Here is a 56299-nt window from a genome sequence, read left to right on the forward strand (position 1 = left end):
CGGTCGTCAACGCCGGCATATCCGGGAACCGCGTACTCGCCGACGGCGATCGGGCGGAGGCCGGGCCGAGTGCGCTCAACCGGTTCGACCGGGACGTCCTGGCCGTGCCCAACGTCAAGTCCGTTCTCCTCTACGAAGGCATCAACGACATCGGTCTCGCCGGCTCGACCGCCCCGGAGGTCATATCCGGGATCCGGCAGCTCGCCGCGCGCGCCCATTCGGCGGGGCTCACCTTCACCGTGGCCACGATCCCCCCGTTCAAGGGGTTCGAAAGGTACACCCCGGCGAAGGACAAGGTGCGGCAGGAGGTCAACGATTACATCCGCTCCACCCCGGACATCGACGCCCATGTGGATTTCGACCTGGCCACGCGCGACCCGCTGAATCCCGCCCGGCTTTTCGCCGGCTATTACGGCCGCGGCGACGACCGTCTGCACTTCAGCGACAACGGAAGCCAGGCGCTCTCGGACTCCGTGATCCCCGGCCGCTCCCCCGCCTCCTCCGCCTCCCCCGCCCCCCTCGGCTCGCGTTCCCCGGCGCCCACGCAGACCGTCGTCGCCGATTTCACCGGGGACGGCATTCCCGATCTCCTCGGCCGAGAGGCCGATGGAGAGCTGCGGCTCCGGCCCGGCAACAAGGACGTCGACGACAGCGGCCGCGGCGACGGGACCTTCGGCGGCCCCAGGACGGTCATGCGCGACTGGGACTGCACCCAGACCGTGGCCGGCGACTTCAACGGCGACGGCCACGACGACCTCATGGCCCGGGACCGCGCCGGAAACCTCCAGCTCTTCACCGGAAACAACAACGGAACCTTCGGCAAGCCCAAAAAGGTCCTCGACGGCTGGGCCGTCACCCAGACCGTCGCCGCCGACTTCGACGGCGACGGAATTCCCGATCTCATCGGCCGCGGCGCCAATGGCGGCCTTTACTTCTGGCCCGGCGACCGGAAAACCACCCTCGGGCCGGCTCGGCTCGTCCTCAAGAAATGGGATTTCACGCGGACCGCGGCGGGTGACTTCACGGGCGACGGAAAGGCCGATCTCATCGCCAAGGACAGCGCCGGAAACCTCCAGCTCCTCGCCGGAAACGGCAACGGCACCTTCGCCGGTCCCAAAAAGGTGCTCGGCGACTGGACGTACACCGAGCTCTCGGCGTTCGCCCTGCGCAAGGGCGGTATCGCCCACCTCCTCGGCAGGAGCGCGGAAACGGGCTCGCTCCACGTCCGGTTCAACCTGGGGAACGCCGAGTTCAGCCGCCCCCTGCGACACCCCGACAGCTGATGACGGGCAGGGCCGGTCACCTCGCCCACCGGCCCCAAAAGCGGAATCTGTGATTTCACATCGGGGAATCCAACTCCACTTCAGGCTGCGCCGATCAAGGTGATATCAATAGGGCGCCGGTCCGGCACGTATGCGGAACCAACCATCCCGCTTTCCTTGCCGGACAGGCGTGCAGCAGGCATGTGGCAGGCATGTGTGCGGTACCCGCGCATGCGCTTTTTGCCATACCCCAGACGTTTTCTTAGCGCATTCATTACGAAGGCAAGGAACAATGAAGGTTATTTCCCGCGTGCTGGCGACCGCCGTCCTCGCGAGCAGTGTCGCGGTCACCGGTGCCAACGCCGCGATGGCCGCCGACACCCCGCCGCCCATCGTCGAGGACTTCGAGTACCCGCAGGCGGACAAGATCTTCCAGGAGCGCGGGATCAAGCTGAAGAGCGGCGACGGGCACATCATGCTCGTCAACTGCGACAGCTCCCCGGGCCTGATCGAGGTCTACTCGCGCGGCATGCAGGAGCGCGACAAGGTCGGCCAGGGCAAGTTCTGCTTCAAGGTCAACGGCCCCGCCGGCTACCTGAGCCTGGAGCTGCCGACCGTCTACGGCGCCAAGGGCAACGACTACGCGGTCAAGGTCAACATGGTGACCACCAACGAGTCGAAGTCCTTCGACCTCGACAAGAACAAGTGGACGGCCGTCGGCGAGACCGCCGACCCGCAGGGCCGCGAGTTCACGCTGCTCGAGATCGTCGCGAAGAAGTAACGCGCCGCGTTCTCCCCCTTGGTGGCGCGCGGGCGGCATCCGCGCGCCACCGGTCGTTCCTCCAGGTCGTCCAGGTCGTCCCTCAAGGTTCGTAAGGAAAGCAACATGTCTGGCAAGGGTCCGCGCGCCGCGTGGATAGCAGGACTTATCGCCGGTTCCGTCGCGACAGGTGCGTTCACGGCCGTTCCCGCCCACGCCGTCGTCGGTGACGCGGCCAGGGACGGGCAGTACACGTCCACCGCGAAACTCGACATCGGCGGCGGGAAGCGCACCTGTACCGGCACCCTGGTGGAGAGCCAGTGGGTGCTCACGGCCGCGAGTTGCTTCGCGGACGACCCCTCGCAGGGCTTCCGCATCACCGCCGGCGCTCCCAAGCAGCGGACCGCCGTGACCGTCGGCCGTACCGACCTCACGGGGACGGCCGGCACCACGGTCGACGCCGTCGAGCTCGTGCCCCGTGGCGACCGCGACCTGGTCATGGTCAAGCTCGCCAAGCCGGTCACCGGTGTCGCCCCGGCCCCCGTGAGCTCCACCGCGCCCCGGCAGGGCGAGGACCTGCGGGTCACCGGGTTCGGCCGGACGAAGGACGAGTGGGCCCCCACCCGCCTCAACACCGCCACCTTCGGCGCCGGTGCCGTCGCCGCCACCACCGTCGACCTGGCCGCCAAGGCCCCCGTCGCCGCCGCCCTCTGCAAGGGCGACATGGGCGGCCCGGTCCTCCGCGAGACCAACGGCACCGCCGAGGTCGTCGCCGTCGCCACCGCCTCCTGGCAGAACGGCTGCTGGGGAACCGACGGCACCCAGACCCGCACCGGCGCCGTCGCCACCCGCGCCGACGACGTGGCCGACTGGGTCCAGCAGACGTACGCCCAGACGCTGCTGGCACGACGCGGCTGGGGCAACGCCGCGCACGTGGCGTCGGGCTACTTCACCAGCGAGCCCACCGGCAAGCGCCGCATGGACCTGTTCGTCGCGTGGAAGGACGGCTCCGCCAGCCTCTTCCAGGGCGCCGACTACGACAACCCGAAGTACCCCTTCACCCGCGAGATCCAGCTCGAGGGCGCCGGAAGCTACTGGAAGTACGCCGACGCGGTGACGGCCGGTCGTTACAGCGACAGCGGTACCGACGGTCTGACCGTCCGCTGGGCCGGCGGCAAGCTCTCCACCTACACCCACGTCGACGAGAAGGGCTTCCACGAGGAGAAGACCCTCGCCGAGCCCGGCTCCTGGTGGTCCCACGCCCGCCTGATCACCTCCGGCCGCTTCACCGCCAACGCGCTGCGCGACGACCTCCTCGTCCTCTGGGAGGACGGCTCCACGTCCATGTACACCGACACCGGTGTCAACGGCGTGAAGAAGGAGACCCAGCTCACGCTGAAGGACGACGGCTTCAAGAACGCCGTCCAGATCAACGCCGGTGAGTTCACGGGCGGCAAGACCGCCGACCTGATGATCCGCTGGAGCGACGGCCAGACCCAGATCTTCCCCGGCGGTGACACCAAGAACGACCACAGCCGTATCCAGGTCACCCCGGTCGGCTACCACTGGACGCACGCCGCCCAGATCACCGTCGGCAACTTCACCAAGCCCGGTGGCCCCCTCAACGACATCCTCGTCCGCTGGGACACCACCGACCTCAGCTACTACCCCGGCGTCAACCCGAGCACCATCCCCTCCACCAGGGGCCCGTACGGCGAGGTCCAGCTCGTCGGCTGAGCCGGGGCCGCACTGTTGACGCCGTTTCACCACGCCTCGTACTCATGCCGGTACAGGGCACTTTCAGGAGCACAGTTGTCTCAGATATCCCGGAAGCGTTCACACACCGCGTGGACGACCGCCGCCCTCGCCACCGCCGTCGCCGCCGGCGCCCTGACCACCGCCACCCCGGCGAGCGCCGTCGTCGGTGACGCCGCCAAGGACGGGCAGTACGCGTTCACCGCGAAGCTCGACATCGGCGGCGGGAAGCGCGCCTGCACGGGTGCGCTGGTCGACCCCATCTGGGTGCTCACCGCCGCGTCCTGCTTCGCCGACGCGAGCGGCAACGTCACCCCCGGCGTGCCCGCGCTGAAGGCGACGGTCACTGTCGGCCGTACCGACCTCGGGAGCACGGCCGGCACCGTGACCGAGGCCGCCGAGGTCGTCCCCCGCACCGACCGTGACCTGGTCGCGGTCCGGCTCGCCAAGCCGGTCGCCGGCGTCACGCCCGTCCAGGTGTCGACCGCCCAGCCGCGGCAGGGCGAGGACCTGCGCGTCACCGGCTACGGCCGCACCAAGGACGAGTGGGCCCCCACCCGCCTCAACACCGCCGCCTTCGGCGCCGACACCGTCGACGCCAAGACCGTCGGCCTCGCCCCCAAGGCCCCGGCCGACGCCTCGCTCTGCCAGGGCGACATGGGCGGCCCGGTCTTCCGCGAGACGAACGGCACTGCCGAGCTCGCCGGCGTCGCCACCGGCTCCTGGAAGAAGGGCTGCTGGGGCGGCAACGACGCCGAGACCCGTACCGGCGCCGTCGCCACCCGCGTCGACGACATCAACAGCTGGGTCCAGCAGCTTCGCCTGTTCAACAAGCTCGACCAGCTCACCGGCGTCATGACCTCCGGCGACTTCAACGGCGACGGCCGCGCCGACGTCGCCGCCGTGCTCAAGGACGGCTCGCTGGTGGCCTACTACGCGGGCGCCGACGGCACCCTCGAGTACGGCCGCGACCTCTGGTACGACAAGACCTGGGACGGCAAGCAGCAGATCATCGCCGGTGACTTCAACGGCGACGGCATCACCGACATCGCCGCCGTCGCCCCCGACGGCAATCTCCACCTCTACGCCGGGAAGCCGGACGGCAAGCTCGCCTCCGCCAAGAAGATGTGGACCGACACCTCCTGGGGCAAGATGACCGCCATCGCCCGCTACCGGGGCGACGGCTGGCAGCGCGACGGCCTGATCGCCCAGTGGGACGACGGCTCCCTGTTCTCGTACCCGACCGGGGCCGACGGCGTGCTGACCGGCAAGAAGACCGAGATGTGGCGCGACAAGTCCTGGACCAAGAACTTCATCGTCACCGGTGACTTCAACGGCGACGGCCACGACGACATCGTCGCGGGCGCCAAGGACGGCAGCCTCCACCTCTACGCCGGCAACGGCAAGGGCTCCTTCGACAACGCCCGTTCCATGTGGCGCGACAAGTCCTGGGGCACCATGCAGAACGTCCTCGCCGGCGACTTCGACGGCGACGGCAAGCCCGACCTGATCGCCCGCTGGGCCCGCACCATCATCGGCCCGGGCAAGGTCTACCTCTACGCGGGCGACGGCAAGGGCGCGCTGGCGGACGCGCGCTCGGCATGGCCGCGCTCGTAAAATGTCCTGAATAAGCATTGAGGTGGAGGGCATCGGCACCGAGTGCCGATGCCCTCCACGTGTTGGCGGTAAGGAGTCGGGACGGATGAGATACCCCCTGTCCTCGTCAAGTGGCAGGTACGTTCGAGCGACTGCGGCAGCACTGCTCATCTGCGGAACTCTCACGGCGTACCCCGCGGCAGCCGCACCACCCACTCCCTGGACCCGGACATGGGGCACCGCGCTGGCCACCGCTGCGCCTGCCGAAGAGTCCGGCGTGACCGGCCGGCAGACCCTGCGCATGGTGGTGCACACGACCGTCGCGGGCGGTACGGCGCGGATCCAGCTGAGCAACACCTTCGGCCAGGAGCCGGTGACGATCGGGCACGCCACCCTCGCCCGCCAGTCGAGCGGCTCGTCCGCCACCGACAGGCCGGTGACGCTCACCTTCGGCGGCAGCCGGGAGGTGGTCCTGGCACCCGGACAGAGCGTGTACAGCGACGCGGCGACCTTCCCCGTGAAGGCCGACGAGAACCTCCTGGTCAGCGTCCACCTGCCGAACCCCGTGAAGGCGGCGCCGTACCACCCGGACGCCTGGACCACGTCGTACATATCGACGCCAGAGGACACGACAGACCACACCGACGAGCCATCCGGCGCGAACCTCCGCACCGAGTACACGCACTGGGCGTTCCTCAGCGGCCTCGACGTGACGGCCGACAGCGGCGTGGGAACGGTCGTCGCGATCGGCGACTCCCAGACGGACGTGGCGGCGACGACACCGGACCGCGACCGCCGCTGGACCGACGCCTACGCCCGCGCCCTGCGCGCCCAGGGGCACCCGATGGGTGTGGCCAACGCCGGCATTTCGGCGAACCGCGTCCTCTCGCGGGGCGCCCGAGCCGCGTACGGCGAAAGCGCCGTCGAGCGCTTCGACCGCGACGTCCTCTCCGTCCCGAACGTGAAGTCCGTCGTCTTCTACGAGGGCATCAACGACATAGTCAACGGCGCGAAGGCCACCGACCTCATCGCCGGCATCCGCCGACTCGCGGACCGCTCCCACGCGGCGGGCCTCCCTTTCACAGCGGCCACGATCCCGCCCTTCAAGGGAAACTGGAACTTCACTGCGGAAAAGGAAGCGGAGCGCCAGCAGGTCAACGCGTACCTCCGCACCACCCACGAAATCGACTCATACGTCGACTTCGACGCAGCCACCCGTGACCCGCTCGACCCTGCCCGCCTTTTCACGGCCTACCGCGCCGACGCGGACAAGCTCCACTTCACCGACAACGGCACCCAGGCCCTCGCCGACACCCTCTCGGGCCCGGTCCCGCCGACCCCGTTCACCCCGAACTTCTCGCAGATGGCAGCGGCGGACTTCACGGGCGACGGCACAGCCGACTTCATCGCCCGCGACAGGAACGCCAACCTCTACATGTGGCGAGGCCTGGGGGACGGCACCTTCACCCGCCCCGACCTGGACCACCCCATGACCGACGGCTGGAACTTCACGGAGACGAAGGCGGCCGACTTCACGGGCGACGGAAAAGCCGACCTGATCGCCAAGGGCACCGACGGCAACCTGTACTTGTGGGCAGGCCGAGGAAACGGCACCTTCGAGGCGCGACGAGTGATCCGCGCCGACTGGAACTACACCCAGACCGCTGCCGCCGACTTCAACGGCGACGGCGTGGCCGACCTCATCGCCCGCGACGCCAAGGGCAACCTCTACCGCTGGACGGGCCGAAGAGGCGGCACCCTCAGCGAGCCGACGTTGATGTCGGGCGACTGGAACTACACCCAGACCACGGCAGGCGACTTCACCGGCGACGGCAAACCGGACCTGGTGGCGCGCGACACCGCCGGCGACCTCCACCTCTGGAAGGGCGACGGCGACGGCACCTTCACCCGCCCGGACCTGACCAAACCCTTGACGGGTGGCTGGCACTACTCGGAAACAACCGCCGGTGCCTTCTACGGCGGCGGCACGGCCCATCTACTGGCCCGGGACGACGAGTCGGGCGTCCTGCGGGAGTGGGTGAACAAGGGGAACGCGGACTTCAGCCGCCCGCTGCGGCTGACGGACGGGTGGTGACGCGTAAAGGGGCGGGCCTCACCTCCTTACCCAGGAGGTGAGGCCCGCCCCTTTACGCGCTCACTTCACCCGCGCGCTGTGCAGCTTCCCGTCCGGCCCGAGCCAGCCCAGCAGCGGCTTGTCGCCGGAGCCGGAGCCCATCGCCAGGCCCGCCGTGCCCACCACCGCGCCCGGCACCGTGGACCAGCGGGGGGCTCGATTACCGCCACCGGTCCCGATCGTGGCGAGGCTGGTCGAGCCGTCGTTGTTGCGGGCGGCGATCATGGTGCCGTCACCGCCCACGGGGAGCACGGTCAGGGCGCCGAAGCCCCGTCCCGCCAGGTCGACGTTCTCGCGCTGCCAGGTGTCGCCGCCCGCCGGGAGGCGGTAGGCGACGATGTTGGTGGACTTGGCCTCGCGGAAGACCAGTTGGACCGAGCCGTCGCGCTTGGCGAGTGCGGCCGGCGGGTCGACGGAGGCGGGCAGGGTGGAGCGGTCGAGGGAGAAGGGGCCGCCGGGGGTCTGCTGCTCCCAGTGGTAGAGCGTGTCGTGGCCCGCGCCGAAGAGGTGGACGCGGCCCTTGGCGTCGGTGATCGCGGACAGGCCCTCCTGGACCTCCGCCTCGGGCAGGTCGGTCCACGGGGACCAGGAGCCGTCGGGCTGCTGCTGCCGGGTGGCGACGCCCTTGGCCCAGTTGCGGGCGAAGAGCTGGAGGGAGCCGTCGGCGTTGCGGGCGACGACGGGGCCTCCGACGCGGCGGCCGCGGGCGGGGTCCTGCTCGGGGTTGCCGAGCGAGGTCCAGTCGCCGAACGAGCCGCCCTTGGCGTCCTGTTCGGTCGTGACGATCTCCCGGCGGTTCTCCTCGGGCTTCACGCCGAGGCCGGCGATGCGCTCGGCGAAGAGCTGCCAGCGGCCGTCCTTGGTGAGGCTCGCCGTGAGCGTGGGCAGCAGCTGGCCGCCGCCGAGGAGCTTCGGGCCGTCCCAGGTGCCGCTGCCCGGGGCGGTCTCCTGCCACATGGCGGCCTGCTGGTCGAGGACGCCGAAGGCGGCCAGGCGCCCGTCGGGGCCCGGCAGCATCCAGGTGGCGTTGCCGGGGTAGCGCGGGGTGGTGCGCTGCATCCAGCCCGTGCCGTACGAGCGGTCCTGGCCGACGTCGTAGTCGCCGCAGCCCGCGGAGAAGCCGCACGAACCGGGCTCGCCGCCGTAGATGTTGAGGACGTCGGCCTTGCGGCGCACCACGGAGACGGGCAGATTCCGCGACCAGCGCTCGTTGTAGTAGCCGCGGTAGGCGGCGACTACGTAGTGCTGTCCCTTGCCGGGGCCCTTGTAGCGCTGGAGCGCGGCGTAGGTGAACTGGGCGACGGCCGTGTGGTCGGGGTGGTCGGAGTAGCCGCGCTGGTCGTGGTGGAGCCGGTGGGTGTCGTCGTGGACCTGCATGTCGGGGTCGAGGTCCATGGTGCGCACCAGCGTGGGCCTGAAGCGGTCGAGGACACCGGTGAGGGCGTCGGTGACCTGGGCCTTGGTGATCGGGCGGGTCTCGGTCACGGTGGAGCCGGTGGCGACCCGGTTCATGCTCTTGGCCTTGGGGTTCGACCAGAGGGTGGTGACGCGGACGTCGGGCTGGCCCGGCCGGTCCTGGGTGTGCTGGGCGATGCCGAGGAAGACCAGGGTCACGGCGGGGTTGTCGGCGAGGCTGTCGGTCTCGGCCTTCAGGCCGCCCGGCAGGTCCAGGGTGCCGCGCTTCCACTCGGCGTGGGCGTTGCCCGTCGCCATGAACGCGTAGGCCTGGCGCAGGCCCTGCTGGCGGGAGCCCGCGTAGCCGGCGAAGTCCTTGCGCGGCTGGTCCTTCGAACCGGGCACCTTGTTGATGCCGTTGGCCTCACCGCTGGTGAAGTAGACGCTGACGACGCGGTGTTTGCCACCGATCGACTGGTTGACGTCCGGGTTCATGAAGTACAGGTCGTCGTCCGGGTGGGCGACGATCTGGAGCGTGGTGACCGCGCCGTTCGACCGGTCGGCCGCGACGTCCCCCTGGGCGGTGGGGGACGAGTGCGGCGTACCGGTCGAGCAGCCGGCCACGGCCAGGGCGAGGGCCCCGGTCAGGCCGGTCAGGAACGTCCTCCGGCGGAAGTCCATGGCCATGGCCGTCACTCTCCACCGTGGACAAGGCGGCGGTTGCGCTCGGAGCCCTTCTCGAACTGCGAGGCGACGGGGAAGTAGCTCCCGAGGAACACCGCGAGCGCGTCGAACTGCTCGTCCTCGGGGACGTCGCCGTCGTGGTAGTCGTTGATGCAGAACACGTCGTGGGAGCGGGTCGCCAGGATCCGGTGGAGCCGGATGTGGTGTTCGCGCAGACCGACGTTCACGAACGCGGAGCTGATGGCCCCGGGCATGCTGCGGCCGGTGAAGAGCCCGTACCAGTGGTGCAGCGACGAGGCGATCGCGAGGTCGGTGCGGGCGCGGAACTGCGCCGACGCGGTGAGCTCCATCTCCTCGGGGAAGCGCTCCTCCATCTCCTCCAGGGTGCTGCGGCGCAGCGGGTGGGGGGTGTGGAGGAAGGTGTTGGCGACGGTCTTGCCGAATTCCTTCTCGATCAGGGCCCGGTTGTTCTTGGCCGCGGCGAAGACGAGGTCGCTGTCGAGCGAGGGGTCGCCGGCCGGGATCGCGGTGGGCGACATGAAGCACTTGGCCGCGCCCGACCCGTGGAAGAAGGACTCGGGCTTCATCGGGCGGCCGAGGAAGACGTCGTCGTTGAAGTAGAGGATGTGCTCGGCGATGCCCTCGATGCGGTGGATGCGGCTCTCGATGGCGTGCGAGTTGAAGGAGGGCAGCTTGCCGGTGTCGCCGAAGGCCTCCTTGTGGCTGACGACGCGCACCCGGGGGTGGTCGGTGTCGAGCCAGTCGGGGGTCTGGTCGTCGGTGAGCAGGTAGATGGTGCGCACCCAGGGGGCGTGGAGGTCGAGGGAGCGCAGGGAGTAGCGGAGCTCGTCGCGGCTGCGGAAGCGGGCGGAGCTGCCGGCGGACTCGGCGGCGAGGATGCCGTGCTCGGCCTGGGTGCGCTCCTTGCGGGCCAGCCACTCGGGGTCGGTGCCGTCGACCCAGGTGTAGACGACGTCGATGGGGAAGTCGACCTCGTCGACGAAGGTCTTGGCGAAGGCGTCGAGGGTGCGGTAGTCGCGCTCCCCGATGCGGGTGACGGCGGCCTTGGTCAGTTCGGCGCGGGGCAGGGTGGCGCCGTAGCGGGTGTTCCCGGGGACGGTGACGGTGGTCTCGTCGTCCTCGGTGTCCTGCCAGAAGACGACGTCGCAGCCGTAGACGCCGCTGACGCGCAGCTGGCCGCCGCCGGTGAGGACGGGGCGGAAGACGCGGATGCGGGTGCAGTTGGCCGGGATGACGTCGGGGGTGAGGAAGGAGGCGAGGACGGTGCGCAGCACCGAGCCGCGGTCGTTGAGCAGGCCCGCGTAGACGGGTTCGTCGCGGTAGCGCTCGGCGAAGTCGGCGACGAAGGCGTCGCGGTCGGCGCCGTCGACGGTGATGGTGTGCCGCAGCATGGCGGTGGGGGTGAGCGCGTAGGACAGGCCGAGCGCGTCGAAGACGTCGACGGCGAGGTCGAGGTTGTCCCGCATCACCTCGAAGGGAGTGGTGTTCTCCTTGATGAGGCAGATCTGGCCGCCGGCCCGCTTGACGTCGGGGCGCGCGGCTTCGATGCGCACTTCCTGGGCCTTGTGGGCCACGTCGGAGAACGGCCGGTCGACGCCCTTGGGGACGGCCGCGCCGGCGATGCCGCCCTCGGCGTCGGCGGCGGCCTGGAGGGCGCGGCGGCGGGCCTTGGCGGCGTCGCGGTCGCCGCTGTCGCGGTCCTTGGCGAGCTCCTCCAGGAGGCGGCTCCACTCCTGGGCGACCTGGCCGCCGGTGTAGCGGCCGGAGTTCTTGTGGGCCTCGGCGCCCATCTCGCGGCGGAGGTCGTCGTCGTCCATCAGCCGGGCGAGGGCGTCGGCGAGCTCGCCCTCCTCGCCGAGCGGGACGAGCAGGCCGTCGCGGCCGTCGGTGAGGATCTCGCCGGGGCCGTTGGGGCAGTCGTAGGCGACGACGGGCACGCCGGCGGCCTGGGCCTCGACGAGGACGAGGCCGAACGCCTCGACGCGGGAGGTGAGCATGGCGATGGACGCCTTGGCCCACTCCTCGGCCATGTTGGCGGTGGAGCCCACGAGCTGGACCTGGTCGGCGACGCCGAGGTGGGCCGCGAGGTTCTTCAGCGCGCGCATGCGCGGGCCGCCGCCGAGGACGCGCAGGGTCCAGCGGGGGCGGTCGGCGGCGACGGTCGCGAAGGAGCGGATGGCGTGCTCGACCTGCTTCTCGCCGGCCAGGCGGGCGCCGAGGACGACGGTGCGGGTCTCCAGGGTGGAGCGGGGGCGGAAGCCGTCGGGCAGGGCGTTGCCGATGGTGGCCAGGCGGGGGGCGCAGCCGCCGAGGGTCTCGGCGAACCAGTCGCGGGTGCGGCTGGTGAGGGAGACCAGGGCGTCGATGTGCGAGGTGTACATGCGCAGCGGCTCGCCGGTGACGCCGCGGAGCTCGGAGACGCGGTGGTCGAGGTGGACCGTGAGCACCCGGCGGGGGGCGAGCTGGGCCATGTACGCCATCAGGGCCGGGGTGGTGGAGACCAGCACGTCCGTGTCGATGGTGTGGAGGGCCTCGGCGAGCTCGAGGTCGGCGAGGCGGTTGAAGACGCCTTCCCACTCGGGGCGGACGAGTTCGCTGGGGGTGGCGGCCAGGCGCCGGTAGGTGGCGGCCATGTCGGAGCCGGAGGCCGCGTCGCTCCGCACGGGGCGCTGCGCCTCGCCGCGGGCGTCGACGAGGTGGCGGACGCGCACGGCACCGCTGTCGAAGAACGCCTCGTCCTCCGTGCGGAAGACGCTGAGGATCTCCACGTCGTGCTGCCGGGCCAGCAGCTCGGCGAGGGTCATGGTGGCGCGTTCGGTCCCGCCCATCGTGTCGGCGGAGGTCAGCAGAAAGGTGATTTTCACGTGCGGCCTTCGTGGTGTGCGGCGGTCCGGTGGCGGTGTCCCGGTGTCCCTAGCGGGGACCGGTTGCGCCGGCGGCTGGTGTGCGCGGGGTGCAGACGAGCTGGAGCGCGCCGCGGCGGGTGTACTGGGGCTTGACCTGGACGAAGGTGCCGTCCGCGGCCCGTACGGTGAATTTGGGCGGGGTGACGACCTGGCGCGGGGAGCGCAGGTCGTGCTCGCGGCGGCCGATCTCCAGCGGCTTGGTGCCGCGGGCGCCGCGGGGCAGGCGCAGGGTCAGGGTCTGCCGGCGGGTGGTGTCGATCAGTTCGGCGAGGGGCACGGTCAGCCGCCAGGCACTGGAGTCGCCGGGCAGCGGCTCGGCGGGCCGGCGGTCGAGGGCGTGCTTGCGGTCCAGCTCGGCGACCTCGACGACGGGGCGTTCCCCCTCGGCGATGGCCGTGCCGGAGCCGTAGATCGCGAAGAGGACGCCCACGCCGCTGAAGGAGCGCTCGACGCGCAGCACCTCGGCGCGGGCCCGGGCCGGGGCGACGGTCAGGCGCAGCTGGCCGGCGGGGGTGATGCCGAGCCGGTGGCGGCGGCCCGTGACGGCGCAGGTGGCCAGGGCGCGGGTGGGTCCGGTGTAGGTGGGGGCGCCGTCGCCGAGGAGGCGCAGGCGCAGGGCGGCGCGGCCCTCGTGCCGGGCGGGCTCCAGCTCCAGGGAGAGGTGCCAGCGGCCGGGGGTGACGGGGACGCCGCCTAGGCACTCGCCGAGGAGGGTGGTGGCGGTCACGGAGATCTCGCCGTTCTCCTCGCGGCCCAGTGCGGCCTCGGCGCGCAGGCGGGTGGTGCCGTTGACGAGGACGATGTGGGCCGTGGTGCCGGTGTCGCCCTCGGGGAGGGTGCCGGCGGGCAGCGTCGCGTGCAGGTTCAGGGTGTGGCCGTCGAGCACGGCGGCGTACTGGACGCGGGCCGCGGAGCCCTGGGAGGCGGGCATCAGGACGGAGTCGACGTAGGTGTCGCGTCCGGTCGCGATCCCCGTGTTGACCCGGCGGCGGACGGTCTGGCCGACCTTCCAGGCGGGGCTGCGGGTCAGCGCGATACGGGCCGACTTCTTGATCACGCGCAGGGCGTGGCGGGGCGCGGTCACGGGCGCACCCCGCGGCCGCTGGGGGTCATGATCTGAGCGTGCACCCATTCAGGGTAAACGTCGGCGGGGGCCGCGCCGGAGGGCGGAATCGGATAATTCCCCTACCACCCCGGTTCTACGGGCACGTTACCGGGTGGTGAAATACCCCACAGGGCGACGAGGCAACCAAGCGTGCCCGGCGGGCGTGGATCCCTTGAGGGGCACGGCCGGGAGCGGTGCGCGCGGGCCGTCTCCGGGCGCCCCCCGGCGGCGCCGGAGGGGCATCGGGGCGGTGGCCTGCGATTGCCTCGCCGTTGAACGCTCTGGTAATTACTTGAGTCTCTGTCTTTTTCCGGGCCGGTCGTCACGGGACGTACTGGTTGTTTTACGCGTTGTGCCGCATCGGCAGATGCGGCCGAGGGGTTGAACGATCTTGACTATCGACCATTCGACCTCGGCCCCGGCCGCCGCGGGCACGGGCGGCTCCGTCCCGGCCCAGCGCACGGACGACGCCACGCCGCCCGCGCCCGCATCCGCCTCGGCTCCCGCTCCCGTGAAGCGCGGCGCCAATCCCGAGAAGTCCGGCCTGGTCAAGGCCTACCGCCGGCTGCTGCCGGAGAGCGCCCGCCGCGCGATCGCCCAGCGGGTCTCCGTCGAGACCCGCGGCGCCCTGATGCAGCACATGGCCGACTCCCTCGACCTGGAGCAGCGCCGCCAGAAGCTGCGCGGCAAGCGCCTCCAGCGCCGCTTCGCCGCCGACACCTCCGATGCGGCCCAGCCTCGTGTGGTCCTCGTCGACGGCAAGGCCCACATCGCGCTCGTCGACCCCGAGCCGACCCCGCACGGCTCCCGCGCCGCCGCCCTGGACCTGGTCTGCACCGCGCTGGAGCAGGCCGGGATCGACTACTTCTGCGTCCGGGCCGCGACCACCGAGTCCGCCCCGGTCGTCGCGGTCGCCGCCGCCGACCGCCGCCGGGTCCAGCAGCAGCTGGCCCGGCTGTGCGCCCGAATACCGGGCTATGTCGCCCCGGTGAACCGGGAGAACGCGCCCGGTCAGGCGCTCCCCGGCTTCGTCCCGGGCACCTGGCGCCAGGTGGAGAAGAGCCCGGCCACCCGGGTGACCTGGTTCCGCACCACCGCCGACGGCTCGTTCGTCCTGGGGCAGGAGCACGGCTGCGACATCCAGTTCTGGACGCGCGAGGAGGGCCCGCACGGGCCGCTGCTCGTCGCGCCGCGCCGCAACGGCGTGGTCGAGGAGGTCCCGGCGGACGGGAGCGACGCGTCCGTCGACGCCCCCGTCGAGCTGTTCACCGGCCCGCTGGGGCACGCGCCGCGCCCCGGGCGGACCACGGTCCGTACCCGCCCGCAGTTCACGATCCGGCTGCCGCAGGACATCACCTTCCCCATCGACGTCGTCTACACCTGGGTGGACGGCAGCGACCCCGTCTGGGCCGCGCGCCGCGCCAAGGCCCAGGGCGCCGACACTGGCGTCGAGGAGCTCCACGAGGAGGCGGCGAACGACGCGCGCTACATCAGCCGCGACGAGCTGAAGTACTCGCTGCGCTCGCTCCACCAGTACGCGCCCTGGGTGCGCAACATCTACCTGGTCACCGACGACCAGACGCCGTCCTGGCTGGACACCTCGCACCCCGGCATCCACGTGGTGAGCCACAAGGAGATCTTCTCCGACCCCGACGTCCTGCCGACGTTCAACTCGCACGCCATCGAGAGCCAGCTGCACCACATCGAGGGCCTGTCGGAGCACTTCCTCTACTTCAACGACGACGTCTTCCTCGGCAACCCGCTGACCCCGCAGACGTTCTTCCTCTCCAACGGCCTCACGAAGTTCTTCCCCTCCCCCGCGCTGGTCCCCCTCGGCGAGCACCGCCCCGAGGACCCGCCGGTGGCGGCGGCCGCGAAGAACAACCGGGCGCTGGTGGAGGAGGAGTTCGACACCACCTTCACCCAGAAGATGCGGCACGTGCCGCACGCGCTGAGCCGCGCCGTCCTCACCGAGCTGGAGGAGCGCTACGCCGAGGCCCACGCGGCCACCGCCGCCGCGCGCTTCCGCAGCCCCGAGGACCTCTCGCTGGCCTCCTCGCTCCACCACTACTACGCGTACCACCAGGCCCGGGCGATACCGTCCGACCTCCGCTACGTCTATGTGGACCTGGCGCACCAGAACACCTCGCGCCGCCTCAACCGCCTGCTGGCGCAGCGCGATCTGGATGTCTTCTGCATCAACGACACGGTGTCCACGGCGGAGGACCTGGCGCGTACGGACGCGCTGATAGCGCCGTTCCTGGAGGGCTACTTCCCGGTGCCGAGCCCGTACGAGCTCTAAAATCAGGCGGCAGCCGGAGACCGGGCGCCCTAACGTGCAGGCATGGCACCTTCACTCGAGCGTCCCCCTTTGCAGGCCGACGAACGCACCGCGCTCGTCGGCTGGCTGGATCTGCAGCGGCAGATCCTGCGATGGAAATGCGAGGGCCTCAGCGAGGCCGACGCGCACCGCTCCGTCATCCCGACCTCGCCGGCGATGACGATGGCCGGGCTCATCAGCCATATGCGGTGGGTCGAGCACACCTGGCTGGAAGTGCTGTTCCTGGGCGGCGACAAGACGCGGAACCCGTCCTTCGACGAGACGGACGAGGACGCCAATTGGCGTACCGACGGCATCCCGCTGAAGCAGCTGCTCGCGGAGTACGAGGCCCAGTGCGCCCGGAGCGACGAGATCGTGGCCGCGGCCTCCCTGGACGACGTCGGCCGCCACCCCGGCTACCACTCCGGCAGCGCCAGCCTCCGCTGGATGCTCATCCATCTCGTCGAGGAGACCGGACGGCACGCGGGGCACGCGGACATCGTGAGGGAGCTGCTCGACGGGACGAAGGGCTACTACTAGGGAGTTCTACAGGGAGCTCTAGTCGAACGGCACGTTGACGCAGGCGAGCCGTGCCCCGGCCGTTCCGGCCTTGCCGGGCGCGGTCTCGGTGGCGTGCTCGTGGATGACGACGGAACGGGCCTCGCCGGCGCGGAAGCGCCACTTCACGGTGGTGGCGGAGCGGCCGTTCCCGCGCTTGTCGGTGGTGAGGTCCAGCCATGCCTCGTTCTGCGGGTTGGCGTATTTCGGGTCCACGGACGGGGACTTGGGGTCCTTGACGTTCTGGTAGTGCGCCCCGGAGTCGTCGGGCGCGTTGCCGCACGGCTTCTGGTGGACGTGGGCCCCGTACGTCCGGCTCCCCTGGAGCCCCCGCACCCTCAGCACGACCCGCGTCCCGTCCTTCCCCTTCCGCTCCACCACGGCGACCCGGCTCTTCTCCGGCACCCCTTTCTTGTCGAACGTCACCGCCCGGTGGTTACCGCTGCCGGCCGCCTCGAACTGCCCGTGGACGTTCGGGCCGTGCCCCGGGGTCGTCGCACCCAGGGGCGCGGTGACGGCAAGGGCAGCGGCGACGGCTGTGACAAGGAAGGACATGTTCCGCCCCTTTCAGGCGCGGTGCTCGGCAGGGTGGATCCTCGTTCACGCTAGCCGCGTACCGCGAAGAGCGCGCGGCCCCGATGGACCAATGGGGTTAACCCGGCCGCATCGCGCCGACCCCACCCGCCACGATGGACGATATTCGCCGCTATGGCCGGTACCCGACACCATCAGCGCCGCTTCGAGAAGGGCACGTGGGAGCTCCGCGAAGGAGCCCGTTCGCGCATCGGCGAACTCCGCGCGCGCGTCCGGATCGCGAAGGACAGAGCGCTCGCGGACACCGACCCCGAGGTGCGGGCCGCGGCCCCGGCGCTGGCCGACGAGGCGTTCGCGGAGCTCCAGGCGGCGGAGGACGCCCTCAGCCACGGCGACCACCCCGGCCGCCGGCCGAACAAGCACCTCGCGGTGGCGAACGTCCGTATCGACGCGGCGTACGGCCTGATGCTGCGCATGGCCCCGCTGTCCGACGTCCAGGCGCTGATGCCCGGCCTGGTGGCCCTCGTGCGGGAGCAACTGCCGGTCACCGACGAACGGCGGAAACGGGCCGAGGAGATCGCGCGGGAGACCTGCGACGCCCCGCTGACCCCCGCCCAGCGCGCGGCCCTCGTCGGCGCGGTCGTCACCGCCCAGCAGGCCCTGCAGCGCGAGAAGCTCCGCGCGCTCGGCTTCGTCCGCATCGTGGTGATCGTCAGCCTGGGGCTGGCGGCGATGGCGCTCGCGGTCGCCCTGCTCGGCGTCTGGGCGCCGGACGTGGTGCCGCTGTGCTTCCGGCCGGAGGGCATCGGCATCGTCTGCCCGACGGGCATGGAACCGCCGTCCGATGTGAAGGACATCGACGAGGCGTTCGGCAGGGCCGCGTCGAAGTGGGACTACCCCGTGGTCGAGATGACCGGGACCGTGGCCGCGTCGGTGGCCGCCGCGCTGTCCCTGCGCCACATCAGGGGCACGCCCGCCTCCTACAACGTGCCGGTGGCGCTGGCGCTGCTGAAGCTGCCGATGGGGGCGCTGACCGCCGTCCTGGGCCTGCTGCTGATGCGCGGCGACTTCGTCCCCGGCCTCAGCGCCCTGGACTCCTCCGCGCAGATCATCGCCTGGTCCCTGATCTTCGGCTACGCCCAGCAGGTGTTCACCAAGTTCGTCGACGACCAGGGCCTGGCCGTGATGAACGCCATCGGCGGCCCGCACGCCCGGCCCTACGCGGGGTCGGGGTGCGAGCCGCAGGAGGCGGTCTAGCCGCAGCCGAAGGTGGCTACATCAGCCGCAGTTGCCCGCCGGGCGGGTGCGGGTGACCAGGTCGGCGTAGCCGGCGGAGGAGTCGATCCACACCACCTGCGTGCCGGACACCGCCGCTGGCAGGCCCTGCTCACCGCGGTTGCAGGACATCCGGGCGCGGCGCGAACCGTCCACGGAGAACTGCCACAGCTTGGGCAGGGTCTCGTTGCGGTACCCCGGCCCCGTGTCGGGCGTGCGCGACCGGACGGTCACCGCGTCCTCGGAGGCCGTCAGCGCCTCCGGGTACAGGGCATCCGCTCCCTGCTCCTTGCTGATGTCCATCACGCCCGTACCGTCGAGGTTCGCGCGCCGGACGGCCCGCTGGCCCTGGTCGGCGACCTCGTCGACCGTCCAGAAGACGTACTTGCTCGTGATGGCGGTCTGGCCGACGTTCAGGGGCGTGCCGAGCTGCGGCATCACGGTCGTCTTCCCGGACGCGATGTCCAGGACCTTCGTGAAGTACTCGTACTTCCCGCGCCCCTTGTAGATGCGCGTACCGTAGGCGATCTTTCCGTTCTTCAGTGAGTGCTGGCCGATCCCGTTGAAGCGGCCGATGGCGTCGTCGACCATGGTCGGCTCCTTGTCGCCCTTGCGCAGGTAGCCCAGTTGCGAGGCGCCGCGCCGGAAGGCCTGGACGAAGACGACGACGTCGCCGTCCACCTTCGCCTGCTGGTGGAACCCGTACCGGCTGTGCACCAGCGTCTTGACGGGGCCGCCCGCCAGCGGCCGGGACAGCAGGTCGTGGCCGCGGGGCCCCTGTGCCTGCCAGACCACGGTCTTGCCGTCGGTGACCGGGTTGATGTGGAAGCGGCCGTCGTTGGGGCTGATCAGCTTCTTCTCACCGGTGCCGTCCGCGCGGCCCGCCCAGATGGAGTAGGGCTCGCTGCCGCTCTCGTTCGACTTGGACGCGACCCACCAGCCGCCGCCCGCGCCGACGCGCGAGTCCCTGGTCTCGAGCCTGCCGAGCAGCTGGTCGGTGTCGGCGCCGATGGCCAGCTCCCAGTCGGGGACGATGCCGTGACCGTTGAAGGCGCGCGTGACGGCGTTCAGGTCCTTGCCGGTGACGCCGAGGTCCTTGGCGGCGGCGATGACGGCGTTGCGGCCCTCGGTGAAGCCGTCCAGCGGGGTCATGTACTCGGTGAGCGCCCGGTAGACGATCTTGTCGGCGAGGGTGCGGTTCAGGTCCTTGCGGATGTCCCACAGGGCGCCGGAGAAGATGGTGGAGTTGAGGTGGACGCCGCCGTTGTCGGTGGCGAAGTCGACGCCGAGGAAGCCCTTGGAGGTCGTCCTGCCGTCGTTCATGTCCCGGGTGGCGCACGCGCGCGGGGACTTGGTGCGGCACAGCCCCTCGCCCAGCAGCCCCGCGTCGGGGCTGTCCATGGGCGTTCCGTGCGCGTCGGTGTCGATGGCGTTGCCGAAGTAGTCCGCGATCGCCTCGTTGAGGGCGCCGGACTGACCCGCGTAGACGAGGTTGGCGCTGTTCTCGACGACGCCGTGCGTCATCTCGTGCCCGACGACGTCCAGGGCCGCGGAGAACGGGCGGTACTCCGCGTCGCCCCCGCCGTACACCATCTTGGCGCCGTCCCAGAAGGCGTTGGCGTACGGCGTCCCGTAGTAGGTGACGCCGACCATGGAGTTGATGGCCATGCCCCGGCCGTCGAGGCTGTCCCGGCCGTGGACGGACTTGTAGTAGTCGTAGACCTTCCCGGCCGCCCAGTGGGCGTCGACGGCGCCGGCCTCGGTGGCCTCCTTGTCGAAGGCGGGGTTCGGCGACCTGAACTCCAGGACGTCGGAGGGCCATTGGCCCGAGACCTCGTCGACGGTCTTCTTGCGGACGTCCCAGGTCGAGATCTCGGCCTTGCTGCTGTCGCGCATACGGGCGGTGTCGCGCATGACGTACTGGTTGTTCGAGGGCTCGTGGGTCAGGTCGAGCTCGACGGTCGTCCCGTCGAACTTGACGCCGGAGCCCTTGACGGCGGAGCCGTCGGCGGCGACCCGCTGCCCGGCCGGGGACGCGGCCATGGATCCGGACGCGGACCCGCCGCCTCCGGCAGTGCCGAATGTCTTGATACCGCTGTACTGAAGGACGGGATATCCGGCCTTGGCGTCGATGTACACCTCGCGCAGCACGGGCTGCCGGGTGGCGGGGTCGGTGCCGCGTACGGTCACGTGGTGGGTGAGCACCCCGGGCCCCTTGGGCAGCACGACGAGGCCGCGCGCGGTGCCGCTGAGCGGCGGCGCGTCCCCCGCCTCCCCGGTGTCGACGCCGAAGCCCTCGCGGTCGAGCTGGGCGAGTGTCGTATCGACGGCCCGCTCGACAGCGAGTTCCTCACTCACCTCGGGCGTGGTGCCGGTGGTCAGCGCTGTGAAGTATTTGCCGGAGGCGCCGGTCACGACACGTTTACCGTTTTGACGCTGCATGCGAACGACGTACTGCCCGCCGAGGACGTCGACGCCCCGGTGCTTCTGCTGGAAGCGCACTGTCTCCGAGGTGCCGTTCGTGACGGTCTGGACGGCGGCGAGGTCACGGTCGGGGCGGTCGATGCGGTAACGATCCTTCTTCCCCGCGAGGTGCCGCTTCGCCGCATCGGCGGCGCTGCCGGATGCCCCGGCGTCCTCCCGGATGCCGCCGACCAGGGAAGGGGTGGAGGTCCCCTTCCCCGGCACCACCTCGGCGGGCCCCGGGGTGGGCGGTGGCGCGGCGACCGCCTGCGCGGGCACCACCGACACGACGAGGGCGGCCGCGCCGATCAGCGCTGCCGCCCCTGCTATGCCGCTCTTCGCGGCCTGTCTTCCACCTGATCCTCTGCCTGAACGCGCTCTGGATGTGCGCACGATTCCCCCTCGTACGTACCGGAACGTTCACCGGAACCGGGACCGGAGCCGGAACGGCTTCGATCGGGGCATATGCAACCGGTGGGGGGTGGGTCGCACAATGGGGCACGGGTGGGGTTGGGTGGCTTTTCGGTCGGGATGGGGCAAGGGATGTACAGCGACCGCATCGTCGCCCTCGCCTCGCCTGGCTACTGTGTACCCACCCGCTTCCGCAAGCGATGACTGCACCGCCTGAGAAGGAGCTCCACTTGAGCGCCCACTCCGCCACACAGCGCCCCGCCGGTGTCCCGCCCATGCCCGAACGCAACCCGAAGGCTCTCCGGGAAGCGATCGCCGCCCATGCCCCGCAACTCCTCGCCGACTTCGACCGGCACTGGAAGCGGGACATCGCCGACACCTACGACCTCACGCCCGTCCCGGCGTTCATGGCCCGCTGGTGGACCGAGTACGCCCTCGCCCGCGACCCTCGACTGGACGCCCGGGTGTCCGACCTCGAGGACCGCGCCGCCGAAGCCGGTGACACCGCGGAGGCCCGCGCCCTCCTCGAACAGGCCGCGCACCTGCGGCGGGAAGCCGGACACGCGGAGCCCGGCCAGTGACCGACGACGGGTTCATGGGCCCGCCGTGGCAGATCGACTACGTCGAAGGCGCCCGCACCTACCGCGACTCGCTGCCCGAAGACGTGCGGAAGGCTTTCCGGGACGCTCTGATCGACGTCCTCACCGCCAAGGACCCCTACCGGCCCGGGGAGCACGTCCCGGTCGAACCCGCCAGGTCCACCCGCTTCCGAGGCCCCCACATCCTGGCCTTCGACGGCGGGCGCGGATGGGCCCGCTTCGTCTTCATCCGTCGCACCGCGGACCCGCAAATCGTGATCGAAGAACTCTTCTGGCAGTGACCACGACGCGCCCCAGCGCCTGCCTGCTTTCGCAGGTCAGATGGGGGATGGGGCGGACGAGCCGGCCTGTACGCCGGGTTCTGTGCGCGCGGTCCCTTGCGGGAGCCGCGGCGGCGGCCATCCATCTAGGCCTGCCGTTGCCGACAGGCTCGTGCGGTCTACCCGCGGACTCGGGCGGGCAGCCCTCGATCGTCCGCGCAGGGCCGCCGCCGTGAAGCGACCGCCCCTCTTGACCTTGCTCCGGGTGGGGTTTACCTAGCCGCCTGGGTCACCCCAGGCGCTGGTGGTCTCTTACACCACCGTTTCACCCTTACCGGGAATCCGAAGATCCCCGGCGGTCTGTTTTCTGTGGCACTGTCCCGCGGGTCACCCCGGGTGGGCGTTACCCACCACCCTGCCGTATGGAGCCCGGACGTTCCTCGGGAGACCCCCTGAAGGGTCCCACGCGGCCGCCCGGCCGGCTCGTCCGCCGTGCCCCCATGCTACCGGCCCACCGCCAGGCCCGTTCACGCCGGGGCGATCACCACCGCGTTAGGGTGCGACACGGATACCCCGAACGGATACCCAAGAGGCTCACCCAAGGAGATCGACCGTGCTCGTGCTGTTGCCGCCGTCCGAGGGGAAGGCCACGGGCGGCACCGGGCCCGCGCTGGACGCGGACGCACTCTCGCTGCCCGGCCTCGCGGCGGCCCGGGAGGCCGTGCTCACCGAGCTCGTGGACCTCTGCTCCGGCGACGAGGACAAGGCCGCCGACGTCCTCGGCCTCAGCCCCGGCCTCCGCGGCGAGATCGCCAAGAACGCCGCCCTGCGGACGTCCGCCACCCGCCCCGCCGGGGAGATCTACACCGGCGTCCTCTACGACGCCCTCGGCCTCGCCACCCTCGGCGGCCCCGCCCGCCGCGCCGCCGAGCGCTCCCTCCTCGTCTTCTCCGGCCTCTGGGGCGCGGTCCGGATCACCGACCCCATCCCCTCCTATCGCTGCTCGATGGGCGTCAAGCTTCCCGGCCTCGGCGCCCTCGGCGCGTACTGGCGCGGTCCCATGGCCGACGTCATGCCGGAGGTCGCGGGCGACGGCCTCGTCCTGGACCTGCGGTCCGCCGCCTACGCCACCGCCTGGAAGCCCAAGGGCGAGCTCGCCGAGCGGACGGCGACCGTGCGGGTCCTCCACTCCAAGATCGTGGGCGGAGTGGAGAAGCGGACGGTCGTCAGCCACTTCAACAAGGCCACGAAGGGCCGTCTCGTCCGCGAGCTCCTCACCGCCGGGCTCGACCCCGCCACCCCGGCCGAACTCGCGGGCGCGCTGCGCGAGCTCGGGTACGTTGTGGAGGGCGACGACGCCCCCGTGAAGCGCGGCAAGCCGCAGGCGCTCGATGTGATCGTGACCGACCTCTGACGGTTCCGTTGCACGTGCTGCAACGTCCGTTGTGGTGAACGATCCGTCTCGGCAGGATGACGGGCGTGACCGATCTCCTTGATCTCGCACCCGTCATCCCCGTCGTCGTCCTCCACGACATCGCCGACGCGATACCGCTCGCGCGGGCGCTGGTGGCGGGAGGACTGCCCGTGATCGAGGTCACCCTGCGGACCCACACCGCGCTGGACGCGATCCGTGCGATCTCCGCTGACGTACCGGAGGCCATCGTCGGCGCCGGAACGGTCCTGCGCCCCGCGCAGGCCGAGGCCGCCGTCGAGGCCGGGGCCCGTTTTCTGGTCAGCCCGGGCTGGACGGACCGGCTCCTGGACGCGCTGCGCGCGACCGGCATGCCGTTCCTGCCGGGCGTCGCCACGGCGTCGGAGGTGCTGGCGCTGCTGGAACGCGGGGTGCGCGAGATGAAGTTCTTCCCGGCGGAGGCGGCGGGCGGGGTGAGCCATTTGCAGTCGCTCTCCGCGCCCCTGCCTACGGCCCGCTTCTGCCCTACGGGCGGGATCGGGCCGGACTCGGCCCGCGAGTACCTGGCCCTGCCGAACGTGGGCTGCGTCGGCGGTACGTGGATGCTGCCGCCCGATGCGGTACGGAACCACGACTGGGGTCGGGTGAAGGAGCTCGCCGCGCAGGCGGCGGCATTGCGGGGCGCGGGCGCCGCCTAGACGGCGCCGCGCTTCAGCCCGTTCACGAAGGCCGCCCACGCGGCGGCCCGGAAGACCAGGGCGGGGCCCTGGGGAGCGAACTTACTGTCCCTTACGGGGACGAAGTCGGGGATACCGGGGGCTATTTCTATGCAGTTGCCTGCGTCGTTGCCGCTGTAGCTGCTTTTGCGCCACATTGCCATTGCGCTCATACCCTTCCATTGCATCTCTGATCAAGGCGGCGGAGTCGGGACCTGAGAGGCAGTCAGCCCTGAGCACATCGTAGAGCTTGGTGTAGCGCGCGATAATCGCCGGATCGTTGATGAAATGGCCCGCTTCCAAGGATTCCGAGTACACCCAGTCCTGCCCGTCGGGCAGCCTGATCAGCGACATCGACCCCTTTGGCCTGGCCAGCTGTGCGCTGAAGGGCACTACCTGGACCCCCAAGTTCGTCCGCTCGCCAGCGAGCAGCAGCTGCGCGCACTGGTCGCGCATCACCGCCGCGCTCCCGACGACGTTGCGAATGGTGCTCTCGTCCAGGACCACGACCAGAAGCGGGCCGTCGGTCTCCAGGAAGCGCTGCTGTCGGCTCATTCGGGCCGTCACTCGTTCGTCCAGTTCGCGTCCCGAGGAGAATTGCGAGAGCAGCGCTCGCGCATATTCCTCGGTCTGCAACAGGCCCGGCACCACGTCGATCTGGTACTCGCGAAGCGCGACCGCCTTCTCCTCCATCTCCACCCGTCGTTTGAACCAGTCCGGATGACTGACCTCCGGGTACCAGTCGATCTTCCGCCACAGCTTGGCGAACATCTCCCCCGTGTCCAGCACCCGATCGCACGCCTGGACGAACCGCTGCTGGGGGACCCGCGTCCCCACCTCCACCCTCGCCACCAGCGACCGATTGCACGGGATCTTGACCGCCAGGTCCTCCTGCCTCAGCCCCGCGACCTCCCGGTGGTGCCGCAGCACCTCGCCGAAGACCGCCGCCGTCGTGGCTCCCCCGCCACTCCCATCGCGTCGCATCGCACTGTCCTCCCCCTGTTCCAGATTGCCCATGGCACGTGCAAAACGTTGAGAGCGTAGGCAGCGATCCGCAACTCTGTCCTTACAACAAGTAGTTGGTCACCCACATGAGCGTGTTTCAACGGCCGAACTCAAGGAAACCGATGGTTCCTCTCAGCTACTCCACCTCCCCACGACCCTCCGACGCGGACCTGCGCCGGCTCTCCGCGCAGACCGCGCGCGAGCTCCAGACCGTCTGTCGTGATCACGGCTGGGCCCTGGACATCACCGCGGGCGAACCCGCGAGCGGCAGCGCATATGTGCAGTTCCCGCCGCTCCGGGTGGACGTGGCGCAGCAGATCATCGCCGGGCTGCGGCGGCTGCTCACCAACCGTTGTGCCGAATGCGCGGCGATCAAGCGGCGACGCGCCCAGGCGATCAGGGACAAGGACATGACCACGGCGGCCGCCGCTGCCGCGGCCATGGGGAGACACCAACGGGCGGTTCACTGACAACATCTGGCCTACACATGACCGGCGACGCGCTAACCTGCTGCCGCCATGAACGATTTCGTTGACGAAGCCCGCTCGCGAGTCGCACATCTGCTCCGGATGGCCAATACGACCGATGACCGGATGAGGGCACAGATCATCGAGTACGCCGATACGACCCCCGAGCCCCCGGTGATAAGCAGGGGGGCCGGGATCGTCACGAGCGGCTGTTCCCGGTGCCTGCGGACGGCCTGGCGGCAGCACGACTCCGAGGGGCCGCTGTGGGTGTGCGGCACGTGCGGGCACGTGGAGCCGATCACCATGCGGTGCCCGGAGTGCGATGTCGACATGACTCCGCCACGTATGGGCGCGCCCGACCACTGGGAGTGCCCCACTTGCGACCGGGTCGGATCGACTCTCGCCACGTCATGACAAAGCCGCGCCCCGCGTGATCGCGGGGCGCGGGCTGAGTATCGGTGGTCAGATGGTCCAGCGCTGGTAGTTCCCGCCGTTGCAGTCGTGCGGGTACATGGACGAGCCGTTGGTGTCCAGGCACTTGCCCGTCGCCACGTTCTGGAGCTGGTACGGGTAGCCGTTGAAGGTCCAGCGCTGGTAGTTGCCGCCGTTGCAGTCGTGGGGATAGACCGACGATCCGTTGGTGTCGAGACACTTGCCGGTGGAGACGTTCTGGAGCTGGTAGCCGCTGCCACCGGCGTATCTGTTCCAGCGCTGGTAGTTGCCGCCGTTGCAGTCGTGGGGGTAGATCGACGAGCCGTTGGTGTCCAGGCACTTGCCCGTCGCCACGTTCTGGAACTGGAAGGGGCCGTCCAGCGCGCTCGCGCCGGCGGACGGGGCGAACGCCGTGAGCGCCGCGGTGATCACGGCGGCTCCCGCTGCCAGCGCGGACTTCCTGCCCTTGAACACAGACCTCATTGATGCCTCCCTGTCGAACCCGTTCACTGCTGTTTTGTTCGAACACAGCTTGAACGTCGAGGAATTGACTCAGTAGTGCGAGAAGTCATCGGTTGGCCGGGAGTTCGCACGGGGAGGGTCTGACACATGTCACGTGCCTGCGCATCCGCGATCCGTGTCGTACTCACCGGCGACGAACCCCTCTCCCGGGGAGCCCTGGCCGCGCTGCTGGAGCGCGAGGCCGACTTCAGCGTCGTCGCACAGACCGACGACTGCCTCACCGCCGTCGGCGCGGTGACCGAACAGCGGCCTGATCTGGTCGTCCTGGATCTGGAACCGCCCGCACGGGACGCGGCGGAGGCGGCACGGACCATCCGCCTGGCCCGGGACGTGCCGATCGTCCTGCTCACCCGGTGCACCCGGCCCGGGGCGCTGCGCCGGGCCCTCGCGGCGGGCGTGGACGGATACGTACCGAAGAGCACCGAGGCGTCGAAGCTGGCGGGGATCCTGCGGGGGGTGCACGCCGGGGAGCGGTATGTGGATCCGCAGGTCGCGGCGCTGGCCCTGACCCGGCCGGGGTGTCCGCTGACCGCGCGGGAGCTCGAAGTCTTGCGGTACACGCGGCGGGGAGCGGCGGCGGCCGCGATCGCGCAGTCGATCAGTCTGTCGCCCGGGACCGTGCGCAACTACCTGTCTTCGGCCATGGGGAAGCTGAACGCGCGTACGCGTTTTGAAGCGGCGCAGTTCGCGTGGGAGGAGGGGTGGCTGTGAGGGGTGGGTGGGGGTTGAGGCCCCGGTCCCACCCTTTCACCGTTTCCTCCTCAAACGCCGGAGGGGCTGAATGGGCTCACCGCAGGTGCGACGTGTCGTTCAGCAGTCGCAGCGACGCGTTGCCGTCGCCGTAGTACGCCACCGCCGACAGTGACGCCGCCGAGAGTTCCATGCGGAACAGGGACTCGGGCGGGGCGCCCAGGGCGAGCCGTACCAGCGTCTTGATCGGTGTCACGTGCGTGACCAGCAGCACCGTGCGGCCCGCGTAGCGGGTGATGAGCTTGTCGCGGGAGAGGGAGACGCGGCGGGCGACCGTCGCGAAGCTCTCGCCGCCGCCCGTCGGGGCGGCCTTGGTGGAGGCCAGCCAGGCGCTCAGGTCCTCGGGGAAGCGCTCGCGGACCTCGGCGAAGGTCAGGCCCTCCCAGCTGCCGAAGTCGGCCTCGCGCAGGCCCTCCTCGACGCGGACGTCCAGGCCGAGGCGGGCCGCGATGGTCCCGGCCGTTTCCCGGCAGCGGCGCATCGGGGAGCTGACGACGGCCTGGATGGTGCCGCGTGCTGCCAGGGCGGCGGCGGCCGCCTCGGCCTGGCGGCGACCTGCGGCGGAGAGCTCCGGGTCGGTGCCGCTGCTGCCGGAGAATCGCTTCTCCGGGGTGAGGGCGGTCTCGCCGTGGCGGAGCAGGACGAACGTGGTGGGCGCGCCGAGGTCGGCGGGGGCGGCCCAGCCGATGGGGGCGGCCTTGGGCTCGGCCAGGGGTTCGGCGGCGGGGATCTCCAGGGCGGCCGCGACACCGGACGCTCCACCGGACGTGCCCCGGTCGGCCGAGGACAGGCCCGGCTCCCACTGCCTGCCCGCCTTGCCCGCGTCCATGGCCTCGTTGGCCAGCCGGTCCGCGTGCTTGTTCTTCTCGCGCGGGATCCACTGGTAGGAGACCTGTCCCGCCGGGTAGACCCGCTGGGCCCGGGCGGCGAGCGGCTTCATGTCGGGGTGCTTGATCTTCCAGCGGCCGGACATCTGCTCGACGACGAGCTTGGAGTCCATCCGGACCTGGATCTCGGCGTCGGGGTCGAGGGCGCGGGCGGCCTCCAGGCCGGCGATCAGGCCCTTGTACTCGGCGACGTTGTTCGTGGCCGTGCCGATGTACTCGGCGGCCTCGGCGAGGGCCTCGCCGGTGACGGCGTCGAGGACGACCGCGCCGTAGCCGGCGGGGCCCGGGTTGCCCCGGGAGCCGCCGTCGGCCTCGACGATGAAGCGGTTGGGCATGGCCGGACTACAGGCCCGACTCGGACATGCGGACCAGGATGCGGCTGCAGTTCTCGCAGCGGACGATCTCGTCGGCGGCGGCCTTGCGGACCTCGTTGAGCTCGGTGATGTCGAGCTCCAGACGGCAGCCCTCGCAGCGGCGCTGGTAGAGGCGGGCGGCGCCGACGCCGCCGGAGCGGGCGCGGACCTTGTCGTAGAGCTTGATCAGGTCGGCCGGGATGGAGCCGGCGACGACCTCGCGCTCCTTGGTGACGGTGGCGATCTCGGCGTCGATGGTCGCGGTGGCGGCGTCGCGGCGGGCGACGGCGTCGTCGACCTTGGCCTGGACGGAGGCGACGCGGCCGGTCAGCTCGGTGGCCCGCTCGGCGGCGGCCTCGCGGCGCTCCATGACCTCCAGGACGACGTCCTCAAGGTCGCCCTGGCGCTTGGCGAGGGAGGCGATCTCGTGCTGGAGCTTCTCCAGGTCCTTGGGGGACATGCCGGCGCCGGAGTCCAGGCGCTGCTGGTCGCGGGCGGCGCGCTGGCGGACCTGGTCGACGTCCGTCTCGGCCTTGGCCTGCTCGCGGCCGCAGTCGCTCTCCTCGGTCTGCGCGGCGACGAGGAGGTCGCGGTGCTGGGCGAGGTCGCCCTCGAGGGAGGTGATCTCGGCGTGCTCGGGGAGGCTCTTGCGCTTGTGGGCGAGCTGGGTGAGGCGGACGTCCAGGGCCTGGAGGTCGAGGAGACGGATCTGGTCGGCGGGCGCGGCGTTGATTTGGGGGCTCCTGATTACTGGTGATGGGAGGACGACGCCGCGTGGGCGGTCCAGGGGTCGGTGACCGTACGGGAGACATGGGTGCGCAGGCCCCAGCCGTGGCGGTCGGAGATCTCGTCGAGCTGGGCGGCGGCCTGCTCGGTCCAGGGCCACTCGGTGGCCCAGTGGGCGGCGTCGATCAGCGCGAGCGGGCTGGTCGCGCGGGCGTCGGAGGCCGGGTGGTGGCGCAGGTCGGCGGTGACGTAGGCGTCGACGCCGGCGGCCCGCACCTCGTCGAAGAGGGAGTCGCCGGAGCCGCCGCAGACGGCGACCGTGCGGATGACGCGCTCGGGGTCCCCGGCGGCGCGGATGCCCTGGGCGGTGGCGGGCAGCCGCTTGGCGGCGCGCTCGGCGAAGGCCGCCAGGGTCAGCGGCGGGTCGAGCTCGCAGATCCGGCCGAGGCCGCGGCGGCCGGCGGGGTCGCTCGGGTCGGGTACGAGCGGGGCGACGACGCGCAGGTCGAGGGCGCCGGCGAGGGCGTCGGAGACACCGGGGTCGGCGCGGTCGGCGTTGGTGTGCGCGACGTGCAGCGCGATGTCGTTCTTGATCAGGGTGTGCACGGCGCGGCCCTTGAAGGTGCCGGCCGAGACCGTCGTCGTCCCCCGCAGATAGAGGGGGTGGTGGGCGACGATCAGATCGGCGCCGAGCTCCACGGCCTCGTCGACGACTTCCTGGACGGGGTCGACGGCGAACAGGACCCGGGTGATCTCGGCGTCGGGGTCGCCGCAGACCGTACCGACGGCGTCCCACTGCTCGGCTCGCTCCGGGGGCCAGAGGGCTTCGAGGGCGGAGATGACTTCAGACAGTACGGGCACGGAGGAAAGGCTACCTTCCTCCGTGCCCGCCCTTCGCTGACGCGTGGGGCTCCGCGGCTCCGGCCTACTTCTTTCCCTACTTCTTTTCCCGCTTCTTTTTGCTACTTCTTCACCGGTTGCTACTTCTTCACCAGGAAGCCGCGGAGGTCGTCGAGGACGCTGTTGGCCGCCGTGACACCGAGGCCGAGGTACCAGGTCTCGTCGGAGACGTTCTTCGCCCGACCGTCCTTGACCGCCTTCAGGCTCTTCCAGAGCGGGTTGTCCTCGGCGGTGTCGCGCTTGGTCTTGTCCGGGTCGCCGTAGACGCCGGTGAAGATCCAGTCGGCGTCGGCCTTGTCGATGTTCTCGGGGCTGATCTCCACGGCGAGCTTGTCGGCCCGCTGGTTCTCGGGCCGGGGCAGGCCGGCGTCCTTGAGGACGGTGCCGATGAACGACTGCTGCGCGTACAGACGGGTGAACTGCGGCAGGTAGCGCAGCATGGTGATCGTCGGCTTCTTGTCGCCGAGGTCGGCGCCGAGCTTCTTCGCCTTGGCCTCGTAGTCGGCCAGCTGCTTCTTGGCCTCGTCGGTCCGGTCGAGGGCGGCGGCGTTGAGGAGGTAGTTCTCCTTCCAGGTGAAGCCCGGGCGGACGGAGAACACGGTCGGGGCGATCTTCGAGAGGTCCTTGTAGTGCTTCTCGGCGCGGAGCTTGCTGCCGAGGATCAGGTCGGGCTTGAGCTCGTTGATCGCTTCGAGGTTGAGGTTGTTGATGGTGCCGACGCTCTTGGGCTCGCCGACGTCCTTCTTGAGGTAGTCGGGGATGCCCGTGCTGCCCTCGCTGGGGGCCCAGCCGACGGGCTTGAGGCCGAGCGAGACGACGTTGTCGAGCTCGCCGACGTCGAGGACGACGACGCGCTGGGGGCGCTGCTTGATCTCGGTCCTGCCCAGGGCGTGGGTGATGACGCGCGGGAACTGGCCGGGCGCGGCGTCCGTGCCCATCTTCGCGGTCTGCTCGGCGGCCTTGCCGAAGTCCTTGCCCTTCTCGGACACCGCCTTCGAGCCGGCGCCGCCGTCCTTGCCCGATTCCGAGGAGCCGCCGGACGAGCCTCCGCAGGCGGAGAGGGAGAGCGCGGCGGCTATGGACAGGGCTGCGGCGGCGGTGCCGCGGCGGCGGAGGGACATCGGGGCTCCTGGGTGCCGTGGTACTTAGGATCGCCTTACCTTAATCACACGTCTTCCCGGAAGCACACCCACCCCCTTTTCTCAGGCGAACCGGACAACTAACCACCCATACAGGTGAACCACCCGGGGTCGAAGGCTTCCACAGGAATCCGGATAACTACGTTCTGTGCCGGAGGTGACGTTTTCCATGACGGTCTGTGCTCCCCACGGTCCCCAGAGCACTCCGCAGAGCCTTCCGCGGAGCGCGCCGCCGGAAGACTCGAGACGCCCGGCGTTCACCGTGACGGTGGACGGTTCGTACGCGGCCTGGCTCGCCCTCGGCCGCGGCACGGACGGCTGGTTCCCCGAGCGGTGGACGCTCGACGGGCCCGAGCCCTACGCGGTGTCCCTGCCCGGCACCCAGCCCGAGGAACCGGACAGCCAGCTGCTCCCCCTGACCGACGGCCGGGTCGTCATCCGCCGCCGCGTCGCCGAGCGGTACGCGCTGTCGCTCCTCTACCCCACCGGGCCCGGCACCGGCGAACTGCCGCTCGGCGCCATCGAGTGCCCGTATCTGTGCCTGCTGCCCCCCGCGCCCGACGGCGCCTCCGCCTACGCTCTCGTCCACGGCGAGGGACGGACCACCCTCTGGCGGGTGCACGGCGGCAGCGGCGGCCCCGAGCTGCTGGCCACGGTGCCGGGGCGGTGCGAGGGCGGCGCCTGGCTGGACCGCTCCGGGCGGCTGCTCGCCCTGGACCGGGAGCTGGACGGGCTGACCAAGGCCGTCGTCGTCGACCTGGGCCGGGGCGGCGAGACCAGCCCGCTGCTCCAGATCACCGAGAAGAGCAACGACCGGCTGCTGCTCGCCGAGCCCGACAGCGGTCTGCTGCTCGTACGCTCCGACGCGCCCGGCGTCGACCGGCTCGGCTGGGGCGTGCTGGGCTCGGCGCGGCCCGTGCGCTTCCCCGAGTGCCTGCTGCCGGCGGACGCCGAGCTGACCCCCTTCGCCGCCCGGCCGGGTCAGGGCCTGGCCCCCGAGGAGTGCGCGGTGGCGTTCCGCGTCGACCAGGGGGCGGGCGGCGACTGGGTGGGCGTGTGGAGCGCGGCCACCAAGCGGCTGCGGCGCTTCCCCGGCCCGACGGGCTGGCTCACCGGGGCCGGGCTCTGGACGGCGGGCGGCGAGCTGCGGCTGCCGTTCGTGACGGCGAGCGTGCCGTGCGGGCTGGCGCGGGTGCCGGTATCGGAGCCGGGGCCGATGCAGGTGCCGGTGCCGGACGAGCCCGAGGACATCTCCGACCCGTCGGCCTTCCCCGACCCGTCGGCGGCGTCGGCCATGTCCATGGTGCCGGTGCCCGTGCCGCGGCCGCCCCGGCCGGTGCCGCTCCAGCAGGCGCCCTGCGCGCGTACTCCGTAACGACGTACTCCGTAACGGGGCACAAGGCGGACACACCGATGGGTACGGGTGGCTCGGTGATCAAGGCCCCGTTAAACTTCGGGTGGGGGTCGCGCGGCCGTAGCCGGTCTTTCCAACGACCGTAGCTGGGTGGCGTGTTGGCGCTTGCGTCTGACGTGATGTTACGTGGTGTCACGTCGTGCGATGCGGTGCCGCGGCCCCCGTGCGTACGCTTCCCCATCCGACGGAGTGACTTTTCCTCATGCCCGATGCCCGAACCGACACGACCGAGGCGCGCCCGCTCGATGCGTCCGCCGCACAGGCCGCTGCCGCCGGCACCGGCGCCGGCAGGCACCGTGGTCCGGCGTCCCCGGACGACCATGCGGCCGGTACGGCCGCGCACGGCAAGCACCGGCGCGAAACCGACTGACGTCGGTTTCGCCCGACTGGCCCGTACGGCCCCGTCGCCCGGCTCGCATCGCGCGAGCCGGGCGACGGCCGTTTCGCGCACGGTGCGGGCCGGTGGCACCGGGGGGAGGGGAGCCCCGGTCCCGCCCTTTCACCGTTTCCCGGGGCTCCGCCCCGGACCCCGCTCCTCAAACGCCGGAGGGGCTGATTACGGCAGCACCGCCGCGAAGCCCTCGCCCGCGTCACGCGTCGCGTAATAAGGGGTCAGGACCCGGTCCAGTTCCTCGATCGTGAAGACGTCCCCCTTCGTGTCGAAGCGGGCCGCGACCCTCGGCCGTTCCATCACCGCCACCATCCCCCCGTGGACCACGAAGACCTGCCCCGTGATGCCCGCCGCCGGCGGCGACGCGAGGTACGAGACCAGCGGAGCGACATGCTCCGGAGCGAGGGGGTCGACGCCATCGGCCGTCAGAGGTTCGACGCGCGCGAAGACGTCCTCCGTCATACGGGTCCGCGCGCGCGGGCAGATCGCGTTCACGGTGGCGCCGTACTTGCGGAGGGCCGCCGCCGTCGAGAGGGTCAGGCCGACGATGCCGCCCTTCGCCGCCGCGTAGTTCGGCTGGCCGGGCGAACCGGCCAGGAAGGCCTCGGAGGAGGTGGTGACGATCCGGCCGTGGACCGGGGCGCCGCCCGTCGCCTTGGAGCGGTCGCGCCAGTGCGCGGCGGCGAAGCGGATCGTGTTGAAGTGGCCCTTGAGGTGGACGCGGACGACCGCGTCCCATTCGTCCTCGGTCATCGAGAAGACCATCCGGTCCCGGAGGATGCCCGCGTTGTTGACCAGGACGTCCAGCGAGCCGTAGGTGTCGAGCGCCAGCTCGACGAGCTCGCGGGCCTCGCCGAAATCGGAGACGTCGCCGGTGTGGGCGACGGCCTCGCCGCCCGCCGCCCGGATCTCCGCGACGACCGACTCGGCCGGGCCGGCGGACGCCTCGCCGGAGCCGTCGCGGCCGGGGCGGCCGTAGTCGTTGACGACGACGCGGGCGCCGTGCCGGGCCAGTTCCAGGGCCTCGGCCCGGCCGAGGCCGCGCCCGGCGCCGGTGACGATCGCCGTCCGGTCGCGGAGGGTGCGCAGCGGCCGACCGGCACTCACAGCATGATCCAGGTGCGCAGCGCCTCGCCCGTGCGCATCTGCTCGAGGGCGTCGTTGACGCGGGCGAGCGGCACCCGGTGGGTGATCAGCCCTTCGAGGTCCACGCGGCCCGCGCGCCAGAGGGCGATCGCGCGGTCATAGGAGCGGCGGACGTCACCGCCGCCGTACAGGGAGGGCAGGATCCGCTTCTCGTCGAAGAACAGCTCGAACATGCTCACGCGGAAGTGGTCGTCGAGGGCGCCCGCGCCGACGACGCAGAGGGTGCCGCCGCGCCGGGTGGCCTCGTAGGCGGTGCGGGCGGTGGCGGAGGTGCCGACGACCTCGAAGACGTAGTCGAAGCCCTCGCCGGAGGTGACGCGTGACGAGGCGTCGGTCAGGCCCTCGGGGGCGACGGCCTCGGTGGCGCCGAAGCGCAGGGCCGCCTCGCGGCGGGAGGCCACCGGGTCGACGGCCACGATCCGGGCCGCGCCGCAGACCTTCGCGCCCTGGATCGCGGAGATGCCCACGCCGCCGCAGCCGATGACGGCGACGGACGCGCCGGGCTCCACCTTGGCGGTGTTGAGCACCGCGCCGAGTCCGGTGGTGACGCCGCAGCCGAGGAGTGCGGCGATCTCGTAGGGCACGTCGTCGGGGACGGGCACGGCGCAGCCCGCGCCGACGACGACCTCCTCGGCGAAGGTGCCGGTGCCCGCGAAGCCGTAGAGATCCTCGGAGCGGTGCCGGAAGTTGGGGGCCGCGGCGCCCGCGAGGCCCGCGAGGCAGAGATGGGTCTGGCCGCGGGCGCAGGAGGCGCAGTCGCCGCACGGGGGCAGCCAGCAGATCAGGACACGGTCGCCCGGCTTGACGTGGGTGACGCCCTCCCCCACCTCGACGACGTCCCCGGCGCCCTCGTGGCCGGGGACGAGGGGGGCGCGCTGGGGCAGGACCCCGGACATCGCGGAGAGGTCGGAGTGGCACAGTCCGGCGGCCCGGACGCGGATCCTGACCTTGCCGGGGCCGAAGCCGACGGTCTGGACGCCGTCGAGGACGTCGAGGGTGTCCTGCCCGGTCTTGTGCTGTACGGCGGCGCGCATGGCGGTGCTCCCTTCACGGGTGCGTTCGCGGGTGCGGGTGCGCTTGCTGGGCGTTGGCGGTCACGCGGTTACGCGTATTCGACGAGCGTGTCGGTCAGCACGGGCGCGTCGTCGCGTTCGACGACGCCGGCGGTCACCTGGACGCGGCCGGGTGCCGGGGTGTCGCGCCAGATCCGCACCCGCAGGGTCTCGCCGGGGTGGACGACGCCGGCGAAGCGGGTGGCGTAGGAGCGCACCCGGGTCACGTCGCCGGAGAGCACGGTGTCCACGACGGCCTTGAGGACGATGCCGTAGGAGCACAGGCCGTGGAGGATCGGCCTGTCGAAACCGGCGAGCCGGGCGAATTCGGGGTCGGCGTGGAGGGGGTTCCAGTCGCCGGAGAGACGGTAGAGGAGGGCCTGGTCCTCGCGGACGTACCGGTCGACGGTGAGGCCGGGCTCGGTGTCGGGGGCGGGGAGGCGCTCGGTGACGCCGCGTTCGCCGCCGAAGCCGCCCTCGCCCTTGACGAAGATCTCGCTGACGCCGGTCCACAGCGGCCCGTCGTCGTCCTCGGTGTCCGAGCGCAGCACGATGACGGCCGCCTTGCCCTTGTCGTGGACGGCGGCGACGCGCGAGGTCTGGGTGACGCCGGTGGCGCGGATGGGCAGGGGGCGGTGGAGGGTGATCGTCTGTCCGCCGTGGAGGACGGCGGCGAGGTCGACGTCGATGCCGGGCATGGTCAGGGCGCCGGCCACGGCGCGGCCGCCGCCGGCGACCGTCGCGAAGCTCGGGAGGACGTGGAGCCGGCTCTCCAGGGTGTAGCGCAGTTCGCCGGGGTCGGTGGCGAGGCTCCGCCCGCCCTGGCGCGAGCCCGCGCCGATGCCGAGGTGGTAGAGGAGGACGTCCTTGTGGTCCCAGGCGAGCGAGGCGGTCCGGGGTGCGGCGGTGGTCGCCTTGACCGGGTCGATGGGCATGGAGGTGTGCGCTCCTTCGCCGTCCGGAATGCGTGGGGCCGATGACTAGAACGCGTTCTATTCAACGGGCCCTCATATATAGCCGATTCCGGTTGGCGCCGGAAGACACCCGACGAAAGGGGGACGACAGAGAGAGGCCAAATGTCATGGGCGGCCGAAGACATACGGTTCTGACCATGCGTTATGCCCCGCCATAGGATTCCGGTCATGAGGAAGACCACGGGGGCCCCGCTCGACGACGACATGGCGCGGCACAAACCACCGGGCAAATTCGCCTTTCTGCCCTGGCTGCTGATGATTTCCGGTGATGTGCAGGACCTGGTCAAGGGGGAGTTCCCGCACCCCTGGCTGGGCGGCCTGGGCGTCGCCGCGTTCGCCGGCCTGTACACGGCCACGGTGGTGCTCGGCCTGGACCGGGCGCGGCTGGGCACCCGGATGCCCCGGCTGCTGCTCCTGGGCGTGGCGGTGGCCGCCTACGCGCTGTCGCTGGGGTACGGCGGCAAGTGGATGATGTGCTTCCCCGTACTGTCCCTGGCCACCGGCATCGTGCTGCGCGGCGAGCGGCTGCTGGGCGTCGCGGTGCTGGGCATCGCCGCGTCGGCGGGGGTGATCGACGGCTGGCACAGCGGGGCCGAGGACGCGATGATCACCGGCTACGGCTCCGTCATGTCCGGCATGGTGACGGCGGCGGTGCTGCGGCTCTTCGAGACAGTCGCCGAACTCCGCGAGACCCGCGAGGAGCTGGCCCGCTCGGCTGTGGAGCGCGAGCGGCTGCGTTTCTCCCGCGATCTCCACGACCTGCTGGGCCACACCATGTCCGTGATCGTGGTCAAGGCGGAGGCGGTGCGCCGGCTGGCCCCCCGGAACCTGGAGGCCGCGCTGGGCCAGGCCGCCGACATCGAGGCGGTGGGCCGGCAGGCCCTCACCGAGATCCGCGAGGCGGTGACGGGCTACCGCGAGGGCAGTCTCACCACGGAGCTCGACCGCGCCCGTTCGGTGCTCGACGCCTCCGGCATCACGGCCGACATACGCCAGTCGGGCCCGCCGCTGCCGCCGCAGACGGCGGCGCTGCTGGGCTGGGTCGTCCGGGAGGGGGTCACCAATGTCGTCCGGCACAGCAGGGCGCAGCGGTGTGTGATCGAGGTCCGGGGAGCGGAGGACCGGGTTCATCTGGAGATCAGCGACGACGGGCGCGGCGTAGGGTCGGAGCCGGACGGGGTGCCGGGGTCGGGCGGCAACGGTCTGAAGGGCCTGGCCGAGCGGCTGACCGCCGGCGGTGGCTCCCTGACGTCGGGCCCCGACGGGAAGCGTGGCTTCCGCCTGGTGGCGGAGCTTCCGGTGGACGAGAACGACGAAGAGACCGACGAAGAGGGCGACGAGGAGGAGCGGGCCGCGTGAGCAGCGAGCTGATCCGGGTACTTCTGGCGGAGGACCAGGGGATGATGCGCGGCGCGCTGGCGCTGCTGCTCGGCCTGGAGGACGACATCGAGATCGTCGCCCAGGTCGGCAACGGCGACGACATCGTCCCCAAGGCCCTCGAGGCGCGCCCCGACATCGCGCTGCTGGACATCGAACTCCCCGGCCGCAGCGGCCTCGACGCCGCCGCCGACCTGCGCACCCGGCTCCCGGAGTGCCGGGTGCTGATACTGACGACCTTTGGCCGCCCCGGCTATCTGCGGCGGGCGATGGAGGCGGGCGCGTCCGGCTTCCTGGTCAAGGACGGCCCGGTGGAGGACCTGGCGGCCGCGATCCGCCGCGTGCTCGCGGGCGAGCGCGTCATCGACCCGGCCCTGGCGGCGGCCGCGCTCAGCGCGGGGCCGAATCCGCTGACGCAGCGGGAGCGGGATGTTCTCAGCGCCGCCGTCGACGGGGCTACCGTCGCCGACATCGCTGCGAAGGTGCACTTGTCGCCGGCGACGGTGCGGAATTATTTGTCGGCGGCGATCGGGAAGACACAGACGCGGAACCGGATGGAGGCGGTGCGCGCGGCGCGCCAGAACGGGTGGTTGTAGGCCCCGGTCCCGCCCTTTCACCGTTTCCTAGGGGGCTGCCGCCCCCTGGCTCCCCCGCTTGAGGGGCTGCTTCGCAGCCCCTCAAGCACCCCCGGAGCGGGGGTCCGGGGGCGGCAGCCCCTGGGAGCGGGGGTGCGAGGGGGCCGCAGGCCCCGCTCGGAAACGGTGAAAGGGCGGGACCGGGGCTCCCCACCAGCGGCGCGCACAACGCCGTGCGGCAGCATGGGGCACCGACAACCGCCCCGCACAGTGAGGATCCGCGATGCCGCCCAAGCCCGACATACTCGCCGCCTTCGAGGCCGCGAAGGGATTCATGCCGGTGGACGAGGGCCTCGCCCTGTACGCCGCCGCGCGGGACGCGGCGCGGCTCGGGCTGCCGCTGCTGGAAGTGGGGACGTACTGCGGCCGTTCGACGATCCTCCTCGCCGACGCGGCCCGTGAGGGCGGCACCGTCGCGGTCACCGTCGACCACCACCGCGGCAGCGAGGAGCAGCAGCCCGGCTGGGAGTACCACGACCCGTCCGTCGTGGACGACGAGCCGGGCGTGGGGCGGATGGACACCCTGCCGACGTTCCGCAGGACGCTGTACAAGGCGGGCCTGGAGGACCACGTCATCGCCGTCGTCGGGCGGTCGCCGCAGGTGGCGAAGGTGTGGCAGGCGCCGGTCGGGCTGGTGTTCATCGACGGCGGGCACACGGACGAGCACGCGGGCGCCGACTACGAGGGGTGGGCGCCGCACGTCGCACCCGAGGGGCTGCTCGTCATCCACGACGTGTTCCCCGACCCCGCCGACGGCGGCCAGGCCCCGTACCGCGTGTATCTCCGGGCGCTCGCGTCCGGCGCGTTCACCGAGGTCTCCGTGACGCGCTCGCTGCGCGTACTGCGGCGTACGGGTCTCGGAACGTGAGTGACGGCGCTAGCATCGCCCGCGTGTCCCACGGCAGCGTTCCCCCCATAGCCCGGCGCCTCGTCGCCGGGCCGGCAGTGGTGCTCCTGGCGGCCGGGCTGGCCGGGTGCGGCGGCGGTACGGTCGGCATGGGCGGCGGTGACGACGGGAAGAAGCCCGTGGCCGCCGCTTCGTCGTCCTCGCCGTCCTCGCCCTCGTCACCGTCGTCGCCCGTCGGCGCCGCGTCGCAGACCCCCAAGAGCGAGCCGCCCGCGGAGCCCAGGAGCTCCGCGCCCGCCCCGGCCGACGCCCCCGCCCCCGCCGCCGACGGGCCGCTGCGGGGCAAGGTCGTCGTGGTCGACCCCGGCCACAACATCCACAACGCCGAGCACTCCGCCGAGATCGACCGTCAGGTCGACATCGGCACCGGCCGCAAGGAGTGCGACACCACCGGCACCGAGACCAACTCCGGCTACGCGGAAGCCACCTTCAGCCTCGATGTCGCGCACCGGCTGCGCGCGATCCTCCAGTCGCGGGGCGCCAAGGTCGTGCTGACCCACGACGGCGACCGGCCGTACGGGCCGTGCGTCACCGAGCGTGCCGAGATCGGCAACAAGGCGCACGGGGACGCCGCCGTGTCCATCCACGCGGACGGCGCGGGCCCCGGTCAGCGCGGCTTCCATGTGATCCTGCCCGCGAAGGTGCGCGGCGGCGCGGCGGACACCGCGCCCATCGTGGCGCCCTCGAAGGAGCTGGGGGCGCGCGTCGCGGGGAACTTCGTCAAGGTGACCGGCAGCGCGCCGTCCAATTACATCGGCCACGGCACCGGTCTCGACACCCGGGGGGATCTGGGCGGCCTCAATCTGTCGACGATTCCCAAGGTGTTCATCGAGTGCGGCAATATGCGCGACGCGCAGGACGCCGCTCTGCTCACCGACGGCGACTGGCGCGAAAAGGCGGCGCAGGGGATCGCGGACGGCATCACGGACTTCCTGCGCGGGTAAAGAGGACCGGAGCGCGGGGCCTTCGCGCGAGAGCCGTACGGGCTGGCCACGGCCGTGTCACGAGGGTGATACGAAGAGGACGCCCGGGCCGCCCAGGCGATAGGTTCCCCTTACGATGGGTGGCCGCCACCCCCGCAGCGACGATTACTGACAGTACTGACAAAGGATTTTAGGTGAACATCCGCTCCCTCACTCGAGGCGACGGCGGGGTGATCGGAGCAGCGGTGTTGCTGTTCATCGCCTCGTTCCTCAGCTTCCGTTCGTACGACTGCGGGCAGGCGACGGTCGGCTGCCCCAAGGAGCCGATCGGCTGGAAGCCTGAACTCTTCCCCGTACTGCCGTCGATCTTCCTCGCCGGAATCATCGCCGCCGCTCTGATCGTCGCCGCCCGGTTCCAGCCGGAGGGGCGCAAGCTCGTCGGGCTCAGCCTCGACCAGTGGGGCACCGCGTTCGCCGTGTTCGCCGCCTGGTCCTCGCTGTGGACGATCTTCGGTGGCCCGGACGTGGAGCAGATCTCGCCCGGCGTCGGCCAGATCCTGGCGCTGATCGCCAACCTCCTGCTCGCGGCCGTCGCGGTGCTGACGCCGCGCACCCCCGCCCTCAAGGCGCCGCTGATGCCCGCCCCGCAGGCCGCGGCCCCCGCCCCGTACGGCGCGCAGCCGCCGCACGCGGGCTACGGCTACCCCGGCCCGGCGGCCGGCGCTCCGCAGCAGGGTGCGCCGCAGCAGGGGGCTCCCTCCCCGTACGGCGCGCAGGCCACCATGCCGTTCGGCGGCCAGGCCGCCCAGCCGCAGCAGGGTCAGCCCGCGCAGGCGCAGCCGCAGCAGCAGGCCCAGCCGGCCGCCGCGCAGCCCGCCGCCGGTCAGCCCGCGGCGCCCGCCGCCGACTTCGCCCCGTTCTGGTTCGCCGTCCCGGTGAACCGCCCGCTGTTCGCGGAGGACGGCTCCGCCGGCCAGGTCGGCGAGCTCGCGCCCGGCACCTGGTACCTCGCGGTCGACCAGCGCGGTCCCGCGCTCGTCGCGCAGACGCAGGACGGCCGTCGCGGCCTGCTCCAGGACACCACGGGCATTCAGCGCGGCTGAGCCCTCGAAGTCCCTCACACCCACGGCCCGCCGGGTTCCTCCCGGCGGGCCGTGGCGCGTCCGGGCTCCGGGGGGAGCGCGGCCTTGTCGCCGGGGCCGGCCGGGCCTAGAGTCCCCGTCGTCACCATCTGACGGTCCGTCAGGAGGTTTGCGCATGCGGCTCGGTCTCGCCCTCGGCTACTGGGGCCGCCGCCCCGACCCCCGGCACGTGGAGCTCGCCCGGCACGCCGAGCGGCTCGGCTACCACTCCGTCTGGACCGCCGAGTCCTGGGGCTCCGACGCCTTCACCCCGCTGACGTGGATCGCCGCCCACACCCGGCGCATCCGGCTCGGCACCGCCGTCGCCCAGATGGCCGCCCGCTCCCCCGCCGCCACCGCGATGCACGCCCTGACCCTCGACCACCTCTCCGGCGGACGGCTGCTCCTCGGGCTGGGGCTGTCGGGGCCACAGGTGGTGGAGGGCTGGTACGGGCGCCCGTTCCCGGACAGTCCGCTGACCGCGACCCGGGAGTACGTGGAGGTCGTCCGGCGGGTGCTGCGCCGCGAGGCGCCGGTGGTCCTCGACGGGCGCTACCACCCCCTGCCCCACCCGGGCCCCGGCGCGACGGGGCTCGGCAAGCCGCTGCGGTCCGTCACCCACCCCCTCCGCCCGGACCTGCCGGTCCTGCTGGGCGCCGAGGGCCCCCGCAACGTCGCCCAGACGGCGCGGATCGCGGACGGCTGGCTCCCCCTGTACTGGTCACCGGCCCGGGCGGGGCTCCACGCCGGCGCCCTCGCCGAGGCGCCGAAGGGCTTCATGGTCGCCCCCATGGCCCAGGTGCGCGTCTGCGCGGCGGGGGACCTCGCGGAGGGGCTGCGGCCGGTGAAGACCATGCTCGCCTTCTACATCGGCGGCATGGGCCACGTCTCCCACAACTTCCACGCCGCCCTGATGGGCCGGATGGGGTACGCGGAGGAGGCGCGCCGGATCCAGCGGCTGTTCCTCGCCGGGCGGCGGGAGGAGGCGGTCGGGGCCGTGCCCGACGCCTTCGCCGACGAGATCTCGCTCGTCGGCCCGCGCGAGCGCATCGCCGAGCGGCTGGCGCTGTGGCGTACGGGCCCGGTCACCGACCTTCTGGTCATGGCCCCGGACCCGGACACCCTCACCCTGCTCGCCGAGCTGAACTACTGAAGCCCGGCGGCGGTTCCGGCGGCGGCCTTCCCGGCGGCGGGCCTGGGCTTGCCCTTCTGGTGGAGCCAGGTGTCGAAGAGGCCGCTCAGATCCCTGCCCGTACGGCTCTCGCAGAGCCGGACGAAGGCCTTCGTGTCGGCGTTCCCGTAGCGGTGCTCGCGGACCCAGGCGCGGAGGATGCCGAAGAATTCGCGGTCCCCGACGGCCTCGCGGAGCTTCTGGAGCACCATCGCGCCCCGGCCGTAGACGGGCGGCTCGGTGAGGTGGCGAGGGGTGGGGGCGTCCGGCGGGAAGTCCCAGATGGTCCTGCCCCCGGGGCCCTTGCTGTTCGGGTCCTCCCCGTCGTAGTAGTCGGTGAAGATCTCGCGTGTCGTACGGCCGCCCCGCTTCTCCTCCCACAGCCATTCGGCGTAGGTGGCGAAGCCCTCGTTGAGCCAGATGTCCCGCCAGGTGCTCGGGGTGACCGCGTTCCCGAACCACTGGTGGGCCAGCTCGTGGACGACCGTGGTGTCGCCGGGGGTGCCCTGGTAGTACGGCTTGGGCTGGGTCTCCAGGGCGTAGCCCACCCGGGCGTTGTGGTCGACGATGCCGCCCGTCGAGGAGAAGGGGTACGGGCCGAACAGCCCGCTCTCCCACGCGACGACCTCGGGCAGCAGCTTCACCATGTCGGGCACGGCCGCGGCCTCTTCGGGGGCGGCGGCGACGTAGTAGGGCAGCCCGCTCGGCATCCGGCCGGTCGCCACCGTGAACCGGCCGACGGCGACGGTCGCCAGATAGCTCGCCAGGGGCTCGGCGCTGTGCCAGACGAAGGCGGTCCGGCCGCCCGGCCTGCGCTCCGTCCGGGTGAGCTCGCCGGTGGCGACGGCCGTGTAGCCGTCGGGGACGGTGACGGTGATGTCGTAGGCGGCCTTGTCGGAGGGGTGGTGGTTGCCGGGGAACCAGGCCGTCGAGCCCGCCGGCTCGCCGAGGGCGGCCACGCCGTCGTCCGACTCCGAACGGACCCAGCCCTCGATCGAGCCGTCCGCGTCCGTGATCTCCTCCGGCCGGCCGTCGTACTCGACGACCGTCTCGAAGGCGGCGTCCTTCCGCAGGGGCGCGGACGGGCGCACCGTCAGCTCGGCGCCGGCGCGCCGCGTCCGGGCCGGTTTTCCGTCGACGCGGGCGGCGCGGACGGTCAGGCCCTTGAGGTCGAGGTTGAAGGAGCTGAGGTCCTGGGTGGCGCGGGCGCTGATGACGGCGGTGGCCGCGAGGCGGTGGGTGCCGGGGTCGTAGTCGAGGGTGAGTCCGTAGTGGCGGACGTGATAGCCGTCGTTGCCGAGGCGGGGGAAGAGCGGATCGCCCACGCCCGGCGCGCCGGGGCGGGGGCCCTGACTCCCGCCGCCGACGCACGCGGTGGCGGCCAGCAGCGCCAGCAGCGCGGACACGACGGGCCGCCGCGCGGCACGCGCCGCGGGCGCGCGGCGAGGCCGCGACCTCGCCTTCATCGACAGGCCGTCATCAGAAGGCGGTCCGCTCCAGCCAGTACTCCAGCGTCGCGCGGTCGCCTATGACCTCCACCAGGTCGCTGTCGGCCGGGATCCGCCGGTAGAAGACGCGCAGGACCTCCGTCAGCGGGCCGCGCAGGGCGACGTCCGCCTTCTCGTGTGCCCGGCGCCATTCGATGGCCTCGCCGCGGGCGTCGATGAACCACTCGGCGTTCAGCTCGGGCGGGGTGTCCGTGGCGTGCAGATGCAGCGTGCCGCCCTGGCCCAGCAGCTCCTTGAGCCGCGGCTTGAATGCCTGGGCGAGCGGCGAGGTGACGAAGGACAGCCACTCGTCGATCGTGTCCGCCGCGACGTCCTGGGCGACCGCGAACGGGACACCGGCGGCGGAGGCGGCGTCCGCCCGGTGCATCACCGTCTCGTGCGTCATGCGGCGGGCCCAGAACGACGCCTTCTGCTCCGCCCCGAACGTCCACACCGGCGTCTCGGGCCCCGCCTCCCGCAGAACCGCGGCCGCGTCCTCGGCGCCCTCGGCCAGCCACGCGTCGAGCCCGGCGGCGTCCATGGTCTCGGCACCGGCCGTGGAGTCGGAGGACAGGTCCGGGGTGAAGTCGGTGGCCCGCTCCCGCACCAGCCCGGTCGCGAAGCGGTGGGCGTTGCCGAGGTGCCGCGCCAGCTGGGCGACGGTCCAGTCGGGGCACGTCGGAACGACGGTGTCGAGGGCGACACCACGCAGGGTGGCCCGCACCTGCTCGGTCTGGGCGAGGATCTCCGAGCAGTAACGGTCGTAGCTCAAAAGAGTCATGACGTCACTTTAGAGCCGGGGTACGACAACGCACAGGGCGCCGCCCGTGCTCCCGGGCGTCAGCCCTTCTGGACGTCGGAGAACGACGGCACCTTGTCGCTGACGGGGGCGCCCGCGCTCTTGCCCGCGTCCTTGACGCTCTTGATGACGTTGTCGAAGTCGTTGATGTCGGCGTCCCCGGCGTCACCCTTGCGCAGCTTGGTCCCCAGCCCCTTGAGGGACTCGATGCCGGCGGTCACCGGGGCCAGGGCCTTGGTGAGCGTCGGGTCGCCCTTGGCGTTGTTGACCGCGGCCTTGAGGCGGTTGTACGCGAACGTGCCGGCCAGGCCCGCCTTGATCAGCGAGCCGGTGCGGCCGTCGGCGCCCTTCTTGAAGGCGCCGTTCCGGAAGGGCTTGACGATCCACTGATAGGTGGCACCGGCGGCGAGTCCCGCGTTGGCGACGAAGCGGGTCTTGGCGAACTTCTGGCGTTCCGCCGAGTCGGTGGCGGTCGGGGCGGCCTCCTCGGCGCCCTTCTTCCCGCCCTTCTCGCTCTTGCCGCCGCCGCAGGCCGTGCCGGTGAGGAGCAGACCGCAGGCCAGGAGCAGGGCGACGGCCGCCCGGCGGGCGCGCTGGGACACGGGTACCTCCCGGGGGTAGTGCCCCCAGGGTCGCCCGGCGCGCGCGGTTCCGCCACCGGGCCGCGGGAGGCGGGGGACCGGTGGGAGGCGGGTGGTCAGCCGGCGGGGGTGTGGAGGATGCCGTTGATGAGGACCTGGAGGCCCCAGGTGTCGCGGTCGCCGTGGGAGAACAGGGCCCGGCGCAGTGAGGTGATCATCGGGTAGCGGTCGGCGGGCAGTGCGGCGTACTGGCCCTCGACGGCGGCGATGACGTCCTCCTCGACCGCGTCCTTGGTGTCGTAGGTGCTCTGCTCGGCGGCGGTCGCGGCGATGTGGAGGTAGATCAGGTCGACGGCCCAGGCGGCGGTGGTGTCGTCGAGACCGCCCTGCTTGAGCAGGGCGAGCATGCGGTCGAGGACGAGCAGGGCGTTGGCCCCGGTGGGAATCGCGCCGAGGGCGACGTGGGCGAGGCCCTCATGGCGGCTCATGGCCTCGACGGTGGCGGCGGCCAGGGCGTGGAGGCGCTGCTGCCAGTCACCGTCCCCGGCGGTCAGGGGGACCCGGCCGAGGGCTTCGTCGAGCATCGCGGCCATGAGGTCGTCGCGGTTGGCGACGTAGACGTAGAGCGAGGCCGGCCCGGTGTCGAGTTCCTTGGCGACGCGGCGCATGGTCAGGGCGTCCAGGCCGTCGCGGTCGAGGATCTCCAGCCCCGTGCGCACGATGACGTCGCGGCTGAGGGGGGCCTTGGCGGGCCGTGCGCGGCGGCTGACCGGGTGGGTGCTCATGGGAAAAGCGTAGCCCGCGAACGAACAGCGTTTGACACGAACACCGTTCGTTCCCTAGCGTGATTAACGAACGAACGCTGTTCGTAGCGAATGCCGTTCGCCGGAGTTCGCCAGAGAGTTCACCAAACAGAAGGAAACGGACACCATGATCCTGATCACCGGAGGCCGCGGCGCGGTCGCCGTCCACCTGACCGCCCTGCTCCACGAGGCCGGCCTGCCCGTGCGCGTCGGCTCCGCCGATCCCGACGCCCTCACCCCGCCTGCGGGTGTGGCCACCGTCCGGCTCGACCTCACCGACCCGGCGACCTTCCCCGCCGCGCTGGCCGGTGCCGACAGCGTTTTCCTCTACGCCAGCCCCGCCGGCGCCGACGATTTCGTCCGGCACGCCGAGCGGGCCGGTGTCGGCCACATCGTGCTGCTGTCCTCGACGAGCGTGCTCGGCCCCGACCCCGAGAACAACGTGGTCGCCGCCTCGCACCTCGCCGTGGAGCGGGCGCTGCTCGCCTCACCGGTCACCACCACGATCCTGCGGCCGGGCGCCTTCGCCTCCAACGCCCGGGGGTGGGCCTGGGCCGTCAAGGCCGGGCGGCCCGTCAGCCTGCCCTTCCCCGGCGCCCACACCGACCCCATTCACGAGCAGGACATCGCCGAGGCCGCGTTCGCCGTCCTCACCGAACCCCGCCACCACGGCGGCCGGTTCACCCTCACGGGCCCCGAGTCGCTGACCTTCGCCCAGCAGATCGACCGGCTCGCCGCCGTCACCGGCCGGCCGATCACGATCAACCACGTCACCGGCGAGGAATGGAAGCGGGAAGTCACCGACTTCATCCCCGCCGCCTACGCCGACGCGCTCCTGAACTGGTGGGAGTCCCACGACGGCCGGCCCGCCCCCCTCACCACCACCGTGGAGGACCTCACCGGCCGCCCCGCCCGCCCCTTCACCACCTGGGCGACCGACCACTCCGCCGACTTCACCACTGCCTGACCCCACAGGCGGAACTCCGACGCCCACCACGGGAGTTGACCGGGTGGGCGAGGAGCGTGAGGAGGGCGTATGAGCGACGCCGTGCCGTATCTGGTGCTGGCCGGCTGCCTGGCCGTGGTGGCGGGCTCCCTCACCTGGCTGAAGGACGTGCTGCGCCGCCGTGGCACCGCGGGCTCGGCCGTCCGGGGCGCGCTGGCCTCGTACGAAGAGGCCATGCGCATCACCTCGCACGACTCCCACCACGAGATCCGCGCGCAGGCGGACCGCCGGGCACCGGTCCTCTCCCCCGGCGAGCCGAAGTGGACCGGCCGTGGAGCGGCGGACGGTGTCACGACGCCGGAGCGGCCGGTCCGCCGCCGGGGCCTCCGGCGGCCGCGCCGCCGATCGCGGCGACGGCGCTGACGCTCCGGGCCCACCGCCCCGTCAGCCGTCACCTGTTACCCGTTACCCCTCGCAGCAGTCGGGCTCCAGCCCCGACGGCAGTCGCTCGCCGCCGAAGACCGCCGTCGTCGCCTCGTCGCCGCCGAGGGCGGCCACGGCGAGCAGCAGGGAGCCCGCCGTCCACGTCGTGCGTTCCTCCGGCCAGACGGCCTTGTCCTCGAAGACGTAGCCCGTCCAGTACATGCCGTCCTCGGCGCGGAGGTGCTGGATCCACTGGAGGATGTCGACGGCGCGGTCGGACTCGCCCATCGCCCACAGGGCCAGCGCCAGTTCGCAGCTCTCGCCGCCGGTGACCCAGGGGTTGGGGACGACGCAGCGGACGCCCAGGCCGGGGACGACGAACTCGTCCCAGCGCTCCTCGATGCGCTCCTTGGCCGCCGGGCCGGTCAGGGCGCCGCCGAGGACCGGGTAGTACCAGTCCATGGAGTAGCGGCTCTTGTCGAGGAAGCGCTCCGGGTGGTGGCGTATCGCGTGGGCCAGGAGGCCCGCGGCCAGCTCCCAGTCCGGCTGCGACTCCTCGCGGTGCTCGGCGATGGCGAGCGCGCAGCGCAGCGCCTGGTGGATGGAGGAGCAGCCGGTGAGCAGGGCGTCGGCGACGGGGGTGCCGTCGTCCTCGGTCTTCCAGCCGATCTGGCCGCCCGGCTGCCGGAGCCGGAGGACGAACTCGACGGCGGCGAAGACGGTCGGCCACATGCGGTCGAGGAAGGCGTCGTCGCCGGTGGAGAGGTAGTGGTGCCAGACGCCGACGGCGACGTAGGCGACGAAGTTCGTCTCGCGGGAGCGGTCGGTGGGCCGTGCGGCGTCGCCGTCGGCGTAGGCGGCGTACCAGGAGCCGTCGGGGTTCTGGTGCTCGGCGAGCCAGCGGTAGGCGGCCTCGGCGCGGGAGTGCTCGCCCGCGGCGTCCAGGGCCATGGCGGCCTCGACGTGGTCCCAGGGGTCGAGGTGGTGACCGGTGAACCACGGTATGGCGCCGTCCGGGCGCTGGACGGCGGCGATGCCGGCGACGGTGCGGGCCGCCTCCTCGGCGGTGAGGACGCCGGGCAGGACGAGGCGTTCGGTGCGGCCGGGGCCGCTGAAGGCGGTCACTCTGCGGCGTCCTCGGGCAGGTGCGGCTTGGTCGCGTAGGCGACGAAGCTCTTGCCGATGACGGGGTTGAGGAGCTGCTCGGCGACGCGCGTGGCGGCGGGCTTCTTCATGATGTCCCAGACCAGCAGCTTGTGGTACGCGCGGACGGGCAGCGCCTTGTCGTTGTCGACGCCGAAGGCGCACTTGAGCCACCAGTACGGGCTGTGGAGACCGTGGGCGTGGTGGGTGCCGTAGGGCTTGAGGCCGGCCTCCGCCATCTTGCCGAGGAGTTCGTCGGCCTTGTAGATGCGGATGTGGCCGCCCTCGACCTCGTGGTACGCGTCGCTGAGCACCCAGCAGACCTTCTCCGGGCCGTAGCGGGGCACGGTGACGGCTATCCGGCCGCCGGGCTTGAGGACGCGCACCATCTCGGCGAGCACGCCCTTGTCGTCCGGGATGTGCTCCATGACCTCGGAGATGATGACGACGTCGAAGCTCGCGTCGGGGAAGGGCAGGGCGAGGGCGTCGCCCTCCATGGCGATGGCCGTGGCGCCCGCCGGGGCCTCCCCGGCCTCCTTCATGGCGGCGAACCACTTGTTGACCTCGCGGATCTCGTCCCCGTTGCGGTCGAGGGCGACGACCCGGGCACCGCGCCGGTAGCACTCGAAGGCATGGCGGCCCGCGCCGCAGCCGAGGTCCAGGACGCGATCGCCTGCGGCGAGCGGGAAGCGGGAGAAATCGACGGTCAGCACGGCTGTTTACTTTCGTCCGAGTTCGGGATGCGGATGCGGTTCGGGTTGCGGCCGGTTCGGCACCGCCGGGTACCTCGCGGTGGCTGAGCGCCGTCGCGGCGGGTTCGGGTGCCCCGGTCCCGCCCCTTCCCGTTTCCTGGGGGCGAGCCCCCAGAACCCCCGGGGTCCGGGGCGCAGCCCCCGGGAAACGGAGAAAGGGCGGGACCGGGGCCCACTCCCGCCGCGACGGCGCTCAGCCACCGCGGCGCGGCCCGGCGGTGCCGGACCTGCCCGGGCCGCCGGCCCGGCCCGGCGTCGCCCCGGCCCGCGCGATCGCCGCGCGGTAGTGCTCGGCCGTGCCGATCGCCGCCTGCCGCCAGGTGAACTTGGCCAGCACCCGCTCACGCCCGGCCGCGCCGAGGCGACGACGGAGAGCGTCGTCCGAAAGCATCCGGCACAGCCCAGCGGCCAGCGCCCCCGCGTCGCCGGGCGGCACCGCGAGGCAGGTCTCGCCGTCGGGGCCGGCGACCTCGGGGATCGCTCCCCCGGTCGTGGCCACCAGCGGGGTGCCCGTGGCCATGGCTTCGGCGGCCGGCAGCGAGAACCCCTCGTACAGGGAGGGCACGCACGCGACCTGCGCCGAGCGGACGAGGTCGACGAGCTCCTCGTCCGTGATGCCCTTGACGAACTCGACGGCGCCCTCCAGGCCGTGGCGCCGGATCGCCGCCGCCACCGGCCCGTCCTCGGCGCGCTTGCCGACGACGACCAGGTGGGCGTCCGGCTGCTCGGCGCGGACCGCGGCGAGCGCGTCGATCAGATGGACCAGGCCCTTGAGCGGGACGTCCGCGCTGGAGGTGGTGACGATCCGGCCCGGCACCTCGGCTACGGCCGGGTCCGGCGAGAACAGGTCGGTGTCGGCGCCGATATGGACGACGTGCACCCGGCCCGGGCGCACCCCGAGATGGTCGACGATCTCCTGGCGGGAGGAGCCGGAGACGGTGAGCACCGACGGCAGCCGCCTGGCGACACGTTTCTGCATGCGGGTGAACGCGTACCAGCGGCGTACGGACGCCCGGCGCTTCCAGTCCTTCGCCGCGTCCAGCTCCAGCTGCCGGTCGACGGTGATGGGGTGGTGGACGGTGGTGACGAGCGGGGCGCCCAGCGCGCCCGGGCCGCCCAGGAGCCCGTAACCGAGGGTCTGGTTGTCGTGGACGACGTCGAATTCGCCTCGGCGCGCGGCGAGATGGCGACGGGCGCGAAGCGAGAAGGTCAGCGGCTCGGGGAAGCGCCCGGCCCACATGGTGCCGACCTCCAGGAGGTCGATCCAGTCGCGGTACTCCTCGCGACGCGGGGTGCGGAAGGGGTCCGGCTGCCGGTAGAGGTCGAGGCTGGGGAGCTCGGTGAGCGGTACGCCCTCGTCGAGGACGGGGTAGGGCTGGGCGCCGATGACCTCGACGGAGTGGCCGAGGCTGGCGAGCTCGCGGGAGAGGTGACGGACGTAGACGCCCTGGCCGCCGCAGAAGGGGTTGCCCTTGTAGGTGAGCATCGCGATGCGCAACGGCGAATCGCCGCGCGCGGGGTCGCCCCCGGCCGGGAGGCTGCTGCGGGCTCGCGTGACCGATGCCTCCGTGGCCTCAGCGGTCACTCCGGCCTCCTTCTCGCTGGCTGTTCCGCCGGAGCGTAACGGGTCGCGCTAATCTAGAACAAGTTTCAGACTGGGTCGTCAGAAGCTTGAATCTACCGGGATGTCAGAGGTCCGAAAGAGCACCGCCGGGTGATTCGCGCCACGACCCGACCCCTGTCATGCTGTGCCGTCCAAGGCCCCCCGGGCGCCGCCGGACGGAGTGTTGCACGACACGATGAAACGGGACATATGACTACGGAATCCAGGACGACGGAATCCATGTCGGCCGTGCCGCCCCTCGTGTCCACGGCCGCACCTTCTCTGACGGCACGTCAGGCGGCCCGGCGCCGGCGGATCCTCCAGGCCACCACCCGGCTGGCGAGCCGCGGCGGCTTCGACGCCGTCCAGATGCGGGAGGTCGCCGAGTCCTCGGGCGTCGCCCTCGGCACGCTCTACCGCTATTTCCCCTCCAAGGTCCATCTGCTGGTCGCCACCATGCGGGACCAGCTGGAGCGGCTCCACGCCACGCTGCGCGAGCGCCCCCCGACGGAGGAGGACCCGGCCGCGCGCGTCGCCCAGACCCTGATGCGGGCGTTCCGCGCGATGCAGCGCGAACCGCATCTGGCCGACGCCATGGTGCGCGCCCTGACCTTCGCCGACCGGTCGGTGAGCGCCGAGGTGGACACGGTCTCCCGGCTGACCACCACGATCATCCTGGACGCCATGGGCCCGGCCGGCCCGCCCACCCCGGCCCAGCTGTCGGCCGTCCGCGTCATCGAGCACACCTGGCACTCGGCGCTGATCACCTGGCTGTCGGGGCGGGCGTCCATCGCGCAGGTGAAGATCGACATCGAGACGGTCTGCCGGCTCATCGCCCGCTGACGGCCGTCACGCCAGGCGTACGGCGCTCACAGTTGAGGCGGGCCCGGACGGCTCCCTACGCCCTTACGCCCCCCGGGGAGCGGGTAACTGCACCCGGAGCGGTGGCTCGCGCCGGTATGAATTTACCGACGTGTCCGAGGCGTTTCGCTACACGGAGCGGGAGAGGCAGACCGTGATACGGGTCCTTCTGATACACGACACCTATCTGCTGCGCATGGCGCTGGCGGCACTCCTCGGCAGAGAGCCGGACCTCGAGGTGTCCTCGACGTCCTGGCGCGGCGCCGCCACGGCGGCCCGGACGACACGGCCCGATGTCTGCGTGGCCGACATGGACAGCCCGGACGCGGGCGAGTGCGTGAACCTCCGGCCGGGGGACGGACGGCAGGGGGACGGACGATGTCCGGAAGGCGGCGGCGAACGGGCCGCCGCCCGGCCCGTGCTGCTGGCGCTGACGACCGCCGGGCGCCCCGGCCCACTGCGCCGCGCCTATGAGGCGGGCGCCCTGGGCTACCTCAGCAAAAACGCTTCTCCTGACCGGCTCGTCGAGGGCATACGGCATGTCGCGAAGGGCGAGCGCTACATCGACGAGACCCTCGGCTTCGGCTTCCTCCAGGCGGCCGAGATCCCCCTGACCCGGCGGGAGCTGAGTGTGCTCTCACTCGCCGCCGAGGGCGCCTCCGTCGGCGAGATCGCGCGCAGCCTGCACCTGTCGAACGGAACCGTGCGCAACTACATGGCCGCCATCACCCGCAAGACCGGGGCCCGCAACCGGGTGGACGCGATCCGCATCTCGCGCGGCGCCGGCTGGGTGTGAGGAACGCTGTCCACCGCCCATCAGCTCCCGGTACAGCGCCGAACGCGCCATGAGCTCCCGGTGCGTGCCGACGACCGTACCGGGGCCGTCCATCACCAGCACGCGATCCGCGCGCCGGGCCGAGCCCGCGCGGTGAGCGACGACCACGAGGGTGCCGCCGGGGCGCGCCGCGAAGGCGCCCTCGGCGCGCGCCTCGGCGGCGGGGTCCAGATGGCAGGCCGCCTCGTCCAGCAGCGCCACGGGGGCCGGTGAGAGGTACGCCCGGACCAGCGCGATCAGTTGCCGCTCCCCCGCCGAGAGCTCGTCCGGGGTCACCGGGGCGTCCAGCCCGCCGAGCCTGCGGACGAGCGCGTCCGCGCCGACGGCCTCGACGGCGGCCAGCACCTCGCGCTCGCTCGCGGGGTCGTCGCGGTCGTCGCGCAGATACCGCAGGTTGTCGCCGACGGTGCCGGAGAAGACGTACGCCTCCTGCGGGATGAGCACGCGCCGCGCCGCCGCACCCCCGGCGCGCGCCGCCGCGCCGCCCACCCGCACCTCGCCGGACGACGGCTCCAGCAGCCCCGCGATCAGGCCCGCCAGCGTGGACTTGCCCACGCCGCTCGGCCCGACGACGACCAGCCGTGCGCCGGGCGGCAGGGTGAGGTCGAGGTCGCGGACGACGGGCTCGGCGTGGGCGCCGTAGCCGAAGGTGACCCGGCGCAGCTCGACGGCGGGGGCGTCCGGGGCCGGGGCCGGGACCGGGGCCGGAATCGCGACCGCGGCCTGGCCCGCCGTCAGCCTGCGGACGACCACCGCCAGCCGTGAACCGCTCGTGCCCAGCCCGTGGATGAGGCTCTGGAGCGCGGGCAGCAGCGACTGCGTGAGATACGCCAGCGCGCCGACGAGCGCGCCCGGCGTCACCCCCCGGTCCAGCAGCCAGGGCGTCGCGACGAGCAGCGGCACGACGGGGAAGCGGCCCGCGAGGGCCAGGGCCGCCGCCCTCGCCACGGACCAGCGGGCGAGGTCGGTCGAGGCGCGCAGCTCGGCATCGACGAGCGCGCCCGTGTCCGTCCGTACGCGCGCCTCGCCGCCGCCCGCGGCGATGTCGCGCAGGGCGGCGCACGCCTCGCCGCACGACTGCGCCAGCGCCTCGTCGGCGGCCAGGAACGCCTCCTGGCGGCGGGCCAGCGGCCGCAGCGTCGCGAGGAACAGCCCGAGGCCGAGGAGGAGCGGCGGTACGACGACGACGAGGAGGACGGGCGCGAGCAGGAACAGGCCCACCAGGGCTCCGGCGGCCGTGAAGACGAACGAGCGCGTCACCATCACGAGACCGGCGAACGTGTCGCGGGCGATCTCCACTTGGTGGGTGAGCCGGGAGACGGCGGCGGCGTCGCCGTCGCCCAGCGCGCGGGTCACGACGCGGCGGACGAGCGCGTCCCGGAAGGGCTCCACGAGCGCGGCCACGCCCCGGAATGTGCGCCCGGTGCCGTAGGCGCCGACGACGACGGCGACCGCGGCGGCCGCGAGCCAGGCCAGGCCGGTGGCCGGACGGCCGGCCAGGAAGCCGGTGTCGAGGGCGCGGGCGAGGGCGTAGCCGGTGGTGAGGGTGTGGGCGGCCTCGACGGCGGACCAGGCGGCGAGGGCCGCGAGGACGCGGCGGTGGCGTGACAGGTGGGTGAGGAGGGGGTGGTTCGGTTGGTTCGGCACCGCCGGACACCTCCGATTCGGTTGCGCGCCGTTGCGGCGGGAAGGAGGCCCCGGTCCCGCCCTTTCACCGTTTCCGGGGGCAAGCCCCCCGACCCCCCGGGTCCCGAGGCTCCGCCCGGGCCCGAGCCTTGCGCGCCTGGGCGGGGTCGGGGCCCCACCACGAGCGGTCGGCTACCGCTCACCGAACACCGCCCGGTACCCCGGCAGTCGCCACAGCTCCGCGTGTGTCCCGACGGCTCGTATGCGGCCTCCGTCCAGCCACGCCACCGCGTCCGCCCGTTCCGCCGTCGACACCCGGTGCGCGACGATCAGCCGGGTGCGGGCGGCGACGGCGTGCAGCAGCGCGTCGCCCACTCGCGCCTCCGTGACCGAGTCGAGGCTCGACGTGGCGTCGTCCAGGATCAGCAGCCGGCCCGCGTGGGCGAAGGCGCGGGCGAGGCCGAGGCGTTGGGCCTCGCCCCCGGAGAGGGGGGCGGCCGCGCACGCCGTGTCGTAGCCGTCGGGCAGCCGTCGTACGAAGTCGTCCGCGCACGCCGCGCGGGCGGCGTGGACGACGGCCTCGGGCGGGGGCACGAAGGAGCCGAAGGCGAGCGTCCCGCCGATCGTGCCGCCGAGCAGCGCGGGCCGGGCGAAGGCGTAGCCGACCTGGCGGCGCAGTTCGTCGTGGGCGAGCTCGCGCAGCGGGACGCCGTCGAGGGTGATCTCGCCCGTGTCGGGGTCGGCGAGGCGCCCGGCCAGTTCGGCGAGGACGGACTTGCCCGTGCCGGAGCGGCCGACGACGGCCGTCGTCGAGCCGCCCGGCACGACGAGGTCCACCCCGCGCAGCACCGCCCGACCGCCGCGCTCGGCGCCGACGCCGCGCAGCCGGAGCGTGCCGTCGCCGTCGGCGGGCAGCCGCCGGTTGCCGTGGAGGGTCGGCGGCAGGGCGTGGACCTCGGCCAGGCGGCGCGCGGCGGTACGGCCGTGGACCAGCGCTCCCAGGTGCCCGACGAGCATGCCGACGCCCGTCGCGAGGACCGCGTAGCGGGAGGCCGCCAGCAGGTCGCCGACGCTCAGCCTGTCCCGTGACAGCTCCAGTCCGGCGACGGCGAGGACGGCGATCTGGAGCAGCGGCACCAGGGCCGTCGCCTGGGCGGTGGAGCGGCCCTGCACCCGCCACATGCGGTGGCCGTGGCGGGACAGGCCGGGCAGGGGTTCGAGGACGCGGTCCCGTTCGCGGGCGGCCGTGCCGGCGGCGGCGATGGTGCGGGCGCCGCCGACGGCCTCCATCAGCCGCCCGGCGAGCTCGCCCTGCAGCCGCTGGTAGCCGGCGAGGCTGTCGGTGGAGGCGCGGGTGAACGCCCGCAGCAGCAGGGCGAGCAGCGGCGCGCCCGCGAGGAACACCAGGGCCAGCCAGGGGTCGAGGAGGGCGAGCGCGGCGATGCCGCCGAGCGGGCCGACGACGGCGGTGACAGTGCCGGCGACGGTCGCGGGCGCCGTGCCGGCCTGGGCGGCGTTGCCGACGAGGCGGGCGACGAGGTCGCCCGGCGTCATCCGGGCCGTGGCCCGGGTGCCCGCCGCGAGGACGTGGCCCAGCGCGCCGCGGCGCAGCCGGGCGGTGGTGCGGGCGGTGGTGGTGGCGGTGAGGAACTCGCCGAGCGCGTCGAGGGCGGCGGGGACGCAGACGAGGGCGGCGCACAGGAGGACCCAGCGGGTGGCGACGTCGCCGTCGCGCCGCGCGAGGAGCAGGTCGAGGGTGTGCCCGAGCACGGCGGGCAGCAGCAGGGCCGCGCCCGTGCTCGCGACGGCGATCAGGACGAGGGCGGCCGTGCGGGGGGCGGCGGCGCGGAGCGCGGCGAGGAGGAGGCGGTCGCCGTCGCGGGGGGCAGATTCCGGTGCCGGGGCCGTCGGGGTCATGCGGTCCTCGTATCCGTACGGATGGACGGATGGACGGCAGGGTGGGCCCTCCCCTCCGGGAGAGGG

At 72.2% G+C, this 56299-nt stretch carries 49 protein-coding genes, 1 other RNA gene and 1 pseudogene (1 of these 51 cut by a window edge); 26 read left to right on the top strand and 25 right to left on the bottom strand.

Translation table 11 applies throughout. The annotated features are described in order from the left end of the window. The 5 genes from ACFYZR_RS02115 to ACFYZR_RS02135 all read left to right on the top strand — a co-directional run. Positions 1-1283 carry the 3' portion of an FG-GAP-like repeat-containing protein gene (locus ACFYZR_RS02115; RefSeq protein WP_391903633.1) on the top strand. Its footprint begins 826 nt before the window's first position, so only the last 1283 of its 2109 coding nucleotides appear in the window; the start codon falls outside the window, past its left edge; it ends in the stop codon at positions 1281-1283. 271 nt (positions 1284-1554) lie between these two features. Continuing rightward, complete coding sequence (locus ACFYZR_RS02120; protein WP_391903636.1) at positions 1555-2043, top strand: hypothetical protein; 489 nt, start codon at positions 1555-1557, stop codon at positions 2041-2043. Positions 2044-2148: 105 nt separating this feature from the next. After that, positions 2149-3759 carry a S1 family peptidase gene (locus ACFYZR_RS02125; protein WP_391903639.1) on the top strand — a complete coding sequence of 537 codons (1611 nt, stop codon included), beginning with the start codon at positions 2149-2151 and terminating at the stop codon, positions 3757-3759. Between the two features lie 75 nt (positions 3760-3834). After that, positions 3835-5394: an FG-GAP-like repeat-containing protein gene (locus ACFYZR_RS02130; protein ID WP_391903642.1), complete on the top strand. Its 1560-nt coding sequence runs from the start codon at positions 3835-3837 to the stop codon at positions 5392-5394. A gap of 256 nt (positions 5395-5650) precedes the next feature. After that, positions 5651-7468 carry an FG-GAP-like repeat-containing protein gene (locus tag ACFYZR_RS02135; RefSeq protein ID WP_391903645.1) on the top strand — a complete coding sequence of 606 codons (1818 nt, stop codon included), beginning with the start codon at positions 5651-5653 and terminating at the stop codon, positions 7466-7468. A 60-nt stretch (positions 7469-7528) separates the two neighbouring features. Here the strand turns inward: ACFYZR_RS02135 and ACFYZR_RS02140 are convergent, their stop codons facing one another. The 3 genes from ACFYZR_RS02140 to ACFYZR_RS02150 are packed head-to-tail and all read right to left on the bottom strand — an operon-like array spanning position 7529 to position 13597. Next, entirely contained in the window at positions 7529-9589 is a 2061-nt protein-coding gene (locus ACFYZR_RS02140) for a PIG-L family deacetylase (protein WP_391903648.1), read from the bottom strand. A 5-nt stretch (positions 9590-9594) separates the two neighbouring features. Beyond that, positions 9595-12471 (bottom strand): stealth conserved region 3 domain-containing protein, encoded by a 2877-nt coding sequence (locus tag ACFYZR_RS02145; protein ID WP_391903651.1) that lies wholly within the window; start codon positions 12469-12471, stop codon positions 9595-9597. Positions 12472-12520: 49 nt separating this feature from the next. Further along, positions 12521-13597: a hypothetical protein gene (locus ACFYZR_RS02150; RefSeq protein ID WP_391903654.1), complete on the bottom strand. Its 1077-nt coding sequence runs from the start codon at positions 13595-13597 to the stop codon at positions 12521-12523. Between the two features lie 532 nt (positions 13598-14129). Between ACFYZR_RS02150 and ACFYZR_RS02155 the strand changes: the two genes are divergently transcribed. Continuing rightward, positions 14130-15920, top strand: coding sequence for a stealth family protein (locus tag ACFYZR_RS02155; protein ID WP_391904348.1), 1791 nt, complete (start codon positions 14130-14132; stop codon positions 15918-15920). A gap of 42 nt (positions 15921-15962) precedes the next feature. Further along, positions 15963-16478 carry a DinB family protein gene (locus tag ACFYZR_RS02160; protein ID WP_391903657.1) on the top strand — a complete coding sequence of 172 codons (516 nt, stop codon included), beginning with the start codon at positions 15963-15965 and terminating at the stop codon, positions 16476-16478. An 18-nt stretch (positions 16479-16496) separates the two neighbouring features. On the opposite strand, the gene ACFYZR_RS02165 is transcribed toward ACFYZR_RS02160, so the two are convergent. Beyond that, positions 16497-17051 carry a superoxide dismutase family protein gene (locus ACFYZR_RS02165; protein ID WP_391903660.1) on the bottom strand — a complete coding sequence of 185 codons (555 nt, stop codon included), beginning with the start codon at positions 17049-17051 and terminating at the stop codon, positions 16497-16499. A 153-nt stretch (positions 17052-17204) separates the two neighbouring features. Between ACFYZR_RS02165 and ACFYZR_RS02170 the strand changes: the two genes are divergently transcribed. After that, positions 17205-18287, top strand: coding sequence for a hypothetical protein (locus tag ACFYZR_RS02170; protein WP_391903663.1), 1083 nt, complete (start codon positions 17205-17207; stop codon positions 18285-18287). A 21-nt stretch (positions 18288-18308) separates the two neighbouring features. Here the strand turns inward: ACFYZR_RS02170 and ACFYZR_RS02175 are convergent, their stop codons facing one another. Further along, complete coding sequence (locus tag ACFYZR_RS02175; protein WP_391903666.1) at positions 18309-21161, bottom strand: M4 family metallopeptidase; 2853 nt, start codon at positions 21159-21161, stop codon at positions 18309-18311. A gap of 293 nt (positions 21162-21454) precedes the next feature. On the opposite strand from ACFYZR_RS02175, the gene ACFYZR_RS02180 reads away from it, so the two are divergent. Both ACFYZR_RS02180 and ACFYZR_RS02185 read left to right on the top strand, forming a co-directional pair. Next, positions 21455-21760, top strand: a complete 306-nt coding sequence (locus ACFYZR_RS02180; protein WP_391904351.1) for a DUF6247 family protein — start codon at positions 21455-21457, stop codon at positions 21758-21760. Continuing rightward, positions 21757-22059: a hypothetical protein gene (locus ACFYZR_RS02185; protein ID WP_391903669.1), complete on the top strand. Its 303-nt coding sequence runs from the start codon at positions 21757-21759 to the stop codon at positions 22057-22059. The genes ACFYZR_RS02180 and ACFYZR_RS02185 overlap by 4 nt, the downstream gene beginning before the upstream one ends. Before the next feature lie 53 nt (positions 22060-22112). On the opposite strand, the gene rnpB is transcribed toward ACFYZR_RS02185, so the two are convergent. After that, positions 22113-22524: RNase P RNA component class A (gene rnpB, locus ACFYZR_RS02190), an RNA gene on the bottom strand. Between the two features lie 127 nt (positions 22525-22651). Here rnpB and yaaA point away from each other — a divergent pair. Together yaaA and ACFYZR_RS02200 are read left to right on the top strand one after the other, a co-directional pair. Continuing rightward, positions 22652-23452, top strand: a complete 801-nt coding sequence (gene yaaA / locus ACFYZR_RS02195; protein ID WP_391903672.1) for a peroxide stress protein YaaA — start codon at positions 22652-22654, stop codon at positions 23450-23452. Between the two features lie 56 nt (positions 23453-23508). Next, positions 23509-24147, top strand: a complete 639-nt coding sequence (locus ACFYZR_RS02200; RefSeq protein ID WP_391903674.1) for a bifunctional 4-hydroxy-2-oxoglutarate aldolase/2-dehydro-3-deoxy-phosphogluconate aldolase — start codon at positions 23509-23511, stop codon at positions 24145-24147. On the opposite strand, the gene ACFYZR_RS02205 is transcribed toward ACFYZR_RS02200, so the two are convergent. Together ACFYZR_RS02205 and ACFYZR_RS02210 are read right to left on the bottom strand one after the other, a co-directional pair. Next, a complete protein-coding gene (locus ACFYZR_RS02205; RefSeq protein WP_229356879.1) occupies positions 24144-24278 on the bottom strand; it encodes a DUF397 domain-containing protein in 135 nt (44 codons plus the stop codon). The two genes, ACFYZR_RS02200 and ACFYZR_RS02205, sit on opposite strands and share 4 nt — an antisense overlap. Next, positions 24229-25182, bottom strand: coding sequence for a Scr1 family TA system antitoxin-like transcriptional regulator (locus ACFYZR_RS02210; protein WP_391903677.1), 954 nt, complete (start codon positions 25180-25182; stop codon positions 24229-24231). The genes ACFYZR_RS02205 and ACFYZR_RS02210 overlap by 50 nt, the downstream gene beginning before the upstream one ends. 110 nt (positions 25183-25292) lie before the next feature. Here ACFYZR_RS02210 and ACFYZR_RS02215 point away from each other — a divergent pair, with 110 nt between their 5' ends. Next, complete coding sequence (locus ACFYZR_RS02215) at positions 25293-25640, top strand: hypothetical protein (protein WP_391903680.1); 348 nt, start codon at positions 25293-25295, stop codon at positions 25638-25640. A 459-nt stretch (positions 25641-26099) separates the two neighbouring features. On the opposite strand, the gene ACFYZR_RS02220 is transcribed toward ACFYZR_RS02215, so the two are convergent. Further along, on the bottom strand, positions 26100-26552 hold the full coding sequence (locus ACFYZR_RS02220) for an RICIN domain-containing protein (protein ID WP_391903682.1): 453 nt from the start codon (positions 26550-26552) through the stop codon (positions 26100-26102). A 126-nt stretch (positions 26553-26678) separates the two neighbouring features. On the opposite strand from ACFYZR_RS02220, the gene ACFYZR_RS02225 reads away from it, so the two are divergent. Next, positions 26679-27302, top strand: coding sequence for a DNA-binding response regulator (locus ACFYZR_RS02225; RefSeq protein WP_391903685.1), 624 nt, complete (start codon positions 26679-26681; stop codon positions 27300-27302). A gap of 76 nt (positions 27303-27378) precedes the next feature. Here ACFYZR_RS02225 and ACFYZR_RS02230 read toward each other — a convergent pair whose 3' ends face one another. The 4 genes from ACFYZR_RS02230 to ACFYZR_RS02245 form a co-directional block, all read right to left on the bottom strand. Next, the gene (locus ACFYZR_RS02230; protein WP_391903687.1) at positions 27379-28563 is read right to left on the bottom strand and encodes a bifunctional RNase H/acid phosphatase; all 1185 of its coding nucleotides are present in this window, start codon (positions 28561-28563) and stop codon (positions 27379-27381) included. Positions 28564-28570: 7 nt separating this feature from the next. Continuing rightward, on the bottom strand, positions 28571-29314 hold the full coding sequence (locus tag ACFYZR_RS02235) for a zinc ribbon domain-containing protein (protein WP_391904354.1): 744 nt from the start codon (positions 29312-29314) through the stop codon (positions 28571-28573). Positions 29315-29328: 14 nt separating this feature from the next. Continuing rightward, positions 29329-30168, bottom strand: coding sequence for a Nif3-like dinuclear metal center hexameric protein (locus ACFYZR_RS02240; RefSeq protein ID WP_391903690.1), 840 nt, complete (start codon positions 30166-30168; stop codon positions 29329-29331). Positions 30169-30287: 119 nt separating this feature from the next. Next, a complete protein-coding gene (locus tag ACFYZR_RS02245) occupies positions 30288-31328 on the bottom strand; it encodes an ABC transporter substrate-binding protein (protein ID WP_391903693.1) in 1041 nt (346 codons plus the stop codon). Positions 31329-31515: 187 nt separating this feature from the next. On the opposite strand from ACFYZR_RS02245, the gene ACFYZR_RS02250 reads away from it, so the two are divergent. Together ACFYZR_RS02250 and ACFYZR_RS02255 are read left to right on the top strand one after the other, a co-directional pair. Beyond that, the gene (locus ACFYZR_RS02250) at positions 31516-32721 is read left to right on the top strand and encodes a hypothetical protein (RefSeq protein WP_391903696.1); all 1206 of its coding nucleotides are present in this window, start codon (positions 31516-31518) and stop codon (positions 32719-32721) included. 241 nt (positions 32722-32962) lie between these two features. Then, the gene (locus ACFYZR_RS02255; protein ID WP_391903699.1) at positions 32963-33130 is read left to right on the top strand and encodes a hypothetical protein; all 168 of its coding nucleotides are present in this window, start codon (positions 32963-32965) and stop codon (positions 33128-33130) included. 186 nt (positions 33131-33316) lie between these two features. Here ACFYZR_RS02255 and ACFYZR_RS02260 read toward each other — a convergent pair whose 3' ends face one another. From ACFYZR_RS02260 to ACFYZR_RS02270, 3 genes are all read right to left on the bottom strand, one after another. Further along, entirely contained in the window at positions 33317-34258 is a 942-nt protein-coding gene (locus ACFYZR_RS02260; protein WP_391903701.1) for a 3-oxoacyl-ACP reductase, read from the bottom strand. Continuing rightward, positions 34255-35331 (bottom strand): Zn-dependent alcohol dehydrogenase, encoded by a 1077-nt coding sequence (locus ACFYZR_RS02265; protein WP_391903704.1) that lies wholly within the window; start codon positions 35329-35331, stop codon positions 34255-34257. Before ACFYZR_RS02265 ends, ACFYZR_RS02260 begins: the two co-directional genes overlap by 4 nt. A gap of 68 nt (positions 35332-35399) precedes the next feature. Then, positions 35400-36284 carry a MaoC/PaaZ C-terminal domain-containing protein gene (locus ACFYZR_RS02270; RefSeq protein ID WP_391903707.1) on the bottom strand — a complete coding sequence of 295 codons (885 nt, stop codon included), beginning with the start codon at positions 36282-36284 and terminating at the stop codon, positions 35400-35402. 207 nt (positions 36285-36491) lie between these two features. Here ACFYZR_RS02270 and ACFYZR_RS02275 point away from each other — a divergent pair, with 207 nt between their 5' ends. The 6 genes from ACFYZR_RS02275 to ACFYZR_RS02300 all read left to right on the top strand — a co-directional run bounded on the left by ACFYZR_RS02275 (position 36492) and on the right by ACFYZR_RS02300 (position 42439). Beyond that, on the top strand, positions 36492-37682 hold the full coding sequence (locus tag ACFYZR_RS02275) for a sensor histidine kinase (RefSeq protein WP_391903711.1): 1191 nt from the start codon (positions 36492-36494) through the stop codon (positions 37680-37682). 8 nt (positions 37683-37690) lie between these two features. Next, on the top strand, positions 37691-38296 hold the full coding sequence (locus ACFYZR_RS02280) for a response regulator transcription factor (protein ID WP_391904357.1): 606 nt from the start codon (positions 37691-37693) through the stop codon (positions 38294-38296). A gap of 262 nt (positions 38297-38558) precedes the next feature. Beyond that, positions 38559-39203, top strand: coding sequence for a class I SAM-dependent methyltransferase (locus ACFYZR_RS02285; RefSeq protein WP_391903714.1), 645 nt, complete (start codon positions 38559-38561; stop codon positions 39201-39203). A gap of 23 nt (positions 39204-39226) precedes the next feature. Next, on the top strand, positions 39227-40186 hold the full coding sequence (locus tag ACFYZR_RS02290; protein WP_391903717.1) for an N-acetylmuramoyl-L-alanine amidase: 960 nt from the start codon (positions 39227-39229) through the stop codon (positions 40184-40186). Positions 40187-40359: 173 nt separating this feature from the next. Continuing rightward, positions 40360-41268 (top strand): hypothetical protein, encoded by a 909-nt coding sequence (locus ACFYZR_RS02295; protein WP_391903720.1) that lies wholly within the window; start codon positions 40360-40362, stop codon positions 41266-41268. Between the two features lie 154 nt (positions 41269-41422). Beyond that, complete coding sequence (locus tag ACFYZR_RS02300) at positions 41423-42439, top strand: LLM class F420-dependent oxidoreductase (RefSeq protein ID WP_391903723.1); 1017 nt, start codon at positions 41423-41425, stop codon at positions 42437-42439. Here ACFYZR_RS02300 and ACFYZR_RS02305 read toward each other — a convergent pair. From ACFYZR_RS02305 to ACFYZR_RS02320, 4 genes are all read right to left on the bottom strand, one after another. Beyond that, complete coding sequence (locus ACFYZR_RS02305; protein ID WP_391903727.1) at positions 42433-43923, bottom strand: M1 family metallopeptidase; 1491 nt, start codon at positions 43921-43923, stop codon at positions 42433-42435. The genes ACFYZR_RS02300 and ACFYZR_RS02305 overlap by 7 nt on opposite strands. A gap of 13 nt (positions 43924-43936) precedes the next feature. After that, entirely contained in the window at positions 43937-44725 is a 789-nt protein-coding gene (locus tag ACFYZR_RS02310; RefSeq protein WP_391903729.1) for a maleylpyruvate isomerase family mycothiol-dependent enzyme, read from the bottom strand. Positions 44726-44784: 59 nt separating this feature from the next. After that, positions 44785-45345: a hypothetical protein gene (locus ACFYZR_RS02315; protein ID WP_391903732.1), complete on the bottom strand. Its 561-nt coding sequence runs from the start codon at positions 45343-45345 to the stop codon at positions 44785-44787. A 95-nt stretch (positions 45346-45440) separates the two neighbouring features. Then, positions 45441-46109, bottom strand: coding sequence for a TetR/AcrR family transcriptional regulator (locus tag ACFYZR_RS02320; protein WP_391903734.1), 669 nt, complete (start codon positions 46107-46109; stop codon positions 45441-45443). A 145-nt stretch (positions 46110-46254) separates the two neighbouring features. On the opposite strand from ACFYZR_RS02320, the gene ACFYZR_RS02325 reads away from it, so the two are divergent. Beyond that, a complete protein-coding gene (locus ACFYZR_RS02325; protein WP_391903737.1) occupies positions 46255-47094 on the top strand; it encodes an SDR family oxidoreductase in 840 nt (279 codons plus the stop codon). A 69-nt stretch (positions 47095-47163) separates the two neighbouring features. Continuing rightward, positions 47164-47496, top strand: a complete 333-nt coding sequence (locus ACFYZR_RS02330) for a hypothetical protein (protein ID WP_391903740.1) — start codon at positions 47164-47166, stop codon at positions 47494-47496. Positions 47497-47538: 42 nt separating this feature from the next. Here ACFYZR_RS02330 and ACFYZR_RS02335 read toward each other — a convergent pair whose 3' ends face one another. The 3 genes from ACFYZR_RS02335 to ACFYZR_RS02345 form a co-directional block, all read right to left on the bottom strand. Then, on the bottom strand, positions 47539-48621 hold the full coding sequence (locus ACFYZR_RS02335) for a prenyltransferase (RefSeq protein WP_391903742.1): 1083 nt from the start codon (positions 48619-48621) through the stop codon (positions 47539-47541). Further along, on the bottom strand, positions 48618-49352 hold the full coding sequence (locus ACFYZR_RS02340; RefSeq protein WP_391903745.1) for a class I SAM-dependent methyltransferase: 735 nt from the start codon (positions 49350-49352) through the stop codon (positions 48618-48620). The genes ACFYZR_RS02335 and ACFYZR_RS02340 overlap by 4 nt, the downstream gene beginning before the upstream one ends. 232 nt (positions 49353-49584) lie before the next feature. Then, positions 49585-50976 carry a glycosyltransferase family 4 protein gene (locus tag ACFYZR_RS02345; protein WP_391903748.1) on the bottom strand — a complete coding sequence of 464 codons (1392 nt, stop codon included), beginning with the start codon at positions 50974-50976 and terminating at the stop codon, positions 49585-49587. Positions 50977-51204: 228 nt separating this feature from the next. Here ACFYZR_RS02345 and ACFYZR_RS02350 point away from each other — a divergent pair, with 228 nt between their 5' ends. Together ACFYZR_RS02350 and ACFYZR_RS02355 are read left to right on the top strand one after the other, a co-directional pair. Further along, positions 51205-51837: a TetR family transcriptional regulator gene (locus ACFYZR_RS02350; protein WP_391903751.1), complete on the top strand. Its 633-nt coding sequence runs from the start codon at positions 51205-51207 to the stop codon at positions 51835-51837. Between the two features lie 172 nt (positions 51838-52009). Continuing rightward, complete coding sequence (locus ACFYZR_RS02355; RefSeq protein WP_391904360.1) at positions 52010-52651, top strand: DNA-binding response regulator; 642 nt, start codon at positions 52010-52012, stop codon at positions 52649-52651. Between the two features lie 231 nt (positions 52652-52882). Here the strand turns inward: ACFYZR_RS02355 and ACFYZR_RS02360 are convergent. Both ACFYZR_RS02360 and ACFYZR_RS02365 read right to left on the bottom strand, forming a co-directional pair. Then, a pseudogene (locus ACFYZR_RS02360) lies at positions 52883-53953 on the bottom strand (ATP-binding cassette domain-containing protein); the annotation flags it as partial. Between the two features lie 555 nt (positions 53954-54508). Further along, a complete protein-coding gene (locus ACFYZR_RS02365) occupies positions 54509-56233 on the bottom strand; it encodes an ABC transporter ATP-binding protein (protein ID WP_391903753.1) in 1725 nt (574 codons plus the stop codon). Between the last annotated feature and the right edge of the window lie 66 nt (positions 56234-56299).

It is taken from the genome of Streptomyces sp. NPDC001678 (assembly GCF_042892945.1).
Lineage (GTDB): Bacteria > Actinomycetota > Actinomycetes > Streptomycetales > Streptomycetaceae > Streptomyces.

Excerpts from the sequence above, each read along its gene's own strand:
- ACFYZR_RS02320 (WP_391903734.1), bottom strand. The coding sequence starts at position 46,109 with ATGAGCACCCACCCGGTCAGCCGCCGCGCACGGCCCGCCAAGGCCCCC.
- ACFYZR_RS02160 (WP_391903657.1), top strand. The coding sequence starts at position 15,963 with ATGGCACCTTCACTCGAGCGTCCCCCTTTGCAGGCCGACGAACGCACC.
- ACFYZR_RS02230 (WP_391903687.1), bottom strand. The coding sequence starts at position 28,563 with ATGCCCAACCGCTTCATCGTCGAGGCCGACGGCGGCTCCCGGGGCAAC.
- ACFYZR_RS02285 (WP_391903714.1), top strand. The coding sequence starts at position 38,559 with ATGCCGCCCAAGCCCGACATACTCGCCGCCTTCGAGGCCGCGAAGGGA.
- ACFYZR_RS02300 (WP_391903723.1), top strand. The coding sequence starts at position 41,423 with ATGCGGCTCGGTCTCGCCCTCGGCTACTGGGGCCGCCGCCCCGACCCC.
- ACFYZR_RS02245 (WP_391903693.1), bottom strand. The coding sequence starts at position 31,328 with ATGTCCCTCCGCCGCCGCGGCACCGCCGCCGCAGCCCTGTCCATAGCC.
- ACFYZR_RS02120 (WP_391903636.1), top strand. The coding sequence starts at position 1,555 with ATGAAGGTTATTTCCCGCGTGCTGGCGACCGCCGTCCTCGCGAGCAGT.
- ACFYZR_RS02275 (WP_391903711.1), top strand. The coding sequence starts at position 36,492 with ATGAGGAAGACCACGGGGGCCCCGCTCGACGACGACATGGCGCGGCAC.
- ACFYZR_RS02365 (WP_391903753.1), bottom strand. The coding sequence starts at position 56,233 with ATGACCCCGACGGCCCCGGCACCGGAATCTGCCCCCCGCGACGGCGAC.
- ACFYZR_RS02265 (WP_391903704.1), bottom strand. The coding sequence starts at position 35,331 with ATGCGCGCCGCCGTACAGCACAAGACCGGGCAGGACACCCTCGACGTC.
- ACFYZR_RS02255 (WP_391903699.1), top strand. The coding sequence starts at position 32,963 with ATGCCCGATGCCCGAACCGACACGACCGAGGCGCGCCCGCTCGATGCG.
- ACFYZR_RS02220 (WP_391903682.1), bottom strand. The coding sequence starts at position 26,552 with ATGAGGTCTGTGTTCAAGGGCAGGAAGTCCGCGCTGGCAGCGGGAGCC.
- ACFYZR_RS02270 (WP_391903707.1), bottom strand. The coding sequence starts at position 36,284 with ATGCCCATCGACCCGGTCAAGGCGACCACCGCCGCACCCCGGACCGCC.
- ACFYZR_RS02325 (WP_391903737.1), top strand. The coding sequence starts at position 46,255 with ATGATCCTGATCACCGGAGGCCGCGGCGCGGTCGCCGTCCACCTGACC.
- ACFYZR_RS02165 (WP_391903660.1), bottom strand. The coding sequence starts at position 17,051 with ATGTCCTTCCTTGTCACAGCCGTCGCCGCTGCCCTTGCCGTCACCGCG.
- ACFYZR_RS02305 (WP_391903727.1), bottom strand. The coding sequence starts at position 43,923 with ATGAAGGCGAGGTCGCGGCCTCGCCGCGCGCCCGCGGCGCGTGCCGCG.
- ACFYZR_RS02350 (WP_391903751.1), top strand. The coding sequence starts at position 51,205 with ATGACTACGGAATCCAGGACGACGGAATCCATGTCGGCCGTGCCGCCC.
- ACFYZR_RS02250 (WP_391903696.1), top strand. The coding sequence starts at position 31,516 with ATGACGGTCTGTGCTCCCCACGGTCCCCAGAGCACTCCGCAGAGCCTT.
- ACFYZR_RS02330 (WP_391903740.1), top strand. The coding sequence starts at position 47,164 with ATGAGCGACGCCGTGCCGTATCTGGTGCTGGCCGGCTGCCTGGCCGTG.
- ACFYZR_RS02140 (WP_391903648.1), bottom strand. The coding sequence starts at position 9,589 with ATGGCCATGGACTTCCGCCGGAGGACGTTCCTGACCGGCCTGACCGGG.
- ACFYZR_RS02210 (WP_391903677.1), bottom strand. The coding sequence starts at position 25,182 with ATGGGCAATCTGGAACAGGGGGAGGACAGTGCGATGCGACGCGATGGG.
- ACFYZR_RS02310 (WP_391903729.1), bottom strand. The coding sequence starts at position 44,725 with ATGACTCTTTTGAGCTACGACCGTTACTGCTCGGAGATCCTCGCCCAG.
- ACFYZR_RS02125 (WP_391903639.1), top strand. The coding sequence starts at position 2,149 with ATGTCTGGCAAGGGTCCGCGCGCCGCGTGGATAGCAGGACTTATCGCC.
- ACFYZR_RS02215 (WP_391903680.1), top strand. The coding sequence starts at position 25,293 with ATGGTTCCTCTCAGCTACTCCACCTCCCCACGACCCTCCGACGCGGAC.
- ACFYZR_RS02170 (WP_391903663.1), top strand. The coding sequence starts at position 17,205 with ATGGCCGGTACCCGACACCATCAGCGCCGCTTCGAGAAGGGCACGTGG.
- ACFYZR_RS02180 (WP_391904351.1), top strand. The coding sequence starts at position 21,455 with ATGCCCGAACGCAACCCGAAGGCTCTCCGGGAAGCGATCGCCGCCCAT.
- ACFYZR_RS02200 (WP_391903674.1), top strand. The coding sequence starts at position 23,509 with ATGACGGGCGTGACCGATCTCCTTGATCTCGCACCCGTCATCCCCGTC.
- ACFYZR_RS02225 (WP_391903685.1), top strand. The coding sequence starts at position 26,679 with ATGTCACGTGCCTGCGCATCCGCGATCCGTGTCGTACTCACCGGCGAC.